The 57,671-nt window shown below is 63.3% G+C and carries 50 protein-coding genes (1 of these 50 only partly in view); 30 read left to right on the forward strand and 20 right to left on the reverse strand.

The window, feature by feature from the left end; genetic code table 11:
* From IQ25_RS18175 to IQ25_RS18210, 8 genes are all read left to right on the forward strand, one after another.
* Positions 1-293, forward strand: partial view of a fimbria/pilus outer membrane usher protein gene (locus IQ25_RS18175; protein ID WP_144907696.1) — the end only. 1,930 nt of this gene lie to the left of the window's left edge; 293 of the gene's 2,223 nt are visible here — the last part of the coding sequence; its start codon lies off the left edge, out of view; it ends in the stop codon at positions 291-293.
* Positions 293-1,192, forward strand: a complete 900-nt coding sequence (locus tag IQ25_RS18180) for a spore coat protein U domain-containing protein (RefSeq protein WP_158637790.1) — start codon at positions 293-295, stop codon at positions 1,190-1,192. Before IQ25_RS18175 ends, IQ25_RS18180 begins: the two co-directional genes overlap by 1 nt.
* Positions 1,193-1,281: 89 nt before the next feature.
* Entirely contained in the window at positions 1,282-1,509 is a 228-nt protein-coding gene (locus IQ25_RS21080) for a hypothetical protein (RefSeq protein ID WP_158637791.1), read from the forward strand.
* A gap of 154 nt (positions 1,510-1,663) precedes the next feature.
* Positions 1,664-2,665: a hypothetical protein gene (locus IQ25_RS21085; RefSeq protein WP_158637792.1), complete on the forward strand. Its 1,002-nt coding sequence runs from the start codon at positions 1,664-1,666 to the stop codon at positions 2,663-2,665.
* Between the two features lie 87 nt (positions 2,666-2,752).
* Positions 2,753-3,877, forward strand: coding sequence for a P-loop NTPase family protein (locus tag IQ25_RS18195; RefSeq protein WP_144907699.1), 1,125 nt, complete (start codon positions 2,753-2,755; stop codon positions 3,875-3,877).
* Positions 3,865-4,848 (forward strand): ABC transporter transmembrane domain-containing protein, encoded by a 984-nt coding sequence (locus IQ25_RS18200; protein WP_144907700.1) that lies wholly within the window; start codon positions 3,865-3,867, stop codon positions 4,846-4,848. The genes IQ25_RS18195 and IQ25_RS18200 overlap by 13 nt, the downstream gene beginning before the upstream one ends.
* Positions 4,845-5,660, forward strand: a complete 816-nt coding sequence (locus IQ25_RS18205) for a hypothetical protein (RefSeq protein WP_144907701.1) — start codon at positions 4,845-4,847, stop codon at positions 5,658-5,660. The genes IQ25_RS18200 and IQ25_RS18205 overlap by 4 nt, the downstream gene beginning before the upstream one ends.
* Positions 5,657-6,814 carry an OprO/OprP family phosphate-selective porin gene (locus IQ25_RS18210; RefSeq protein WP_144907702.1) on the forward strand — a complete coding sequence of 386 codons (1,158 nt, stop codon included), beginning with the start codon at positions 5,657-5,659 and terminating at the stop codon, positions 6,812-6,814. Before IQ25_RS18205 ends, IQ25_RS18210 begins: the two co-directional genes overlap by 4 nt.
* Positions 6,815-6,862: 48 nt before the next feature.
* Here the strand turns inward: IQ25_RS18210 and IQ25_RS18215 are convergent, their stop codons facing one another.
* Entirely contained in the window at positions 6,863-7,570 is a 708-nt protein-coding gene (locus IQ25_RS18215; RefSeq protein WP_144907703.1) for an anti-sigma factor family protein, read from the reverse strand.
* A complete protein-coding gene (locus IQ25_RS18220) occupies positions 7,567-8,142 on the reverse strand; it encodes an RNA polymerase sigma factor (protein WP_246415534.1) in 576 nt (191 codons plus the stop codon). The genes IQ25_RS18215 and IQ25_RS18220 overlap by 4 nt, the downstream gene beginning before the upstream one ends.
* 117 nt (positions 8,143-8,259) lie before the next feature.
* Between IQ25_RS18220 and IQ25_RS18225 the strand changes: the two genes are divergently transcribed.
* Positions 8,260-9,708, forward strand: coding sequence for a S8 family serine peptidase (locus tag IQ25_RS18225; protein WP_246415535.1), 1,449 nt, complete (start codon positions 8,260-8,262; stop codon positions 9,706-9,708).
* Between the two features lie 10 nt (positions 9,709-9,718).
* Here the strand turns inward: IQ25_RS18225 and IQ25_RS18230 are convergent, their stop codons facing one another.
* The 4 genes from IQ25_RS18230 to IQ25_RS18245 are packed head-to-tail and all read right to left on the reverse strand — an operon-like array spanning position 9,719 to position 12,594.
* A complete protein-coding gene (locus IQ25_RS18230; RefSeq protein WP_144907704.1) occupies positions 9,719-10,468 on the reverse strand; it encodes an SDR family NAD(P)-dependent oxidoreductase in 750 nt (249 codons plus the stop codon).
* On the reverse strand, positions 10,468-10,980 hold the full coding sequence (locus IQ25_RS18235; RefSeq protein WP_144907705.1) for a cupin domain-containing protein: 513 nt from the start codon (positions 10,978-10,980) through the stop codon (positions 10,468-10,470). The genes IQ25_RS18230 and IQ25_RS18235 overlap by 1 nt, the downstream gene beginning before the upstream one ends.
* Before the next feature lie 17 nt (positions 10,981-10,997).
* Positions 10,998-11,657 (reverse strand): EthD domain-containing protein, encoded by a 660-nt coding sequence (locus tag IQ25_RS18240; protein WP_144907706.1) that lies wholly within the window; start codon positions 11,655-11,657, stop codon positions 10,998-11,000.
* A complete protein-coding gene (locus tag IQ25_RS18245; protein ID WP_144907707.1) occupies positions 11,650-12,594 on the reverse strand; it encodes a fumarylacetoacetate hydrolase family protein in 945 nt (314 codons plus the stop codon). The genes IQ25_RS18240 and IQ25_RS18245 overlap by 8 nt, the downstream gene beginning before the upstream one ends.
* Before the next feature lie 124 nt (positions 12,595-12,718).
* Between IQ25_RS18245 and IQ25_RS21195 the strand changes: the two genes are divergently transcribed.
* The 4 genes from IQ25_RS21195 (at position 12,719) to IQ25_RS18265 (ending at position 16,143) form a co-directional block, all read left to right on the forward strand.
* Positions 12,719-12,940, forward strand: coding sequence for a hypothetical protein (locus IQ25_RS21195; RefSeq protein WP_181447279.1), 222 nt, complete (start codon positions 12,719-12,721; stop codon positions 12,938-12,940).
* Between the two features lie 11 nt (positions 12,941-12,951).
* On the forward strand, positions 12,952-14,115 hold the full coding sequence (locus tag IQ25_RS18255; protein WP_144907708.1) for an alpha/beta hydrolase: 1,164 nt from the start codon (positions 12,952-12,954) through the stop codon (positions 14,113-14,115).
* 270 nt (positions 14,116-14,385) lie between these two features.
* Positions 14,386-15,048 (forward strand): TetR/AcrR family transcriptional regulator, encoded by a 663-nt coding sequence (locus IQ25_RS18260; RefSeq protein ID WP_144907709.1) that lies wholly within the window; start codon positions 14,386-14,388, stop codon positions 15,046-15,048.
* A 51-nt stretch (positions 15,049-15,099) separates the two neighbouring features.
* A complete protein-coding gene (locus IQ25_RS18265) occupies positions 15,100-16,143 on the forward strand; it encodes an aromatic ring-hydroxylating dioxygenase subunit alpha (protein ID WP_144907710.1) in 1,044 nt (347 codons plus the stop codon).
* A gap of 21 nt (positions 16,144-16,164) precedes the next feature.
* Here the strand turns inward: IQ25_RS18265 and IQ25_RS18270 are convergent, their stop codons facing one another.
* The 6 genes from IQ25_RS18270 to IQ25_RS18295 form a co-directional block, all read right to left on the reverse strand.
* The gene (locus IQ25_RS18270; RefSeq protein WP_144907711.1) at positions 16,165-17,253 is read right to left on the reverse strand and encodes a VOC family protein; all 1,089 of its coding nucleotides are present in this window, start codon (positions 17,251-17,253) and stop codon (positions 16,165-16,167) included.
* 110 nt (positions 17,254-17,363) lie between these two features.
* On the reverse strand, positions 17,364-18,386 hold the full coding sequence (locus IQ25_RS18275; RefSeq protein ID WP_144907712.1) for a VOC family protein: 1,023 nt from the start codon (positions 18,384-18,386) through the stop codon (positions 17,364-17,366).
* The gene (locus IQ25_RS18280; protein WP_144907713.1) at positions 18,368-18,658 is read right to left on the reverse strand and encodes a hypothetical protein; all 291 of its coding nucleotides are present in this window, start codon (positions 18,656-18,658) and stop codon (positions 18,368-18,370) included. Before IQ25_RS18280 ends, IQ25_RS18275 begins: the two co-directional genes overlap by 19 nt.
* A 45-nt stretch (positions 18,659-18,703) precedes the next feature.
* Positions 18,704-19,711 carry a LysR family transcriptional regulator gene (locus tag IQ25_RS18285; protein WP_246415536.1) on the reverse strand — a complete coding sequence of 336 codons (1,008 nt, stop codon included), beginning with the start codon at positions 19,709-19,711 and terminating at the stop codon, positions 18,704-18,706.
* Between the two features lie 12 nt (positions 19,712-19,723).
* Entirely contained in the window at positions 19,724-20,641 is a 918-nt protein-coding gene (locus IQ25_RS18290) for an NAD-dependent epimerase/dehydratase family protein (RefSeq protein WP_144907714.1), read from the reverse strand.
* Positions 20,642-20,655: 14 nt separating this feature from the next.
* Positions 20,656-23,100 carry a TonB-dependent receptor gene (locus IQ25_RS18295; RefSeq protein ID WP_144907715.1) on the reverse strand — a complete coding sequence of 815 codons (2,445 nt, stop codon included), beginning with the start codon at positions 23,098-23,100 and terminating at the stop codon, positions 20,656-20,658.
* Positions 23,101-23,247: 147 nt separating this feature from the next.
* On the opposite strand from IQ25_RS18295, the gene IQ25_RS18300 reads away from it, so the two are divergent.
* The 3 genes from IQ25_RS18300 (at position 23,248) to IQ25_RS18310 (ending at position 28,613) form a co-directional block, all read left to right on the forward strand.
* Positions 23,248-24,387, forward strand: coding sequence for an FAD-dependent monooxygenase (locus IQ25_RS18300; protein WP_144907716.1), 1,140 nt, complete (start codon positions 23,248-23,250; stop codon positions 24,385-24,387).
* 570 nt (positions 24,388-24,957) lie between these two features.
* The gene (locus IQ25_RS18305; protein ID WP_144907717.1) at positions 24,958-27,252 is read left to right on the forward strand and encodes a TonB-dependent receptor domain-containing protein; all 2,295 of its coding nucleotides are present in this window, start codon (positions 24,958-24,960) and stop codon (positions 27,250-27,252) included.
* A gap of 2 nt (positions 27,253-27,254) precedes the next feature.
* Entirely contained in the window at positions 27,255-28,613 is a 1,359-nt protein-coding gene (locus IQ25_RS18310) for an alkaline phosphatase family protein (protein ID WP_144907747.1), read from the forward strand.
* Between the two features lie 687 nt (positions 28,614-29,300).
* Here the strand turns inward: IQ25_RS18310 and IQ25_RS18315 are convergent.
* From IQ25_RS18315 to IQ25_RS18330, 4 genes are all read right to left on the reverse strand, one after another.
* Entirely contained in the window at positions 29,301-30,677 is a 1,377-nt protein-coding gene (locus tag IQ25_RS18315; protein ID WP_144907718.1) for a transposase, read from the reverse strand.
* Between the two features lie 208 nt (positions 30,678-30,885).
* Positions 30,886-32,577, reverse strand: a complete 1,692-nt coding sequence (locus tag IQ25_RS18320; RefSeq protein WP_144907719.1) for an MFS transporter — start codon at positions 32,575-32,577, stop codon at positions 30,886-30,888.
* 235 nt (positions 32,578-32,812) lie between these two features.
* On the reverse strand, positions 32,813-33,712 hold the full coding sequence (locus IQ25_RS18325; protein WP_144907720.1) for a PRC-barrel domain-containing protein: 900 nt from the start codon (positions 33,710-33,712) through the stop codon (positions 32,813-32,815).
* Positions 33,713-33,816: 104 nt separating this feature from the next.
* Positions 33,817-35,040 (reverse strand): S8 family serine peptidase, encoded by a 1,224-nt coding sequence (locus tag IQ25_RS18330; RefSeq protein ID WP_246415537.1) that lies wholly within the window; start codon positions 35,038-35,040, stop codon positions 33,817-33,819.
* Between the two features lie 80 nt (positions 35,041-35,120).
* Between IQ25_RS18330 and IQ25_RS18335 the strand changes: the two genes are divergently transcribed.
* Together IQ25_RS18335 and IQ25_RS18340 are read left to right on the forward strand one after the other, a co-directional pair.
* Positions 35,121-35,618: an RNA polymerase sigma factor gene (locus IQ25_RS18335; RefSeq protein ID WP_144907721.1), complete on the forward strand. Its 498-nt coding sequence runs from the start codon at positions 35,121-35,123 to the stop codon at positions 35,616-35,618.
* Complete coding sequence (locus IQ25_RS18340) at positions 35,615-36,316, forward strand: anti-sigma factor (protein ID WP_144907722.1); 702 nt, start codon at positions 35,615-35,617, stop codon at positions 36,314-36,316. The genes IQ25_RS18335 and IQ25_RS18340 overlap by 4 nt, the downstream gene beginning before the upstream one ends.
* On the opposite strand, the gene IQ25_RS18345 is transcribed toward IQ25_RS18340, so the two are convergent.
* The 3 genes from IQ25_RS18345 to IQ25_RS18355 all read right to left on the reverse strand — a co-directional run bounded on the left by IQ25_RS18345 (position 36,313) and on the right by IQ25_RS18355 (position 40,793).
* On the reverse strand, positions 36,313-37,386 hold the full coding sequence (locus tag IQ25_RS18345) for a phytase (RefSeq protein WP_144907723.1): 1,074 nt from the start codon (positions 37,384-37,386) through the stop codon (positions 36,313-36,315). The two genes, IQ25_RS18340 and IQ25_RS18345, sit on opposite strands and share 4 nt — an antisense overlap.
* Positions 37,386-40,196, reverse strand: coding sequence for a TonB-dependent receptor (locus IQ25_RS18350; protein ID WP_144907724.1), 2,811 nt, complete (start codon positions 40,194-40,196; stop codon positions 37,386-37,388). The genes IQ25_RS18345 and IQ25_RS18350 overlap by 1 nt, the downstream gene beginning before the upstream one ends.
* A gap of 144 nt (positions 40,197-40,340) precedes the next feature.
* Positions 40,341-40,793, reverse strand: coding sequence for a tRNA (cytidine(34)-2'-O)-methyltransferase (locus tag IQ25_RS18355; RefSeq protein WP_144907725.1), 453 nt, complete (start codon positions 40,791-40,793; stop codon positions 40,341-40,343).
* Between the two features lie 108 nt (positions 40,794-40,901).
* Between IQ25_RS18355 and IQ25_RS18360 the strand changes: the two genes are divergently transcribed.
* The 8 genes from IQ25_RS18360 to speD are packed head-to-tail and all read left to right on the forward strand — an operon-like array spanning position 40,902 to position 47,696.
* Positions 40,902-41,885: an SPFH domain-containing protein gene (locus tag IQ25_RS18360; protein WP_144907726.1), complete on the forward strand. Its 984-nt coding sequence runs from the start codon at positions 40,902-40,904 to the stop codon at positions 41,883-41,885.
* Between the two features lie 27 nt (positions 41,886-41,912).
* Complete coding sequence (locus IQ25_RS18365) at positions 41,913-42,575, forward strand: DUF4178 domain-containing protein (protein ID WP_144907727.1); 663 nt, start codon at positions 41,913-41,915, stop codon at positions 42,573-42,575.
* Entirely contained in the window at positions 42,572-43,822 is a 1,251-nt protein-coding gene (locus tag IQ25_RS18370) for a DUF4178 domain-containing protein (RefSeq protein WP_144907728.1), read from the forward strand. Before IQ25_RS18365 ends, IQ25_RS18370 begins: the two co-directional genes overlap by 4 nt.
* On the forward strand, positions 43,819-43,965 hold the full coding sequence (locus IQ25_RS21200; RefSeq protein ID WP_181447275.1) for a hypothetical protein: 147 nt from the start codon (positions 43,819-43,821) through the stop codon (positions 43,963-43,965). Before IQ25_RS18370 ends, IQ25_RS21200 begins: the two co-directional genes overlap by 4 nt.
* 26 nt (positions 43,966-43,991) lie before the next feature.
* A complete protein-coding gene (locus tag IQ25_RS18375; RefSeq protein ID WP_144907729.1) occupies positions 43,992-44,201 on the forward strand; it encodes a DUF350 domain-containing protein in 210 nt (69 codons plus the stop codon).
* A gap of 1 nt (position 44,202) precedes the next feature.
* Positions 44,203-45,744, forward strand: a complete 1,542-nt coding sequence (locus IQ25_RS18380) for a polyamine aminopropyltransferase (RefSeq protein WP_144907730.1) — start codon at positions 44,203-44,205, stop codon at positions 45,742-45,744.
* Positions 45,734-47,347 carry a flavin monoamine oxidase family protein gene (locus IQ25_RS18385; RefSeq protein ID WP_144907731.1) on the forward strand — a complete coding sequence of 538 codons (1,614 nt, stop codon included), beginning with the start codon at positions 45,734-45,736 and terminating at the stop codon, positions 47,345-47,347. Before IQ25_RS18380 ends, IQ25_RS18385 begins: the two co-directional genes overlap by 11 nt.
* A 1-nt stretch (position 47,348) precedes the next feature.
* Positions 47,349-47,696 carry an adenosylmethionine decarboxylase gene (gene speD / locus IQ25_RS18390; RefSeq protein WP_144907732.1) on the forward strand — a complete coding sequence of 116 codons (348 nt, stop codon included), beginning with the start codon at positions 47,349-47,351 and terminating at the stop codon, positions 47,694-47,696.
* 66 nt (positions 47,697-47,762) lie between these two features.
* Here the strand turns inward: speD and IQ25_RS18395 are convergent, their stop codons facing one another.
* On the reverse strand, positions 47,763-50,033 hold the full coding sequence (locus IQ25_RS18395) for a TonB-dependent receptor (RefSeq protein WP_144907733.1): 2,271 nt from the start codon (positions 50,031-50,033) through the stop codon (positions 47,763-47,765).
* Positions 50,034-50,444: 411 nt separating this feature from the next.
* On the opposite strand from IQ25_RS18395, the gene IQ25_RS18400 reads away from it, so the two are divergent.
* The 4 genes from IQ25_RS18400 (at position 50,445) to IQ25_RS18415 (ending at position 57,410) form a co-directional block, all read left to right on the forward strand.
* The gene (locus tag IQ25_RS18400; RefSeq protein WP_246415538.1) at positions 50,445-52,061 is read left to right on the forward strand and encodes a carboxylesterase/lipase family protein; all 1,617 of its coding nucleotides are present in this window, start codon (positions 50,445-50,447) and stop codon (positions 52,059-52,061) included.
* 37 nt (positions 52,062-52,098) lie between these two features.
* Entirely contained in the window at positions 52,099-54,783 is a 2,685-nt protein-coding gene (locus tag IQ25_RS18405; protein WP_144907734.1) for a glycoside hydrolase family 2 TIM barrel-domain containing protein, read from the forward strand.
* A gap of 23 nt (positions 54,784-54,806) precedes the next feature.
* Positions 54,807-56,042: an MFS transporter gene (locus tag IQ25_RS18410; RefSeq protein WP_144907735.1), complete on the forward strand. Its 1,236-nt coding sequence runs from the start codon at positions 54,807-54,809 to the stop codon at positions 56,040-56,042.
* A gap of 405 nt (positions 56,043-56,447) precedes the next feature.
* Entirely contained in the window at positions 56,448-57,410 is a 963-nt protein-coding gene (locus IQ25_RS18415) for a DUF4274 domain-containing protein (protein ID WP_455430057.1), read from the forward strand.
* Positions 57,411-57,671 lie beyond the last annotated feature (261 nt).

A 57,671-nucleotide genomic window follows, 5' to 3' on the forward strand; every position in this document is an offset into this window, starting at 1 on the left:
TCGGCTCGGATGCGTCGCGTGTGGTGATGGGCGTAGCGCTGGACTCCAACGGCCAGCCTCTGGCGCAGCTAGGCGGAACGCTGGTCTCGCTAGACCGGCCGAACGACGCCCCCATCCTTGTGTTCACAAATCGCAATGGCCGCTTCGTCGCCACCGGGCTCGCTCCGGGCCGTTACGAACTGCGCTTTGGCGACAATGGCGCCTGGCGCATTCCGGTTGTCGTGCCGAAGGACGGCGAAAACACGATTGCGCTTGGACAGTTGCAACTTCGTCCAGGAAAGGCTTCGCGATGATGGCAAGTGTCCGGCGGCTGTCGGGGCTTCTTGCGGCAGCCTTCGTTGCGCTGCTCGTGTCTGTGCCGGCCCATGCCGCCTGCAACGGCGCATTGACGGCGGGAACGCCACCCAGCGTCAGCTATGATCCGTTTTCCGGAGAGGCAACCGTCACCGCAACGGTAACCACAAACCGGACCGGATCCTGCGCGCCGGGCCTCAACATTACCGGATCGGGAACATCACCCAACCGGGTCGTGACGTCGTCGGGATCGACCCTCGCCTACACGATCAACAATCCGGGCGGTTCGATCTATCAGAACAGTTCAACGGCTTTTCTTGGCATCACTTCTGCCAACAATCAGTCGGTCCAACAGACACTGACCTTCAAGATAGCCGCATCGCAGGTCGTCAACGCAGGCACTTATACCGATACCATCACGATCCGGTTCGTCGATAACGGGACGCTCATGTCGGCGCAGAGTGGACAGGTGACAACCCTGACCATGCTGGTGACCGTTACCGTGCCGAGCAAGAGCCAGGTCAATATTGCCGGTAGTTCCGGAACCTTCGGCACATTTGCGATCACCACGCTCGACTTTGGCGAACTGGCGCAGAACGCCGTGCGCAACGCGTTCGTGCAGGTGCGATCGACTGCAGCCGTCAGTATAACCGTTACCAGCGTGAACTCGGGCAGCCTGAAGCGTATCGGCACGACCTTCCAGTCGACGGTCGCTTATTCTCTCTCGCTGAATAGCACTGCGCTCAACCTGTCTACCGGCCCAAAGTCGATCAACGTCAACCCAGCCCGCACGATTGACGGCACGAACCTGCCGCTGGCCATCACTTTGACCGGGGCCACGACGGGTTTGCCCGCCGGAACCTATCAGGATGTGCTCACCGTCGACGTCGTGCCCTGATCACTAAGCAGTTTTCCGCAGCCTCTGACTAAGCTGTCGAGCAGGTCTTCCGCGTAGACAAGCCTTCGTCTTACGAAGGAGTGTGCGTCGTGCGCCTGATCCCGCTTCTGCTGCTAGGCGTGACATGCGCGCCGTCGGTTGCGTACGCTGATACTATCGCGATTGTCGTGAGGGTAGAGGTGCCGGTCGTCTGCAAGCTGGTTGCTGACGGCCGCTTCAACTGTAACCGCAAAGGGATGCCCCCTGCTTCCGAGCTTATCGTCAAGCCGGAACTGCAGGCAGGGCAGGGCGTCATCGTCAGGTCGATCGCTCCTTAGGCTGACATCGCATGATAACGTAGGCGCCTGCCGGGCGCAGGCCGAAAACTTCTTCATTTGTTGATCCGCGCCCTTGCCTGGGGAATAAAGCCCCGTGGGGAACGTTAGGTGCGGCTGTGTCTGGATCGGCACAGGCGAATGGAGGGGCGCACACATGAGAAATGCACTGGTCGCAAGCTCGATACTGGCGGCGGCGACAATGTCTGCGAATGTTGCCGCTGCGCAGGAAGCGCCGCCTGCGAACGCGGCGGAAGATCCGGGCGTGTGGCGTGCAAGCGTCGGCGTGAACTACTCTGAAGGCGACTATGGCGACACGCAATCGACCAAGGTCGTCTCTGCACCGGTTGCGCTCAAGTATCGCAAAGGCGGCTTCTCGATCCGTGTCTCGGTGCCGTGGGTCCACATCGACGGTCCGGGAAGCATTCTCGACACGCCGCAGGGGCGCGATGCCGGATTCGGCGATCTTGGCACCACGGGCGATGATGGCGGGAGCAGTGGCGGGAGTGACGACTCTTCAAGTTCAGGATCGGGAAGTTCAGGTTCGAACTCCGGTTCGGACAGTTCTGGCTCGGGTGGCTCAGGCTCCGGCGGTTCCGGATCTTCTGGCGGCGATGACGACAGTGGCAGCGGCGGAGTGATCGTGCCGCCGTCGCCCGGTACTGCGCTGTCCAACAGCCGTGGCGGACTGGGCGATGTCTCGGTGGCACTAGGCTACTCGCTCGAGCTTGGCCGGTCGACCTGGTTCGATCTCGGCACGCGGCTCAAGCTGCCAACGGCATCGCGGAGCAAACGGCTCGGCACAGGCAAGGCTGACGTGACCGTGAGCGGTGATCTGGTGCAGGACATTGGCCGGTTCAGCCTCTTTGCCGGAGCGCGCTACCGTTTCCTCGGCAAGCCGGCCGGATCGACCTTGCGCGATACATGGGGCGCGGGCGGCGGCGTGAGCTATCGTCTGCCCGGTGGCACGATAGTGGGCGCAGACTATGACTGGCAGGAATCGGCAACGCCTGGTCGCATTGCCAGCAGCGAGGCGACCGGCTGGGTCAACTTCGGCCTCACGCGCAAGCTGCGCCTGCAGGTGTTCGGTTCGACCGGATTCAACGCTCGCAGCACTGATTTTGCAGGCGGTCTCTCTTTGAGCTGGCGCCTGAACTGATGCGACCGAAAAGAATTTTGGCAGGGAAGGAATAAGCTCGAACAGCCGTCGTTGTCGCCCCGATTGGATGGAAAGGGGTGACCAACGATGCTGCAGGACCTGCGAACGCTCAAAAGCTTGCTGGGCACAGATGGCGAGCGATCCGCCGACATCTTGCGTAAGGGGCGATTGCTGCGCGAAGACCGGCGTGAGGCGGCCAAGCGGGCTTTCACCACGCGCCGGGTCGATCTGGAACTGGCGACGCGGTTACGCTCCGATCTGCGGCCGCGCGCCGGAGATCTCGTTCTCGCCCGCGTGATCCAGCTCGGCCAGCACCAGAAGCTTGAATCGCCGCACGGTCGCCGCGCCCAGCTTTATGAAGGCGACGAAATCATCGTCTCCTATGGCGAGCGCTACGCACCAGACCAGTTCGAGGCCATTGTGCCCGAGGACCTTTCAGCCTGCGATCTGGTTGCCGGAGGAGGCGTTGCGGGCACGGTAATCAGCCGCCACGCGAAGATTCGCGCCGCGACCCGCATCGAACCTGTCGGCCTGCTCGCCGATGACGCTGGCAAGGTGCTCAATCTCGCGCGGTTCGGGCTTCCACGTCTGACCGCCAAGGCGGCGCTGCCTCCGGTGGTGGCGGTTGTCGGGACCTCCATGAATGCCGGGAAGACCACTGCTGCAGCAGGACTGATCCACGGACTGTCGCGTGCAGGTCTTACGGTTGCCGCGACCAAGGTGACCGGTACCGGCTCCGGCGGTGATCTGTGGACCATGCTTGATGCAGGTGCCCGCTCGGTGCTCGATTTTACCGACCATGGCCACGCCTCTACTGCGGGGCTCGGTCACGACCGGATCGAAAGCGTGGCGCTGTCACTCATTGCGCACAGCGCGGCCGAAAAGCCGGACGTGGTCGTGGTGGAAGTGGCGGATGGACTTCTCCAGCGCGAGACCGGCGCCCTGCTGCGATCGCCACGCTTGCGAGATGTTCTCCATGGCGTGCTGTTTGCCGCAGGCGATGCCATGGGGGCTGTAGCTGGACACCAGTGGCTGCTCGACGCGGGGCACAGGGTGCTCGGTGTTTCCGGTCTGCTCAGCGCGTCGCCGCTGGCGCAGCGCGAGGCCGAAGCGGCGCTGGGGCGGCAGGTTCTTTCGCTCGCCGATCTGCGCGATGCGGTCACTGCGCCGAAGATCTGCTTTGCTGGCGGAGAGGTCTCGTGCGTCGCCTGACCGCGCGCATTCCCGCGATGCGAATGGCGCTGCCCGTTGCGGTTGCTGCGGCACAAGCAGGCGCGACGCTTGTCGGCGCGGCGCTCGTGCATCGCGCCGGGCAAGGGCCTGTCGAGCCTGGAACGATCAGTCTTGCGGTGGCAGCGCTTGTCTTGACGTTCGCGCTGGAAGTGTTGCGGCGGCGACTATGCGAGGCCATTGGCTGGCAGGAGGTTGCGCAAGTTCGCGCAAGACTGTTCCGACGAGTTCTGCGGGCTGATCGCGCCGACGTTGCCCGCCAGCGCCACGGCGCAATGCTGCAAGTCTTCGTCGGCGATCTTTCGGCCCGGCGGCAGTGGTGGAGCGATGGCCTGCCGCGCGCGGTGACCGCGCCGGTGCTGCTCTTTGCCCTGTTGGCTTGGGCGGCGTGGCAATCGCCCGCAATGGCAGGCTGGATCGGCGCGATGCTGGCAATGGGCATTGCCAGTGGAGCAGCACTGCTGCGCCCGCTCACCCGAACCGTTCGCGAAGTGCGGCGCGTGCGCGGACGCCTTTCTGCCTTTGCTTCAGACCGGATTGCCCATGCGGCATCCCAAGCCCCCGCTGCGAACGAGCGTGCCGAAATGCGGCGGCTCAAACGGCGCAGCGATGCGCTCAATCGTGCGGCCTTGCGCCGCGCCTGGTTCACCGGATCGCTTCGCGGGCTGCCCCACCTCGTGACCAGCCTGATCCTGCTGATCGTGCTGTTGAATGGTGGGCATGTTTCAGGGACCATTGTCGTGATCGGCACGGCAGGCCTCGCACTGTCGGACCTCGCCCGGGCGGCAGAACTGTGGATTCCGGCGCGCATTTCCGCTCGTCGTATCCACCGCCTGATGCGCCTGCCCAATGATCGCAGAGCAGCCACCCCAATCGCCGCGAGTGCCGTCCTGGTCGATTTCGCCACGGCTGCCCGAAGCGCCGAGCCTGAGAGCAGGGCCAAGAAACCATGACTGCGCTTCCCCTCACACCCCTGATGGCGATGCCAATGTCCTTACCGCAATTCCTCACAGTTCCCGGTGGCACCGGACGTACCTACTATGCCGTCGCCCCCGAGACCCTGCGACGGGACGCTGTGCCACTGGTCGTTGTCCACGGCATATCGCGCAATGCGGCAGAACTTGCCCTGCGCTTCGGCGAACTGGCTCAGTTAGCTGGCGTGCCCGTCATCGCGCCGCTTTTCGAGCGCCGCACATTTGGCATGTACCAGCAGGTACTGGACCCTGCCGGTGCAACGCCATGCGACGAGGCCCTGTCCGACATTCTGGCCGATGCGTCGAGCCGGTTCGGCTTCGACGCCTCACGGATTGATCTCTTCGGCTTTTCGGGCGGGGCCCAGTTCGCCCACCGCTATGCCATGCTGCACCCGCAGCGCGTGCGAACCTGCGTTGCTGCAGCTGCAGGGTGGTACACGATGCCGGATCGCCACACCCCATGGCCGCTCGGGCTCGCTGACGCGCCAATTGCGATCGAGCGATCGTCGCTGCGGCGGGTCCGTTTCGAGGTCATTGTCGGCGCGCTTGACCGTCAACAGGACAAGGCGCTGCGCCGCTCTTCAGAAATCGACGCGGTGCAGGGTGTCCACCGCTTGCAGCGTGCCCGTCGCTGGCACCGAGCCATGCGCAAGGCCGGTGTGCCCGGCAGCCTGACCGTCATCCCCGGCCTCAGCCACGCTTTCGGCGATGCCGTACACCTCGGCATCGTGCCGCTCGTCTTTCAACTGCTCGGCACGAGCCGGGCCATTCATGAGGAACCCGCAACATGAGGATTACCGCACGGGCGCTCGCGCCTGCCGTTGCCCTGCTGGCGCTGCCTGCCCATGCGCAGGAGGTGAAAGCCGACGAGAAGGGGCTGACGCTGGAAGCAGGGCCACTGGAACTCAACCTCGGCGGGCGGCTCCATCTTGATGCCAGCGTGTTCGACGAACCCGATGTGCCGCGCACCGGTACCACCAGCGGCGACGTGCGCCGCGCCCGCATCGAACTTTCAGGGCGGGTAGCCAATGTGCTGCGCTTTCGCGTCGATCGCGAGTTTGCAGGGGCCAAGGGCTGGCGCAACGTCTGGGCCTCGATCGAGCCGGTCAAGAACCTGGAGATCAAGGGTGGCAACATGATCGTGCCGTTCTCGCTCGAAGACCTGCAAAGCTCGAACGTCACTCCTTTTGCCGAACGGTCGATGGCATCGGCGCTCACCGGGGGTTTTGGTCTGGGCGGTGCGGTGTCGACCGGCGGCAAGCACTGGAGCGCGAGCCTCGGCTATTTTACCGATGCGCTGGCAAATGAAGAAGGCCGCACCACCGAACGCGGCAAGGGCGTGGTCGGACGAGTCACCATAGCGCCCATACGCACGCGCAACACCGTGCTGCACTTTGGCATCGGCGGTGAACAGCGCACCTTTTCGGCCACCGAGCGCGTGCGCTTTACCGCCGATCCGGGCTCGGTCTTTGCGCCCAATGTGATGTCGAGCGGCACGCTCGGCTCGCTCGATAAGCTGACGGCATGGAATGGCGAGGTGGCCGTCTCGTTCGGGCCGGTGCTGGTGCAGGGGCAGGCGATCGCACTGAAGCTGCATCGCACTCTGCTCGCCGATCGCAGCTTCAACGGCCAGACCGTCTCGGTCGGCTGGATCGTCACCGGCCAGCGCCATGACTACAGCGCTTCATCGGGCGTGTTCGGCGGGCCAGACCGGCGCAAGGGCGCAGGCGCGTTCGAGGTTGCCGCGCGCTACAGTCGCCTTGATCTCGTCGACGGCACGTTTGATCGCGGCATCGGCCGCGCGCTCAGCGCCAGCGCGATCTGGACGATCAACGCCAATCTGCGCGTACTGGCAACCTACACCGACAACAGGGTCCATTTCCCCAGTGGTGGACTGCCGGTGATCAACCGTGTCGGCGTGCTGAGAGCGCAGATCAGTTTCTGAAGCGGGCCCTTTCGGGTTGGCTTCCGCCAGGTCCTGACTTTGGGGCGGTCACTTGCTGGAGTGGCCGCCCCATTCTTTTGCGATAAGCGCCTGTTCGGCTGTGGCATCAAGCGGATCGGCAAGCTTGAGGCGAGCTTGTGCTGCATCCAGCGCAGCATCATCCGCGCCAGATGCCACGGCAAATTCTGCATTGTCGGCAGGCGCAGAGCCTTTGCCTTTGGCTTCGATGATCCACGCGCCCTTGTCATCGCGGCAGGCCATGGCGACGTCCTTGCCGTCACCGAATGCGCGGCACCAGCGCCCGTCTGCTGCCTGTGCGGTGAGCATCGGCGTGATCTTGCGCCCGTCGGGCAGGTCGGCTTGCGCCAGCGAAGGCGTGCGGTCCAGTGCCTGCGACAGCGGATCACGGGCGTCCCCGCCCGATCGGGGCGCGACCAGCAGCACGGCGACAAGGCTTGCCGCAAGCGCGCCGCCAAGCGGAAGGGCGTGGCGCTGCCACCAGGGGGAATTGTCGTTCGCGGCTATGGGCGCAGGCGGCTCGACCAGCCCCAGCCGCTCGAGCATGGCCGGATCGATCGGCGCTTCAGCCACCGGCGCAAAGGCGGCGGTCATCAGGCTGTCATTGCCTTGCCACTCCTGCGCAAGCGCGGCGAGATCGGGATCGGAGCCAAGCTCGGCTTCGAAAGCCGTCAGTTCCGCTCCGGTCAATTCGCCATCAAGCCATGCGGCCAGTCGTTCCTCGCGCGAGAGCGTCATCGTGCGGCATCCTTGTTGCTTTCGCGGGTTTCGCCAAGAGCTTCGGCAATACGGCCCCGTGCCCGGGCAAGGCGGCTCATCACTGTGCCGATGGGCAGGTCCAGCACCTCGGCCGTATCGCGATAGCTGCGCCCCTCGATCACCACGAGCACGAAGACAACGCGCTGATCGTCGGGCAAGGCCTGCAGGGCGCGCTGGGCCGCTGCCAGTTGCGAGCGGCCTTCGACCAGTTCGCGCCCGTCGCTACCGGCAAGGCTATGCAGCGCATCGACGTCCACAGCTGTTCCGCGCCGCTTTGCCGCGCGCGCGCCATCGATGTGCAGGTTCTGGGCAATCCGGAACATCCAGCTGTCCAGCCGGGTCCCGGGCTCGAACTGGCCGGAGCGCGACAGCGCCCGTTCAACCGTGGCCTGCATCAGATCGTCTCCATCGACGGAATTGCCCGCCATCGCCTGGCAGAATCGGCGCAGGCGCGGGAGCGCGGCGACGATTGCCGCCCGCATCCCTCCTGCACCAAGCCCTGCCTGTTCCATCCATGCCCCCATAACGACCAGCGTTGTCAGGTATTCCAAGTCGCCCCCACACGCGCTACAAAAAAGTGCCGGACGAAAAAGTGCCGACTGTGTGGAACGGGCGGAATAACGCAGGCTTGCAGACGTTGTCGGCGCGTATCAAGCGGGATTGCATCCATGACCATGCGCGCCATTCTTGCCGGAATTGCAATAAGCTCCCTGTCCGTTTCGGCGGTTCCTCATGATCGTGATCCGCCCGAACCTTCGCGCGCGCAGGAGCGGCTGGAACGCGAACAGGACCGCGCAGCCCAGCGCGCCGAGGAACGCGCCGCGCGGTTCGAGGCCGATCGTGCGCGGATCGAGGAACGAGCGGTGCGCGAACCGGCCAAGGCCGCCGAAGACCTTCAGAAGCTCGATGCGGATCGCGTGAAGGAGGAGGTCAAGGCCGCAGAGGACGCCGAGAAGGCCGAGGTTGACTACGAAAAGGACCTTGCTGATGATGCCGAGGATGCGCTCGAAGATGCTGCGAAGTTAGCCGAGAAGGCCGACTCCAGCGGCGAGAGCGAGTATGGCAGCAGTGTCGAGATGCGCGACCTTGCCGATGGCGAGCGCGCCGAGCATGACGAGCGCGGCTACCCCGTGCGGCGCGGAGAGGTTTTCGCACTCGACATGCCCGAACCCGCGCTGGCGCAGTTGCAACGCGCAGGGTTCAAGATCATCGAGCGGGTCCGGTTCGAAGCGCTCGATCGCGACATGCTGCGGCTCGCCGCGCCCGATGGCGTCAGCGCAACGGCGGCGCGCGACCAGTTGCGCGCCCTCGCTCCCGGCGCCACGGTCGATCTCGTCCACTATTACGGACTGGACCTGACCGCTGGTTCGAAGCCCCACAAGACCCGCGAGAAAGCGATGCCCTCGCGGTCGAACAACACATTTGCCGTCGGCGTGATCGACACCGCTATTGCGCCGCACAAGGCGCTGGCTGCGGCTAGGATCGTGGCGTGGAGCGATGGCGCTTCTGCGCAGGCTCCCGCCATGCACGGCACTGCAGTTGCTTCGCTCCTGGCCACGGCCGGACGGCCGACGATCTACAACGCCAACATCTTTCGTGGGCCAGCGGACCGGCCCTACACCTCGGCCGAAGTCATCGCCTCGGCGCTGGCCTGGACTCTGCGTCAGGACGTGCCGGTCATAAACATGAGCATTGCCGGTCCGCGCAATGCCATCCTCGACCGGCTGATCCGCGATGCCGTCGCCTCGGGCAGGGTCGTGGTCGCCGCGGCCGGAAACGGAGGCCCGACCGCTCCGCCGTCGTACCCCGCTGCCGTGCCGGGGGTGATTGCGGTGACTGCTGTCGACAAGGATCGCCGCGTCTATCGTCTCGCCCAGCGCGGGCGCCACATCGCGGTGGCGGCCTATGGTGTCGACGTGGTTGCTGCCGATGTCAGGAGCAATTTTGCCCGTTTCACAGGAACGTCGTTTGCCACACCCGTCATCTCGGCCTGGCTTGCCCGGTGCAGGGCAAACGGCACGACCACTGCCGCGTGCGGGCACCAGCTGAAGGACGCCGCGAAAGATCTGGGCGCCAAGGGGTTTGACGAAATCTACGGTTTTGGTCTCGTCGAGTGATCGCCCGACTTCAGGACCCGTCGGTAATCAGCGTGCCGCCGTCCACGACAAGATTGTGACCCGTGACAAAGGCGCCTGCCGGAGACGCAAGGAAAACGGCAGCGCCTGCGACTTCGGCAACGGTGCCGGGGCGGCGGAGCGGGGTCATCGCCATGCGGCGGGCCATGAAGGCGGCATCATCAAGCAGGGGCTGCGACAGTTCGGTGGCGATGAAGCCGGGAGAAATCGCGTTGACGCGCACGCCTTGCGGCCCCCATTCAACCGCGAGATTGCGGGCGAGCTGGGCAACGCCCGCCTTGGCCAGAGCATAGGTGTTGATCCGGCCATTGCCGCGCAGCGAGGAAAGGCTCGCCATCAGCACTGCCGCGCCGCCGCCTGAAGCTGCGATGTGGGGCAGGGCAAGGTTGCACAGGACGACCTGGCTGCGCAGGTTGATCGCCATGACGCGGGCGTAGTCGTCCATGTCGGCATCCGCAAAGGGGCCGGGCTTGCCGGTGATGCCAGCGTTGCAGACCAGAATGTCGATGCCGCCGAGCGTGTCGAGCGTGAAATCAACGAGAGATTTCTGCGCTATGTCGTCCGCCACATCACAAGCAAGGCCGGGCATCTTGAGTTCCGCCGCGACGCGCGCGGTGTCGACAACATCCTCGCTGGAAATCACCACGCGAGCGCCTTGCGCAATCAGCGCTTCGGCAACGGCGCGGCCGATGCCGCGGGTGGATCCGGTGACGATGGCTCTCTTGCCCGACAGGTCGAACATCAGCGCGGCTTGTCCTCGGGCAGTGGCTGTCCGTTGTGGGTGTATGCGGGCGCCTCAATCAGGACGAAGGCGATGCGGCAGACCTTGTCCGTTGTGTTGCGCCACAAGTGGTTAGTGCCGCGTTGGATGATGATCCCACCCTTGCCGATAGTGCGCTTGGCGCCGTCGTCCAGTTCCAGTTCGACCTCGCCTTCAAGGACAATGCCGTAGTCGATCGAGTTGGTGCGGTGCATCGGGCTTTCCTTGCCCGGCAGCATGTCGACGATGCGGATGACCGAACCGCCCTCCAGCGTGAGGCCGGCCTCGCGGTGGCGACCGTCGGTTTCGTCGTTGTTGTCGGCCGGGACCGTCGCCGTGGTCCAGATCAGCAGGAACGAGGCATCGCCCGATGGGATCATCTTCGTGGGAGTGATGTCTTCTGACTTGAATATGGCGCGCCCATTGGCGTCATGGCCTGTCACCACGCGCTGGATGGGGGGGAGGCCGGAATCCGAAAGGATTTGATCGGGCATTGGCGGGACTCCGGTTTTCAGAGGAAGCGGACAGGTTCGGCAAGCAGGTGCCGAGTCTCAGATGGTGCAATCACCGTATCTGCCAGTGCGGCGAGTGCTTCAACGCAGGCCGGGATGTCAGCGTTGGCATCAAGGCCAATCTCGTCGAATTGCTCGTAAGGGAAAACGCCATCGGCTATGCGGGCGCGGTTGGTGACTACGCCACGGACGCCTGGACGCGTGGCAAACCCGGCCAAAGTGCTCGCCCAGGCGGCGAGATCGAAATCGCCTATGTCGCGGAACACGAAAAGCTTGGCTTCAGCCTGATCTGCGCCCGGAGCGACTTCGCATTCTTCTGCGAAGAGGGCGACCGATCCGGCAAGCTCGCGGAAGTTGTCCTCATCGGGGCCGACGCGATTCTGATAGGCTTCGCTGGCCTTGGAAGCGACCATGTCTGCAATCGCAGCGAAGCGGATCACGGTGATAGCGTCGCGCTCGTCCAACGCAGGGGTGGCAGCGCAATCGAGGGTATAGTGATGGACGTAGCTTGCGAACTTGCCCGAAACTTGCGGTTCGGCCACGACCATCGGGCCGTGGATTGTCTCAAGATGACGGCGCAGCCCGGCTCGGTCGAGGCCCGCGCGGGTACGGGGCAGGATCACCAGCTTCACCGGGCCGGACAGGGGAGCTTCAACCACGGATCACCTTCTGTTCGATTGCACCGAACGGGGCACGCCCGCTTGGATCCACTGCTTCCATGCGTACCGTATCGCCGAACCGCATGAACGGCGTTTTTGCCTCGCCTAGGTCGAGCACTTCGATGCCGCGTCGCTCGGCAATGCACGATGATCCGATCTCGCGGAAGTTGGTATTGGAGACTGTGCCCGATCCAATCACCGTGCCGGCGACGAGGTCGCGGGTGCGGGCGGCGTGGGCGACGAGTTCGTGGAAGCCTTGGCCCATAGGTTCGCCATTGGCGGCACCGAAGCGTTGCCCGTTCCAGTCGACATTGAGGTTGAGGCAGACGCGCCCGTTGTGCCAGTTTTCGCCCAACTCCTCGGGCGTCACCGCAAACGGCGCCATGCCGCAGGGGGGCTTGGCCTGAATCCAGCCGAAGCCGGTCTTCATTTCGGGCCCTGCCAATGCGCGCAGTGACCAATCGTTGATCTGGACGATCAGGCGGATGTGCCCCATTGCTTCGGCGGCGCTCGTCCCCATCGGAACGGCATCGACGATCACGCCGAATTCGCCCTCGAAATCGATGTCTAGCGCCTCGTCGGGGAACTTCACTTGGTCTGTGGGACCGTAAAACTTGTCGGACGTACCCTGATACATCAGTGGCAGGTCAGTCTTGGGCTTGGTGATGCCGAGGACCGCGTCCATCAGGTCTCCATGGCTCTGGAAGGCCGAGCCATCAAGCCACTGCCACGCGCGGGGTAGGGGAGCCATGATCGCCGCAGGATCGAGCGGTTCGGGGAAGTCATCGATCGCTCGCAGGGCCAGTTCGACCTCGGTCCATGCCTCGAGCGCCTGCTGCAGCGTGGCGGCTGGCGCCGACATACAAGCCGCGCCATCGGGCGAGACGACGACGAGCCGACCGTCCTTCGATCCATCACGCAATGTGGCAAGACGCATATGGTTCTTTCCCCCGCAGCTCGTTGATCCTGCCGTTAGGCAGGGCGCTTGAACAGGACAAAGGCATTCGGTCGATAGGCTTGCATCGATACAATGCGATGGTCGCGACCCGGAGCGTGTTGCAATGGGCTGCTCCATTGCAAACAGCCTGACGCTGCAGGAGCGCAAGGACATCGAGCTCGCCCAGGCGAAGGTGCGGAAGTTCGCGCAGATCCAGCGCGCCAGCATCACCGAGGTTGAGGTCGAGACGATGCCGGGCGTGGTGCTGTTCATCGCCTCGGACGCTTCGGCGCTGATGACCGGAACAAGCCTCGTCATCGGCGGCGGCGGATGGACCGCGGAATAGGAGTATAAACGATGTTTGAACCGTTTCCCGGAAACTACGTCTGGAACCTCGGGCTCAACCTCGCGCTGATTGCGGGGGGCAACCATGGCGAGTTGGACGAAGTTTGTCGCCCGGTGCGCGAAGCCGCGAAGGCCGGTGCCGATGCTGGCTCCGCCCAGTTGTTCGATAGCTGGATCGCAGTGGCAGATCAGGTCACGCGCAACGCCGAGTGGGACGAGGTCGAGGGATTTCTGCTCTCGGCTGGTACGAAGTACCTGCGCGCTTCCGGCTATTACCTCGGCGCCGAGCGCCTTCAGAGCCGCGACTACGCACCCCGCTGGGCGGCCTATGACAAGGGGCTGCAACTCTATCACAAGGGTTGCGCCCTGCGCGGCCTGCATGTCGAGAAGGTGGAGATTCCCTACGAAGGATCGAGCTATCCGGCGATCTTCGTCCACGACGGGAGCGGAACGCCGCGTCCCACCCTTGTCTCGGTCAATGGGCTGGACTCGATGAAGGAGCAGGTTGCCATGGCAGGGCATGGGGCGGTCAATCTCGAGCGGGGCATGAACACCCTGTTCCTAGACCAGCCCGGCACTGGCGAGGCGATCCGCAAGCGCAATCTGCCAGCGATATTCGATGCCGAACGCTGGGGCAGCCCGGCGTTTGACTACCTGCTGACACGCAGCGACGTGATCCACTCGCAGATCGGCATCTTCGGGCTGTCGTTCGGCGGCTATCACGCGCCGCGCATTGCCGCGAATGACCCGCGCTACGCGTTGTGCGCGGTGATGGGAGCCAACCACGTCTGGGGCCAGCGCCAACGCGAGCGTGTGGCAAACGAAGGCGAGAACCCCGTGCCGCATTATTGGGACCATGTGATGTGGGTGTTCGGGATCGACAGCCAGCAGGCGTTCCTCGACTATGCCGACCAGATCACGCTCGATGGGCAGGTCGAGAAGATCCGCGTGCCGTTCCTGATCACCCATGGCGAAAACGATCGCCAGATTCCCGCCTACAACGCGCAGATGTCCTACGATCAGGCAGTCAACAGCCCGAAGCGCACCTTGCGCATCTTTACCAAGGCGGATTTCGAAGTGGAGCACTGCGGGGCAGACAACGGTACTGCCATGCGCGATTACATCGCCGACTGGTGCGCGCAGACCTTTGCCGAGATGGCCGGGAACAAGGGCTGAGGGTGTGGCCGAGTTCACTTTCCACCATGGTGGCGTGTCGGTTCCCTCGCATGACGATGCCATAGCTTGATAAGGTCAGGTGCTCGGCTTTGAAGTGGAAAAGCGCTTCTACATCGAAGCCGCCCGCAGCCACACGGCCATTGTGCGCGAAGGGTTCGGCGAGGACTGTTTCATCCGCTGTTGCGCGGGAAACTTGATAGATTTCGTGGAAGTGGCGCACGACTGCCGTCCGCCCTTGCCCCATCGCGTGCACGGGGGCTAGCAGAGGGCATGAGCTATCCCACTGCCATGGCAGATCCGCCCGTAACAGCGAAGCAGCGCGCGGCTCAGGAGCGCTGCGACGCAATGGTCCGTCATGCCCGGACCCAGATCATGGCAGTGGGCGTGGACCGCTTCAGCGTCAATGAAGTGCTGCGTCTTGCAGGTGGTTCGAAGGCGACACTGGCCAAGTACTTTGGGGATCGCAACGGCCTGATTGCCGCGGCCATCCGCGAGGAAGCGCTCTGCGCCATGGCAGGCCTGAATCTCGACGGCGATCAGGCTCGCGCCGAGCCGCTGGACAATGCGCTTGCGCGGGCGCTCTCGGGCGTGCTGCGCTTTTACCTGACGCCGGGGTCGTTAGCCCTCTATCGCGCGGTAATCAGCGCGGCGACTGGTTCAAACGGCGCAGCGGAGGCATTCTACCTCCACGGTCATCGCGTGATCGTCGCGGCGATCGCGGCACTGATGGAGTCGCGCAAGCCGCATGAGGTGCGGACCGATCTCGATAGTGCGGACGTCGCAGATCAATTGCTGCATGCCATCCGCGCCGGAGCTTATGAGCAGGCCCTGATCGGTCTTGATGCTACTGTCGACGATGCTGCCATAGCAGCGCGGATTACGGCCACGCTTTCGCTTGTCTTGCCGTCGATCGGAACGGCACGCAGCGCTTGATCCGGCATCGCATCTCAAATATGTACCGATGGTACACATAAGGAGGGGTGCATGATGAGCTTTCTGCGCAACGCGTGGTACATGGCGGGTTGGTCAGATGAAGTCGGGGCAACGGGCCTTGCGCGCAAGATCATCGACAAGCCGGTGTTCCTGTTCCGCAAGGCTGATGGAACCGTTGCGGCCTTGCTCGATCGCTGCCCGCACCGCTTTGCGCCTTTGTCCAGGGGCACGCGTGAAGGCGACACGGTGGTCTGCGGCTATCACGGCCTGTCGTTTTCGGCAGAGGGGAAGTGCATGCGCAATCCCTTCGGTGAGCGCGTGCCCGCAGGTTCCGACATCCCGGCATTCGTGGTGGCCGAACGCGACGGGATCGTCTGGCTGTGGGCCGGAGCGGCAGACGCGGCCGATGAGGCGCTGATTCCGGATTTCGGCTTCATCCCCGACACGCCGCACAGCCGCACCGTGCGCGGCTACACGCTGATGCAGGCAAATTACGAATACGGGACCGATAATCTGCTCGACCTCTCGCACATCGAGTTCGTCCACAAGGGCACGTTTGCCGGGCAAGGCGTGATCTTTGCGGGCGAGCACGCGGTGCAGGTGGAGGGAGAGACGCTGCACTCCAACTGGTGGATGCCCAACATCGCGCCGCCATCCGTGGCGCAGGGCGTGTTCCCGCCGGAAGCCAAGGTCGATCACTGGCTGGACATGCGCTGGAACGCGCCGGCTTCGATGCGGCTCAATGTCGGGGTTACGCCGCATGGTGCAGGACGTGAGGCCGGTTTCGAGGTGCCGCAGGCCCATATCCTGACTCCTGCCAGTGAGCACACGACGCACTACTTTTGGTCATCGACCCGCTTCAACGATCTCGAAAACCCCGAAGTCGATGCAATGCTGCTGGCGCTGTTCGGTGAAGCCTTCGACCTTGAGGACAAGCCAATGATCGAAGCGGCTTATGCCAACGTGCGCGACAATCTCGAGGCGGGCGGGGATTTCTGGAAGGAAAGGCCGCTGTCGCTTGGTATCGACCAGGGAGGCACCCGCGCGCGACGCTTGCTGGAACGGATGATATCGCGCGAGCAGCTGGCGGGGTAACCGCAGCCTGCCGCAAGCGCCTCAGATCGCGTGTTCGTCCTCTTGCGTCAGGTTCGCGAGGTCGCCGGTGATCGGCTGCTTCCCGGGCTTGGCGCGGCGGTAGGGTTCAAAGCTCTTGCGGTCATGGTCGAACGTCATGTCCCAGGGGATGTCGTCGCCCCGGAAGATCGCGGGCGCGTTGTGCGACCACAGCAGCGAGCCGAACTTGAAGTCCCACGCACGCGGCACCCAGTTGTCGTCCACGTAATCGGTGTCGGCGTGATACTCCGCCTCGCCGGCATGGCCGGGCATTTCGCAATAGAAGTAGATCGCCGACGAGATGCGGTGGCGGGAGATGCCACCACTGGTGTTCATCGTCGTGTTCTTCCAGCCCTTGTTGTCCATGATGTTCGCACCAAGCATCACTTCGTCGATGTCGTCGCAGCCGAAGGCGATATGCATGAACTTGAAGTGATCGGGTGCGATCGGCAGGTCGCAGTTTACCCAGAAGATCGAATGGTGCTCGAACGTGCCGCCCGCGCGGGCGAAGATGCCTGTGCCTTTGGAATGGTCGATGTAGCGGAAGCCGAGGTGGCGTTCGTAGAACTCGAAGCTGCCAACGTAGTCGGGGCTGAAGAACACCACATGGTTGATCGTCTTGGGAACGGCCTTCTTGCGCCAGATGCGGTGCTGGTTGAAGCGCGGCCAGCTTGACGGCGTGTTGACCGGGCTGGCCTCCGACACCACCGGGCGCTTGTTCCACACGCGCAGGGCGATGGGCTGCCCATCGGGGCAGACGCAGCGCACGGTGCCATCGGCATCGCGCAACACCTGCACCTCGGTCGCGAGGCTCGCAGCGATTGTCTCAAGGTTTTCGGCCGTATCGATGCCCCAGACGGTTTCCTTGATGCCGTCGCCAGCGAAGGGATCGGGCGCCGGCAGTCGGGCATCGCCGTTTACCAGGAGGATCACCCTGCTGCCCGACTGCAGGCGGAACACCGCTTCGTGCTCGCTCTCACTCTCCAGCGGCAGGCCGAAATCGGTCCAGAAGCGGACGTTTTCGGCCATGTCGCTCACTCCAAAGACGACGCTTTGGACGCCGAGCACGGCACTGGTCTGGGCAAGTGGCATGGGATCTCCCGGAATGTTCTCAGGAGACCGTCATGCCCAAGGCGAGCCCAGCGCGGAAACGCAAGTTTCCGGACCCTTGCTATCGACCGTACCGATGGATCGGTCCGGCTCTACGCTGCGGCTTCGGCAAGCGGGGCCGGGTCTGCGGGGTGGTAGTGCAACTGGTCGGGCCGGGCGTAGGTGACGTCCCAGTTGGGTTCGCCCTTCATGAAATCGGGCAGGTTGGTCATGTAAATCGCGGTGCCGAATGCGCCGTCCCAGATGCGCGGTCGCCAGCCATCGTCGACGCAGTCACAGTCCGCGCCATACTCGGCCTCACCGCCTGCCGGGCAAGGGACATACAGGAACGCTGCCGATGTCAGGCGATGCCGACCGAAGCCCCAGTTCCAGTCGCCGTAAGTGTAGCCTCGCCGGTCGAGATAGTTCTTCGCGACCATGAGTTCGTCGATGTCCTCGACTTCCCAGTTGGCGTGGTGGAACTTCAGCGTCCCGTCGAAACCCGGCATCGGCGCGTGGGCATCGGCGAGGAAGACGTTGTGGTGCTCGTAGCAGCCATCCGCACGCATGTAGACGCCGAAGCCCTTCTGCATGTCGGTGATGCGGAAGCCGAGCGCATCGCGATAGAAATCGACCGCCGCCTGCACGTCGGGGAAGGTCCAGACGCAGTGGTGGGTGCGCTTTGGCACGGCGCGATCGATCCACTTGCGCGGCTGGTTGAGCCGGGCGATGCGGCCGACAGTGTTCTGTGGTGTGGGGGCACCGAACACCGCGCGCGGCTGCCAGACCTGAAGTCCGATCGCCTGGCCGAACGGTGTGACGAAGTGGACAATGCCTTCCTCGTCGGTCGAAAGATCGACGCGCGGCGCAAGCCGCGCCTTCAGCCGGGCCATGCCGTCTTCGCTATCGACCGCCCAGATGCATTCGTGAACCCCGCGACGGGTCTGAACCGAACCGACAGGCAAGCGCGGATGGCCTGACTTGAGAAACAGCGATTGTGAACCGTCTGCCGCCTCGAACAGCGCTGAAGTCTGATCCTGCGCGACAAGCGAAAGGCCGAAGTCGGTGAAGAAGCGCACGCATGCCGGCAAGTCCTCCACCATCCAGGTCAGCCGTCTTATCCCGATAATTGCCATGCAAGGTCTCCCGTAACTGCGGGAAACGTTCTGCAATGGGTCACACCGGCACTTCTTGACATGGCGCAAATATCTACCATGAATTGTTTCAAGATAAATCCATTTACAAAATTGATGGCAAAACGTGTCACTTCGAAATACTGGTCGACGTTGTCGAGAATCCTGTCCTGCATCTGGATGATCAGGAAAGGGCCGTTTTCGGACTGGTTCATCATCAGCATCGGCAGCACCGTCATGCTCATGCCGAAGTGCAACTGATCGAACGGCTGCACGTATGGAATTCGATCACGCTGAAGACTGAATCAGACCAGTTCAAATCAGCGTTGCGGGTGGTTCATCCGGTACTCGACCTCGATCTCGTCACGTTCGACCGATGAGCCGTGCGTCAGCGGAACAACATTGGCTGAGGTTTCCGTGCCAGCAATGGCTGCTGCCTGAAGTCGCTCTACTACCCAGCGCAGGGCGCGGTCGTTGTTGTTGGCGATGTTCCACTGAACCGTCTCACGGATCGGCGGAATGTCGAACGGAATCTCGCGCAGGACCAGCGGCATGTTGCGCACCACGCGTTCAGCCATACGCCGGTGCAGGGTGGCGATGCGACGAGTGCCGACGATCAGGCCGGGCAGGGAAAGGAACGATGGCGCGACGACTTCGATCCGCCGCTGCTGCTTCTGGCGGCGCACGAACCAATCCTCGAAGGCCGGGACGCGCGCCTTGCCGAACCGGGCAGTAACATGGCCCAGGCTGAAATAGAGGTCGCGCGTCATGGGACCGGCCATCGCCGGATTGCTCCTGTCGCCGACAACGACATAATCGTCCTGAAACAGCAGCTGTGTCGGGTGATCCGACGATACGGCCAGATCGATGGTCAGCAGCAGGTCGACATAGCCGCGCTCCACCGCTTCGATCGGAGTGTCGTTCATGGGCTGGATCTCGAAACGCAGGCCCGGCGCGTCCCGTTCGAGATCGGCGAGGACTTCTGCCAGAAGGACTTCGGTGGAATAGTCCGACGCCATGATCCGGATCGTGCGTTCGGCCGTGGCCGGATCGAATGGCGGTGCGACGGAAACCGTCGTGCGGATTTGTTCAAGCACCGAGCGAACTGGTTCGATCAGTTCCTCGGCCCGCGCGGTAAGGATCATGTTGCGACCTTTGACGACGAGAAGCTCGTCGCCGAAATATTCGCGCAAGCGGCCCAAGGCGCTCGATGTCGCAGATTGCGAAAGGCAAAGCCGGTCGGCTGCGAGGCTGACGCTGCGCTCGGTCAGCAGCGCATCGAGCGCCACCAGCAGATTGAGGTCAAGCCTTCCGAACCGCATCGCCATCTCCGCCGCGCCTCAGATGGTAGCAAGCGCGTTGGAAACGAGCATAGCTGAATTGCCGTCATGCGCAAAACCGGCGCGGAATGCGGCAGGCGTTTCGAGCGGCGGCTGGCTGGCAAAGGCCGCTTCGAGTGCGGCATCAGGGGCATAGGTGACGAGGTCCGACGAGACGCCGCACTGACGGGCGATCTCGGCCGCAAGTTCACCCATCGAGACGCGCAGGGCAGGAAGCGTGACAGAGCGTGTAGGGGGCAGCAAGGCGCTGTCGAGATCGAGCGCATGGACAAAGTTTGCGGCACACTGGCGCACCGATTGCGCCCAGATCATGCCCGCCTCCGAGACCGGACAGGTGAAAGTCTCACCCGCCTTCAACGCATGGAACAGGTCGGACATGAAGGCCGATTTCATGCCCGATGGTCCCTTGGGCCGGGCAAGGATGCCCGGCAGGCGAATGGTCACGCCATCGATAAGCCCACGGTTGGAGAACATCGCCACCGCATCCTCCATCATCGCCTTGTGTCCGCCGTAGATCATTTTCGGGCTGAGCGGGGTGTCATCGTCAACCAGCGCGGGCAGAGGATCACCGAATACCGCGATGGAACTGGCATAGACTACGCGCAGGCCGGGATTGATTGCGCCTGTCTCAAGCAGCAGGTCGTACATCGCATCTACGTTGATCAGGCGCGAGGCGAGAGGGTCTGCCTCTGCCGCGCCACCCGGGACCGTGGCAAGGTGGACGAGTGCGTCGCACCCGTCCACCAGCGCCTCGCGGCGCACAGCGACATCACCAAGATCGCCCGCTATCGCGCGCGCCCCTCCCGGAATGCCGCTCGCCTGCGTATCAATGCCGATGACGTGATGGCCCGCTGCCAGCAGCTTCAGGACAAGTTCGCGCCCAACAAAGCCGCCCGCGCCAGTTACCACCACGTTCATCGTCACGTCTCACCTCAGAAGTTGCCCGACAGGCGCAGGCCGTAGGTGCGCGGTGCCGAGAAGTGACCAACCGCAACGCCGATCGGCGCGGCCTGCGGCGCAAGATTGCGACGCTTGTCCTCGATGTTGCGGACAAACCCGGTCAGCGCCCAGGTTCCGTCCGCATCGCGCAAGGTGAGCGAGGCATCGGTCGTCCAGTAAGCCGGGATACGCTCGAAATCGAGGTATTCAAAGGCTCCCCACTGCGCATCACGCCACGCGGTATCGACATTTGCCACGAGTTCGAGGCTGTCGCCCACCGCCACGACCTGCTCACCGCTGAGGTTCAGCGTCCACTTCGGGCTGAACAGCAGCGGGTTGCCCGAGCAGTTGAAGTCCTTGACCGGCGCACCGCCAGCCGTCGCACCAGTGAAAGTGAATGGGCAACCGAAGTTGTCGCGCGGTGCAGCAGTGAACAGGTGGAGGTCATCATACTTTGAATCGAGGTACTGGACCTTGGCCCCAAGGGTCGTGCCCGAGGTTGGCTTGACCACCAGATCCACGTCAAAGCCCTTGATCGAGGACTTGCCCGCATTCTCGTTCGAATTGATTAGCGTGCCCGAGGTGTCCACCGTGAAATACGTGATCTGCTGGTCACGATACTTCCAGATGAACCCTTCGAGGTTCAGCTGAACGTGGTTGTCGAAAAAGCGGTTCTTCGATCCGATGGTGTAGGAAGTGATGTATTCAGGCTTGTAGCTGGTCCTGCTCTCGGTCATCTGCAGACCGCCTGCGCGGTACCCGCTTTCAACCGTCGCATAGACGAGATTGTCCGGCGTGACGTCGTATTCGGCAGAGGCCTTCCACGTCACGCGCGAGTAGCCCCGGGTGTCCTTAACTGGCTTGTAGGTCTTGAGGATCGCCCCCACGCCGTTGAGGAGCGGAAACACCTGGACGTTGGGTTGATCGGTGCTCGTGGCGGAGATCCAGTTGTTGGCCTTGAGCCAGTTGATCGTGTCAACCGTGTTCAGGAAGTTCGGATAATGCGGCATCGCGCCAGGTGCGGCGCAGCCCCGGCCGAACGAAGCGGGCGGTGTGACCAGTGCCGGCGGCGGACCGCCGCAGAATGTGATGAAGTTGGTGATCAGACCGTCGATGGACTTCTTGTCATGTGTATAGCGCACCCCCCCGATCAGGCGAAGCTTGTCGGTCACATGCGCAGTCAGCTGGCCGAACCCCGCATAACTGTTGGTCTTGTGCGCATAGTTCAGGATCGGAAGCACGAACTCCTGGTTATACTCGTTGTTCGCCTTGATCTTCTCGTTGAAGTAGAATGCGCCCAGCACATAATCGACCATTCCTGCGCTGCCCGAGAGCCGTGCCTCGAAGCTGGCCTGCTTGACCTTTTCCTTGGTGTGGGCGGTGTTGAAAGCAGGACCGTAAAACAACGAGTCGTCGGTGCTCTCGCGATAGGCCGGGATCACGGTGAGCTTGCCGATGCCGGTCTGCCAGTTCAACTCGGCATTGACGCCAAAGTAGCTGCTGTCCTGCCGCTGGTCGGCATTCATGGGGTTCAGGAACGCGAAGGCCGGTGCAGCAAGGCTGCGCGAGCGGAAGGCATTGGACGCAGGTGAGTTGAAGCCTTCGCTGTCGCCAAGGCCCGACGGGACGAAAGTGTATCCACCAGGACCGGGGATGAAACCGCCGACATAGCTGCCCCCGACACCCTTGCCGCCGACATGCGTATAGTCGGCACCGATGCGCAACGACAGGTCCCGCGATGGCTCGATCAGGAACTGTGCGCGCAGCGACCCGCGACGCGCATCGTCGGTGCCATCGATGTTGTAGCCATCGCGCGTGGTATAGGCCGCGCCCAGGCGCAACGCGCTGTTCTCGCTCACGCCGAGGTTGACATGGGCATCCGTGTCCACTGCCTCGTAATTGCCATAGGACAAGTTGAAGCCCATCGAATTGCGGCCGACTTCCGGGCGAGCCGGAATGATGTTGACCGCGCCGCCAGTCGCGTTGCGGCCATAGAGGATGCCCTGCGGCCCCTTGAGCACTTCGACGCGCGCCAAATCGTAGAACGCCGCGCCAAATACGCCGCCGCCACGCCCCAGGACAACGCCGTCATAGCTTGGCGTAACTGCAGGGTCGTTGTAGCTGCTGTTGGTGACATTGCCGACGCCGCGAATGAAAATCGAGGCGATGTTGCCGCCGACCGACGGCAGCGACAGCGCCGGAACCGCCTTGGTGATGTCGGTTGCGTTGGTGATCCCGCGCGAAACCAGATCGTCGCCCGAAACCGCGTCGATGGCTATCGCGGCTTTTTGCAGCGATTCCTCCTTGCGCTGGGCGGTGACGATGATTTCGGTGATGCCGTCGGCCGCGCCCGCATCTGCCTGCGCTTCTTGCGCGGCGACCGGTGTGGCGATGGCCACGGCAATGAGTGCTGTGGAGCCTAGAAGTACAAGGCGCATTGGTTTCCTCCCCTTGGCGCATGCGTGTTGCTTTGTTGTTGGAGCCGTTAGACCGCCGGTCATGGAACATCCCGCCGTTTGTATGGATGGGTTCCTATCCACAGATCGGATTTGTGCGTGGTGCACCTTTCGCTAGGTCAGGGCGTCATGACACGGGAGAGCATCAGCAGCATTGCCACGGCGCTTGTCGTTGGCGGGGGCATCGGCGGCATGGCCACGGCAATCAGTCTGGCCGAGCGGGGGGTCGCAGTCGACCTGATCGACATTGACCCCGAATGGCGCGTCTATGGGGCGGGGATCACAATCACCGGCCCGACGCTGCGCGCCTACCGGCGGCTTGGCCTGCTCGATGCCATCAAGGCCGAGGGCGCGATCACCAGCAAGACCCGCCTGTTCCGCTTTGATGGCACGCACATGCTCGATCTGGATGAGCCTGTAATCGAGGAAGGATTGCCCGCTACGGGTGGCATAATGCGTCCGGTGCTGCATCGCATCATGCAGGCCCGCGTGCGCGAACTGGCGATTCCGGTGCGCCTCGGGCTCACCGTCAATGCGCTCGAAAACGCGGAGCAGGGCGTCGACGTGCGCTTTTCCGATGGCACCGAGCGGCGTTACGATCTGGTCGTCGGCGCCGACAGCGTATTCTCGCGGGTGCGCGATCTGGCCTTCCCCCACATGGGTCCCGCGCAGCCAACGGGGCAGGGGTGCTGGCGCATCTCGATCGCCAAGCCGCCCGGCCTCGATGCGGGCGAGTTCTTCCTCGGCCACGCCAACCCATGCGGCATAACCGCCTGCGCGCCGGATACGGTCTACATGTGGATGCTCACCCCGCACGAGGAGCGTGAGAGCCATATGGACGAGGAGGAACTCTTCGTCACGCTCAAGTCCCTGCTCGCCGATTTCGGCGGCAATGCCGGCTGGATCCGCGACAACATGACGCGCGAGGACTGGATCAACTACCGCCCGCTTGCCGCAGTGCTGCAGCCCGGGGACTGGTTCAACGGCCGTATCGTCCTGCTCGGTGACGCCGTCCACGCTACGACCCCGCATCTCGCCTCGGGCGCGGGCATGGCCGTGGAAAGCGGCATCGTGCTGGCCGAGGAACTGGCAGGCTCCGGCGACGTCAGGGCCGCGCTGCAGGCCTATCAGGAGCGCCGCTTCGACCGTTGCCGCGATGTCATCGAAACCAGCGTGGCGGTGGGCAAGTTGCAGCTCGAACATGGCGACCCGAAGGTCCACGCCCATATGCTTGAGGGCGCTCTGAGCCGGCTTAACCAGCCGTTCTGACAATATTGGTGCGCGGCGGCTAACAGGCCGTCGTGTCTACAACAATGTCGGCGCCTGCAAGGTGAAGGCCGACGACCTGGTCCCTTCTGCGCGAAACACGCGGGGGCATTCTTGGTCGATGCCGGCGGCTGCCCCTGTGACGGCTGCGATCTTGCCAACAAGCCGGTCAGGCATGGAACGCATCTCCCTTGGCGTGACCGGGCACCAGCCGGGACATCGGCAAGACGGCAAGACCCGCACCGCTCATGTGGCCGAGCATCTTGAAGCCCTTCATCAGCCTGTCCAGATGCATTGCGATGTACCCGAGCCTCGGCCACACCCGACCGCGTCCGTAGGGGGCTTTTCTGTACGTGGGCGTTAGACCTGCCGGGGCGTTTCCCGTGCAATCGACGCAAAAGTACACCGCTCATACGTCGTATTGGATTGGCTACGCGGCTGCCCGCGTATGCGTCCGTCAAGCCATGGTCACTGATATGTCGCTGATCTGTCCCTGAAATTGCACGATGCTGCAACAGCACGGGCCTAGCAGCCACCTCGCCACACCAATGTGGTCTATGAGGGAAATTCACCATGCGTATCGTCGCCGTGCTGCTTGCCAGCACTTCGCTCGTTGCTGCTCCGGCCTTCGCTGCCGAAACCGCCGCTCCGGCCCCTGAAGCCGCTGCGCCCGCTGATTCCGCCGACGCCGAGATCGTCGTGCTCGGATCGGGCCAGACCCGCCAGGTTCAGGAGCTTTCAACTGCAGACCTGACCATCCTCGCCTCGGGCACAAGCCCCTTGAAGGCCATCGAGAAGCTGCCCTCGGTCAACTTCCAGTCGGCCGACGCCTTCGGCAACTACGAATGGTCGACCCGCGTCACCATTCGCGGCTTCAACCAGAACCAGCTCGGCTTCACGCTCGACGGCATTCCGCTGGGCGACATGTCCTACGGCAACAGCAACGGCCTGCACATCAGCCGCGCAATCACCTCGGAAAACATCGGCGTGACCCGCGTTTCGCAGGGCTCGGGCTCGATCGCCACGCAGTCGACCAACAACCTCGGCGGCACGCTCGAGTTCTTCTCGATCGATCCCAAGGACGTGCTCGGCGCCGATGTCAGCGCCTCCTACGGTTCGGCCAACACCTATCGCGGTTTCGCGCGTGTGGCCCTTGGCACCGCAGACGGTCTGCGCGGCTTTGCCTCGGTCCAGTACCAGGACGGTGACAAGTGGAAGGGCGATGGCAAGCAGCGCACGTTCATGGCCAATGCCAAGGCCGTGCTGCCGCTGGGCGGTGCCGACCTCGACGGCTACATCAGCTATTCGGACCGCGCAGAGCAGGACTATCAGGACCTCAGCCTCGAACAGCTGAATCGCCTTGGCTATGACTGGGGCAACTTCGGCCCCGGCAACTACGCCGAAGCCATCCGCGTGGCCGACATTGCCGCCAACCGTGGCGACACCGGCACCACCCCGCTCAACCCGGCAGCCGGCACGACCTACCCGTCACCGATCACCACTGCGGACGATGCCTATTACGACGCCTCGGGCCTGCGCAAGGACACGCTTGCCGCGCTCGGCCTTACCGTGCCTTTCGCCGAAAAGGCCGTGTTCAAGATCAAGGGTTACTACCACGAGAACGACGGCCAGGGCACCTGGGGCAGCCCTTACGTCAACAGCCCGTCGGGCGTGCCGATGGCTCTGCGCACCACCGAATACGACATCAAGCGCAAGGGCGTCTTCGCCTCGATCAGCAACAGCTTCGGCGCGAACAACGTCACCGTTGGCGGCTGGTACGAGAAGAACGACTTCATCCAGTCGCGCAAGTTCTACGGCTATGAGAGCCGCACCAATCCGGGCCGCGATCACCTCGATTTCCAGACGAACCCGTTCTTCACCCAGTGGTCGATCGCGTTCGAGACCGACACGCTGCAGTACTATGTCACCGACGATATCGACCTCGGCGATCTCAAGGTGAACCTTGGCTGGAAGGGCTATTCGGTCGACACCAACGCCTTCTCGCTGGTCAACACCAACAGCCGCGCCACGGGTGATCTCAAGGTCGAGGACTGGTTCCAGCCGCACGTCGGCCTGAACTACAAGTTCGGCAACGGCCTCGAAGCCTTCGCCGGCTTCACCCAGGTCACGCGCGCCTTCCAGGCCTCGACCACCAGCGGTCCGTTCTCGGCCACCCAGGCGGGCTTCGATGCCATCAAGTCCACGATCAAGCCGGAAAGCTCGGACACCTACGAAGCGGGCCTGCGCTACAACAGCGGCATCATCAACGCTTCGCTCGCCGGTTACTACGTCGACTTCCGTGATCGCCTGCTGGTGATCCCGACCTCTGTCGGCATCGTCGGCGCGACCAACGCGCTGCAGAACGTCGGCTCGGTCCGTGCGCTCGGCATCGAAGCGGCGGTGGACCTCAAGCTCCCCGGCGGCTTCGGCGCCTTCGCTTCGTACAGCTACAACGATACGACCTACCGCGACGATGTCGTCATCACCACAGGTGGCGTCACCACGATCCGTGCTACCAAGGGCAAGACCGTGGTCGATACGCCTAAGCATCTGCTGCGCGGCGAACTGTCCTATGACAGCGATACCGTGTTCGGTCGCGTCGGGGTGAACTACATGTCGAAGCGCTACTTCACCTACCTCAACGACAAGGAAGTCCCCGGCCGTGCGCTGGTCGATGCGACCATCGGCTACCGCCTGAACATCGGCCAGCGCCAGCCGGTCGAGCTGCAGCTCAACGCCGTGAACCTGTTCGACAAGCGCTATGTCGCCACGATCGGCTCGAACGGCTTCGGCTTCAGTGGTGACAACCAGACCCTGCTCGCGGCGGCCCCGCGCCAGGTCTTCGTCACGCTCAAGGCGGGCTTCTGATGATGCGCGGCCTTTCGACCGCAAAGGCCCTGATCGCGGGCGTCGTGCTGCTTGGCAGCACGGCGCCCGTCGTCGCAAAGGCCGAACCCGTGCTGCTGATCTCGATCGACGGCCTTCGCCCCGGCGACGTGCTCGAAGCCGAAAAGCGCGGCCTCAAGATCCCGAACCTGCGCCGCTTTCTGGCAGAGGGCACTTACGCCACCGGCGTCATGGGCAACCTGCCGACCGTAACCTATCCCAGCCACACCACGCTGATCACCGGCGTCGCGCCCGCACGCCACGGCATCGTTTCGAACACCACGTTCGATCCGAAGCAGATCAACTACGGCGGGTGGTACTGGTTTGCTGAAGATATCAAGGCACCGACGCTGTGGGATGCCGCCCACGCCGCCGGGCTCTCCACCGCCAACGTCCACTGGCCGGTCAGCGTCGGCGTCAAGTCGCTGACATACAACCTGCCGCAGATCTGGCGCTCTGGCCACGCCGACGACCGCAAGCTCGTCCGCGCCCTCTCGACCGATGGCCTCTACGACGCGCTCGAACACGATTGCGGCGCCTACGCTGATGGCATCGACGAAGGCATTGCGGGCGATGAGACCCGCGCGAAGTTCGCCGTCCGCCTGATAGAGACGAAGAAGCCCGATTTCGTCACCGTCTATCTCGCCGCACTCGATCACGAAGAGCACCTCTTTGGCCCCGGCAGCGCACAGGCCAACGCCGTGCTCGAACGCCTCGATGCCGCAGTCGGCCAGCTCGTCGCCGCCGAACTCGCCGCGCGCCCCGATGCCACCGTCGCCGTTGTCAGCGATCACGGCTTCGTCGGCACGGATACCGAGGTGAACCTGTTCCGTCCGTTCATAGATGCCGGGCTGATCAAGCTCGGACCCGATGGCAAGGTCGCCTCATGGGATGCCATGCCCTGGCCCTCGGGCGGCTCCATCGCCGTCGTCCTCGCCCGCCCGCAAGACCCGGCGCTGACCGGCATGGTCGCCGCTCTGCTCGACAAGCTCGCAGCCGATCCGAAGGCGATGATCGCCAGGGTCGCCACCCGCGCCGAGATCGAAAAGATGGGCGGCAACCCCGAGGCCAGCTTCTACGTCGACCTCAAGCCCGGCGCCCTTGCAGGCAACTTCGCCGCCGACGCGCCCCTCACCAAGCCCTCGCGCTACAAGGGCATGCACGGCTATTTCCCCGCCATGCCCGAAATGCGCTCCACGTTCCTGATCATGGGCAAGGGCGTGGCCAAGGCCCGCAACCTCGGCGAAATCGACATGCGCGCCATCGCCCCGACGCTGGCCGCACGGCTCGGTGTCGCCATGCCTGATGCACAGGTCGCCCCGGTGGCCGTGGCCAGCAAATGATCCGACCGGCACTGTCAGGCGGAGCTTCGCCTGACAGTGCTTGTGCTTGGGCTCAAGGCGAATGGAAAAATGCTGTCGGCGTCAAGGTCAGCAATCCGCCTTTTCGCTCCGAAACCGGACTTTCTGGATACGACGCCATTGCGGAGATTGGAAAGGGCGTTAGGCTCGCCCAATTATGCGCGCTAGCTTCGCTTTTCTCTTGTCAATGTCAGTGTTGACCGGCTGCTCCGAGACCACCAACAAGCCTATAATAGCTACCAAAGATGGACCAAGTCCTGAACTTGTATCCAAAATAGAGACGAGGCTTTCAAGCGATCCATGCCTCGCAACCATAAACACGATGCGGCGTGAATACCGATTTTCAACGAGAGACGGGCGGGTTACTCGCGGCTTGATTGATGTAAAGGTGCAGCCAGCTAGGCTGGATGGACTCCCGGTAGGGAGCTTTATTTTGGGGCCCCAAACATCATTTTCGTTGGATGACAGACCCCATTTCATAGCTTTCGCGACATATCGTATAACAGACGATATGCTGGATTTATGGGCTTGCGGTGAAAACACTGGTTCGGGCTTCCGACACAAACCCGTTTTTTGAACGTCCGCTTTCCACCCGATTGTGTTGAAAAACTGGGCGGTGAGATCGGGACTGGCGCAAGCTTAAGCGCAGCGCAATGTCTTCGCCCCGGCTTACGCGGGGGCTGGGATTGTCGGCATCGGGATCAGCTTGGCCATCTTGCGGAGGTTTTGTGCGGTCGCGGCGAGGAGGAACTCGTCTCTTGCGCCGTTTGGACCTCGCAGGCGCAGACGGTCCATCCTGAGGATGCGCTTGAGGTGCGCGAACAGCATTTCGACCTTCTTGCGCTGGCGGCGCGAGACGAGATAGGCGTCGGTCGTGGCGATATTGCGCGCCAGATCGCGGGCGCCCTCGTGGACGGAACGCAGGATTTTGCGCGCTGGTTGGGTCGGACAACAGCGTGGCTTGAGGGCGCAGGCGTTACAGTCGAGTTTGCTGGCGCGGTAGCGCATCATACCGTCCTCATCGACGAACGGGCGTTCCTCGCGGTAGGCTCTCTGCCTCTGGCGCAGCCGCTTCCCGGCAGGGCAGATGTAGCTGTCGTTCTCGTGGTCGAAGGTGAAGTCCGAACGCTCGAACGTTTCGTCGCGGCGAGTGGACTTGTCGAATACCGGGATGTGCGGCTCGATGCCCCGCTCCTCGACCAGCCAGGACAGGTTCTTTGCATCGCCATAACCAGTGTCACCTGCGAGCCGCTCTGGCCACAGGCCGAAGCGCTCATGCGTCCGATCGATCATACGCCGCTGGGCCGTGACCTCGGCCTGGCGTATTGCTGTGGTCGCCTCGACATCGACAATCACCGCGTGCTGGAGATCGATCAGGTAGTTGGTGGCATAGGCGAAGAAGGCGCGCTCGCGGCTCGCCGCTGTCCAGCGCGCGGTAGGATCGGCCACCGCCAACTGCTTGGGCGGCACCGGGGTTGCTCCGCCGAAGGCGGCATCATCGAGCACGGCCAGATACTCGCGAACGGCATGGCTGGTGACCGCGTCTGGCAAGGCGTCCGCGCTATCGACAGCATGCTGGCGGTTCACATCGGCGCGCACGAGACTACCATCGACCGCGAACCCTTCGCCGCCAACAAGGCCCTCGGCAATGCAGCGCGCCACGGTCGTCTCGAACAGCTGGCGCAGGACGTCACTGTCGCGGAAGCGACCATGACGATTCTTGGAGAAAGTCGAGTGGTCGGGGACATCGCCCTCAAGCCCGAGGCGGCAAAACCAGCGATAGGCCAAGTTTACATGAACCTCCTCGCATAGCCGCCGCTCCGAGCGGATGCCCATGCAATAGCCGATGATCAGCATTCGGATCATCAGTTCTGGATCAACCGAAGGTCGTCCGGTCGAGCTGTAGAATGGCCGAAGATGTTCGCGAATGCCCGACAGGTCTACGAACCGGTCTATCGAGCGGAGCAAATGTTCCGACGGCACATGCCGCTCCAGGTTGAAGCTGTAGAACAGCGCTTCCTGCGCCACCGTTCGCTCGCCCATCATCGGCCGTCTCCGCTTACTCGCCGAGACATAGAATCAATACTTTAGCGCCATTGCAAGGACGAGTTTTTCAACAGAATTCACCCCAAAGCAGCCATCACGCCCCCAGCAACCATTACCCAGAACCCGTCGTCCCGGACTTGATCCGGGACTTGGCTTTTCTTCTTCAGTGTTGGGCACGGGAGTTCGTTCGGAAATCCGCCCACGCTCCCTATTCGTCAATGCTGCGCTTGTAGGTCTCCGGCAGGAACACCAGGCCGATCACGCACGTGGCGGCGGCAACGATCACCGGGTACCAGAAGCCGTGGTAGATGTCCCCGTTGGCCGCGACCATGGCAAAGCCGATGGCAGGCAGCAGCCCGCCCAGCCAGCCATTGCCGATATGATAGGGCAGGCTCATTGAAGTATAGCGGATGCGGCTCGGGAATAGCTCGACCAGCATCGCCGCGATCGGGCCGTAAACCATGGTCACCAGCAGGACGAGGTAGAACAGGATCGCCACGACGAGCTGCTTGTTGATTTCGTCAGGCTCTGCCTTGGCGGGATAGCCAACGGTTTCCAGGTCCGACGTGACCTGCCTGGCAAAAGCGGCAATCGCAGCCTTCTTCTCCTCGCCCGAAACCTTCGCCGGATCGGGCGCGACGATGGTGGTTCCGCCGATCTGGATCGCGGCAATCGTGCCAGCAGGCGCGGCCAAGTTCTCATAGTTCACTGCCGCCTTGGCGAGCGCATTCTTGACGATGTCGCAGCTGGTCGCATCGAACTTGTTCGCGCCAACAGGGTCGAACTGCGATGAACATTCGGCAGGGTCGGCCATGACCTTCACCGGCGCATTGGCCTGCGCATGGGCGAGGTCCGGGTTGGCCGCCCCGGTCAGCGCATGGAACGCGGGGAAGATCGTCAGGGCCGCAAGCGCGCAACCGCTCAGAATGATCTTCTTGCGGCCGATCTTGTCCGAAAGCCAGCCGAAGAACAGGAAGAACGGCGTGGCGCAGGCCAGGGCGATGATGATCAGCGTGTTGGCGGTCAGGCCATCGACCTTGAGCATCTTTTCAAGGAAATACATCGCGTAGAGCTGGCCGGTGTACCAGACCACGGCTTGTCCGGCGATGGCGCCGAAGAACGCGATCAGCACGATCTTCAGGTTCTTCCATTCGCCAAACGCCTCGCCCAGCGGCCGTTTGGACGACGTACCCTCGTCCTTCATCTTCTGGAACACGGGCGATTCATGCAGCTTGAGCCGCAGCCACAGGCCGATGCCAAGGAACAGGCCCGAGAGCAGGTATGGCACGCGCCAGCCCCAGTCCTTGAACGCCTCTTCGCCAACGCCGGTAACGGGCGAGCGCACGAGGATCACGATCAGCAGCGCCATGGCGAGCCCCGCCGTCGCGGTGATCTGGATCCAGCTGGTATAGAGCCCGCGCTTACCTTCCGGTGCATGTTCGGCCACATACGTCGCCGCGCCACCATATTCGCCGCCCAGAGCCAGCCCCTGGAACATGCGCAGTACCACCAGCATTATCGGCGCGGCCACGCCGACGGTCTCATACGTGGGCAGACAGCCGACGAGGAAGGTCGAAAGACCCATGACGAGCAGCGTGACGATGAAGGTGTAGCGCCGGCCGACCATGTCGCCGATGCGCCCGAACACCAGCGCGCCAAACGGGCGCACGATGAAGCCTGCGGCAAAGACCAGCAGCGCCATGATGAACGAGGTCGTCGGGTTCAGCCCGGTCAGGAACTTCGCTGCGATGATCGCGGTGAGCAGCCCATAGAGGTAGAAGTCATACCATTCGAACACCGTGCCGAGCGACGATGCGGTAATGATCAGCTTCTCGCTGTGCGTGGCCCTGTGATGCTTCGGCAAGGCCGAGGGATCATCCGTAGCCGGACCCATGGACATACTCTCTCCCTGTTCTCGCGGGCTCTTCATGCCATGCGATCTGACGCACTGCATTCCGGCCCGAACCGATCGTGCCGGATCACGTCGCCGAGGTCGACAGTATTTCGCGCGCTTTTTGAGGGAGGCCCGACATGGCGCAATTTTCTGCCCGATTTTTGTTATCGCCATAAGGGAAGGGGCACGGCTCCCTGTGGAACCGTACCCCTTCGTCATTCAGTCATTGATCTGAAATCGTTCAGTTCTTGCGTGGTGCAGCCTTGCCCTGCTGCTGCGCCACCTGCTTGATCTGGCCTTCGCCCATCGCCGAGACGACCGCGTTGCCGCTACCGCTGAAGTTGGCGGCGGGCAGCAGGGCCTTCTCGCCGTCGACCTTGACCAGCAGCGAGCGCACCTGACCGCGACCATCGGCGATCACTTCGCGGATCTTGCCGATCTTTTCGCCATCGGGGCCGATCACGTTCATGCCCTTGCTCAGCGAGAATGCGCCATTGGCGGAAGAAGCAAGGCTTCCTGCCAGTGCAAGCGAGCCCGAGCCATAGGAAGCCGCCGCACTGCCAGCGCCGCTTGCCGTCCCACTGGCCATTCCGCTGGCCGAACCTGCAGCATTGCCTGCCATCGCACGGCCGCTGGAGGCCAGCGACCCGGCGGTCTCGGCTCCGCCGCGCACCGCGCCACGCGCCGTGCTGCCAACCTGTCCGGCGGTCGAACGGACCGCATCGGTGCCGATCAGTTGCGCATCGGCGCTGCCTGCAGCCGAACCCGAGCCGCTGGCCGAACCGCTGGTGCCGACCATCCGGCTCGGCGTCGAAAGCGTCTGACCGACGCTTCCGGTCAGCGAGCCATCGGCATTGCCATCGGCGTGGACCTTGCCGCTCTTGCGGTCGACCGACTTGTTGCCCGAGGCGCGGCCCGTACCCTTGACCGTTCCGCGCGTGGTGCTCTCCACGCTGCCCATCGGATCGCCTATGGTGCCACGGCCAATCGTGCCACCGTTCATGGTGCCACCGAGCGTCCCGCCGATCCCGCCGCCCAGCGCACCGCCCAGGCCGCCGCCAGCGCCGCCAAGGATCTGTGCCTGTGCGGCAGGGGCTGCCAGCAGAAGGATCGCGGTCGAAGTTGCCAGAAATGCACGCATCTCGATTTTCCTTTCCTCGAATTGTCCAAGGCGTCTCATCGACTGCCTCTCGAAAGGAAAACGGACCGCGTCAGAGGTTTAATGCATGGCCCTGCAAAATTTTTTCAGCGCGTCGGCCGACAGATGGTGCAGAGCAGGCCCCGGCCATAGGTGCCGTCCGCGCCTCGTGCGCCCAGATCGATCGCTTCGGCATCGAGCCGCGCCCGCACATTGCTGCCCATCGCAAGCGCAACCCGGGATGCCACCAGCGGCGTTGCAAACGATGTGCCCCGCACCTTCACCCGGCGTCCCGCAGCATTGGTCGCGAACAGGTCTGCGCCGGGTGCAGCGTAGTCGAGATGAAGTGCGCGCCCGGCCTCGATCAGGGCACGATTGCGCCCGTCCACGGCTGTCACCGCCAGCACGCCGGGGTAGGAGGCAGGGTAGGCGGGCGGCGCTGCCGGTCCATCGTTGCCCACCGCCGCCACGATCACCGCGCCCCGCCGCTGCGCCGAGGCCACGGCGCGGGCAACGACAGGATTGGCAGGTCCAACAAGGCTGATCGAGACGACCCGCACCTCCTTGCCCACCAGCCAGTCCAGCGCCCGCGCCACCGCCAGCGCATTCCCCGCCGCCGGATCGTCGCCATAGACATCGGCCACCACGATCCGCTGCACCCCGGCATGGCGCAGCAGCGAAGCCACCGCGCTGCCATGATCGCTGGCCCTGGGCGCACCCCGCGCAAAACCCTTCGTTTCCGCAACAGCGACCGCCGCCCCCGCACCCCCGTCGATAACGCCCACCGGCGTCGCAATCGGCGGCATCGCATTGCCACGCCCTTTCCCGCTTCCTGCGACTGCACCGCCGCTGGCAAAGCTCAGCGTATCTGCGGTAATCGTCGCGCCGGGCAGGCGGGCGCTAAGCAGCGCCTGCGCCTTGGCGAGATTCATGCCAGAGGGGCTGGCGAGGCGGACCACGGTGATCTCCAACGCGTCCAGCCGCTCATTTGAGAGGAGCGTGAATCCGGCGGCCTCGGCAAGTTCGACCGAACCGGGTGCAGGGTCGAGCAAAAGCAGTTCCCCCTTGCGCGCAAGGTCACCCGATGCGTCGCGTTCGATGCTCTGCCGGTTGCGCTGGAGGAGGCGGGTCAGGCGGTCGAGCCTGGCCTGCGAAAGTGTCCGTGCGATGCCCTCGACTTGGCCCAATGCCTCGGAGAGTTGGGGGAGAGTTGCCTCTATGCCTCCGAGAGTTGGATTTATCCTGCCACGCACATCGGGCAGGGCCAATTGCGCCACGGCGGGGCCGGTCACGGTGCACAGGAGCATGGCGGCGAGGGCGAAGCGTTTCATTTTCATGGGCTTTTTGTCATAACCTGTCTGTCTATGGGATTAAACGGACGACCCCGCCCGTTCTATCCATCAGAAAGGCAATGAAACTGGCTGATCCCTTCGCCGACGGCATCCTAGCCCTGCTACCACGCTTGCGGCGCTTCGCCGCGGGCCTGTCGCGCGGCGGGGCAGGGGAGGCCGACGATCTTTGCCAGACGACCATCGAACGGGCGCTGCGCAACCGCGACAAGTGGCAGGCGGGCACCCGGCTCGACAGCTGGATGTACCGGATGATGCGCAACATATGGATAGACGAAGTCCGCGCCCGCAGCAGGCGGGGCGAGACTTTCGTCGATGAAGAGGCAGGGCTCGGCATCGGCGCTTCGGGCGGGCAGGACGAAAGCGCGGCGCTTGGCGATGTGGACCGCGCGCTGGCGCAATTGCCCGACGAGCAGCGCGAGGCAGTGGTGTTGGTGATGATCGAGGGCTGGTCTTACAAGGAAGCAGCGGAGATCGTCGGCTGTCCGGTCGGCACGCTCAATTCGCGGCTGGTGCGCGGGCGCGATGCACTGCTGGCGCGACTGGGAGAAGCGGCGTGACGAGACCTACCCCCGAACAGATCGCCGCTTTTGCCGACGGCCAGCTTGAAGGTGCAGAGCATGCAGATGTTGCCGCTGCCATAGCAGCCGACGACGCCCTGACCGCGCAGGTTGCGGCGCACCAGGCCTTGCGCGCACGGCTCTCCAGCCACTTTGCGCCCGTGACAAGCGAAGCAGTGCCTGATCGCCTCGTCGCCTTGCTCTCCGCTCCGCAGACCGATGTGGTGGACCTTGCGCAAGTGCGCGCACGGCGCAGGGGATTGCCGCGTTGGACATGGATCGCAGGCCCCGCGCTCGCCGCCTCGCTGGTTCTCGCCGTAACGCTAGGGCGCGGTGGAGGCACAGGGGCGGACTATGCCCCTGACCAGATTGCTGCAGCGCTCGACAGCCAGCTTGTCGGCGAGCAGCCCGGAGACGCGCCGGTGCGAGTGCTGTTGAGCTTCCGTGATGCTGCTGGTGCCTATTGTCGTGCCTATTCGGCAAGCGCGACTTCCGGAATAGCGTGCCGCGACGGCGAGGGGTGGAAGTTGCAAGGTGCGGCGTCTCCGGGCGCAGGCCGAGCGAATGGAGAATACCGGCAGGCGGGCAGCGAAGCCGAGATCATGGCACAGGCGCAAGCGCTTGCCGCCGGACCCGCGCTTGATGCGGAAGCGGAGAAGGCCGCGCGCGCCAGAGGCTGGCGCGGCCCTTCCGACTAAGGGTTCTTTTCGTTGACGGCGCGCAGGATCGCATCCCACGCCAGCAGCTTGAAGTTCTGCGCAGATGGCGCGTTGTCACCGTCCTGCGCAACGAACAGGCCACCGCGCCAGTCCGGGCCGAAATCGCCGGTTATCAGTTCGATCCCGTCGGTATCGCTTGTCGCGCCAAAGCGGCCAGCAGCGATGCGGAAGCGGCCGCGCGGGGCGGCGGTGGCAAGATCGAACAGGGCATAGGCGTTATCGCCCTGGCTTGAAGCGACGAGCATCCCGCCGTCCCGGCCTTCGGGCGCAAGGGCCAGGCCTTCGACATCGTCGACGAGGCCTGCTTCCTTGCCCACCATGGCAAAGGCGAGCGGCTTGAGCATCGCCGCGCGCAAGTCCACCTGCCAGATGCCAACGTCTTCTTCGGCTACATAGAGCTGTCCGGTCCGGTCATCGACCACGCAACCTTCCGACTGCGTGGCGAATTTCACCGAGCGCAGATGGCGAGCGGTGATCCGGCCAGCCTCTTCGGCCAGCACGCTTTCAGCCACGGTGCCGTCCTTTAGCACGACATAGGCGCGGGCGAGTTCGCCCAGAGCCAGTCCCTTGCCCATGCAGAAACCATAGGCTTCCGCCGGGGCATGGGCTGCGCCAAGGAACGGCAGCGCGCCTAGTGAGGAGAGCTTCCCCGTTGCGCCATCAAGCCTGAACAGCGCGATCTTCGGTTCGGCAAGGTCGCTTCGGTCGCTCGCTGCAACGAGCACGTAACCGGGGCGCGCTTCGCGCAAGTCCACGTTGTTGAGCGCGCCTGCGGCAACAAAATCGCGCACTTTGCCATCAAGGCCATAGACATAGAGCCCGGCCTTCTTGTCGGTGCCGAGGATCAGGCTCGCCGCTGGATTGGCGGTGTTGCGCCAGATTGCCGGATCGTCGGCCGCATCGGCATTGGCCGACCCCACCGGCGTGGTTTCACCCGTCGCGGCGACGTCCACTGCCGGATAGACCGGGCGCGGAATTTCCCGCATCCCGGCGCAGGCCCCAAGGGCGAGCGCCGGAATCAGGGTCAGGGCGTTTAGCGCCATGCGCATCAGAAGTTGATCCGCACGCCAGCGGCATAACGACGCCCGAAGCGCTCGTATTCGATGGTATAGATATCTGTGGCGGGCGTCGGCGTGCCGGTTGCGGTCAGCAGATTGCCCGGCTCCGAGTAACGACGACCCGGATTGTTGAGCAGGTTCGAGGCATCGAAGTAGACCTCGAAGTTCTTGGTGACAGCATAGCGTGCCGAGAAATCGAGCTCGTCGTCCGCCGCCCAGTAGGTGTCGCCAGCATCGGTAAGGTCGTCGGCATAACCGTCGAGCCAGGTGCTGCGACGCTGGTACTGCAGGCGCAGCGAAAGGCCGTACTTCTCGTAATAGGCGCCGAGGTTGTAGACCCAGTCTGAAGTGCCGGGCAGGCGGACCTTGCGGGCGGGGACCGACACCGTGCCATCAGTCTTGAAGACAGTCGGTTTGGTCACTTCGCTGTCGTTGTAGGTCAGGTTGGCACTTACCCCGAAGCCGCCCATCCACTCGGGCAGGCCGATCTGTTCTGTCCAGGGTTCGAGCTGCAGCTGTGCGGCTACCTCGAAACCGAAGATGCGCCCGTTGCCGCCATTGGCAATGCCGGTGAAGGTATAGCCCGAACGGTCGATACCGCCGCTGTTCAGCGCGTCCGAACCGAAGGAGCGGCGCTGCGAATAGAGAACGTCTTCGACCTTCTTGTAGAACAGGCCGGCCATCAGGTAGCCCTGCGGACGCACGTACCATTCGAAATATGCATCGACGCCATAGGCGCGTTCGGGTTTCACGCCGGGATTGCCGCCCGAAATCTGCTCGTTAGCGTCGTTGACGGTCACGTTCGGGCGGATCTGGTCATAATCCGCACGCGCCGCGCCGCTGTTGAACGAGAGCCTGAACTTCTTGTCCTCGGCCAAGTCATAATTGAGGTGAAGGCTCGGGAAAGCGAGGGTCTGGCTCGCCTCGGCGGTAACAATGCCCTTGGTTCCGGCAATGTCAGCTTCGGCGATGCCGCGGTTCTTCACGTGTTCGACGCGCACGCCGCCGACGACCGAGCCCCAGTCATAGCGCAGTGTGCCCATGGCAAAGCCTGCAAAGACCTGTTCGCGCACGTCGTAGATGTTGCCGGTGACGGGCGAGAAGGCAAAGTTCTCGCGCGCGGCGTCGGCGTATTGGCGCATCTTCTCGGTGTCGAAGTAGCGGAAGGTGTAGCCCATCGGCAGCGCGCCGAGGAAGGCCTTGTCGAGCGAGAAGTCGGCGTAATTGGTGGACAGGCCGATGGTGTTGAACTGCGCTGCGGTTGTCAGTTCAAGCTGGTTTTCGTCGACAACCTTGGTGCGCTGATCAAACTGGAAGCCCAGCTTGAAGGTGGCGTCACTGCCGAGGAAGCTGGTATCCTTCGAGACGATCAGGCGACCGGTGTAGGCCTTGGTTGTGTCCACCGCATCGAGCAGGCGCAGCGAGGCGAGCGGCTTTGTGAAGGTGTCGATTGCGGTGACGGCGTTGCCTGCCGTGTAGCGGGTCGGGCTGGAAAGCTGCACGGTGGTGAACAGCAACGGCGTGTTGCGGTTCGGGTTGGTGAAGTCGTAAGCCACGGTCGGGCGCAGACTGCGGGTCGAAGGGCTGTTCCAGCGCGCTTCGCCGACAACCGAGCGGTCATCCTTGGATTCGGTGTAATTGCCCAGCCAGTTCACCTTCCAGCCTTCGCCGAAATCGTGCGTGCCTTCGAGGGTGTTGGTGAAGATCGACTGGCGGAACGCGCGCAGGGTGGAACGCTGGTTGATGTCGATGCCGTAGACCGTGCCCTTGAGCGGGGTGTTGCCGATGCAGACGTCGGCATAGCCGGTGGTGGTCGGCGTGGTGTTGACGGTCGTTGGGCAGGCGTCAGTGCTGTTCGACAGGTCGCTCTGCTTGTCGTCCATGTCGAAGATGTAGTTGTCGCGGGCTTCGTCGTCGGTGAAGATCGTATAGACCGAGCGCAGCGAGATCGTGTTGTCGCTATCGGGCTTCCAGTCGAGGCGACCCGAGACCGACCAGTTGCGGCGGCGCAGGCGATAGAGCTTGTTCTCGGTCTCACGCGCCCAGAAGCGGGTGCCGTTGCCGGGGCGCTGGTCTTGGCCGACGCGCTCCCAGTCGATCTCGAAGTTGTCGGTCACCATGTTGCGTTCGAAGAAGCTGCCCGAAACCAGCACGCCAATCTCGCCGTCGCCGGCCTTGAAGCGATCGGAAACGACCAGCGAACCTTCGTATTCGCGGCGGTCGCCGAGTTCGGCATAGCCGATCCCGGCCTTGCCCTGCACGTGCAAGCCATCGAAATTGAAGGCCGAGCGGGTGATAACGTTGACGTTGCCCGAGACGGTCTCGCCCGGCATGTCTGGCGTGACGGCCTTGGACACGACGACCTGCTTGGCAATGGCCGAGGGGATCGAGTCAAACCGCGCGTCGCGGCCTTCGGGGCTGACGACGTTGATCCCGTCGAAGCTCAGCGTCGTCCAGTAGTTCGGCGCACCGCGCAAGCTGATATAGCGCGCCTGGCCCTGGTCGCGCTCGATCGCTACGCCGGGAAGGCGGCTGGTGGCCTGCGCGATGTTCTGGTCGGGCAGGCGGCCCACGCCGTCCGACGAAAGCACGGTGACCAGCGAATCCGACATCTTCTGGATCTGCAGTGCGGCGGCTTCGGATTCGGCAATTGGACGCTCGCCGGTGACGACGATGACATCGCCGGGTGCTTCCTCGGCAGGCGCTTCCTGCGACCATGCTGGCGTTGCAAAAGCGAATGCGGCGGTGCCGAGCAGCGAAAGGCGTGCACGGGCAATGCGGCTGGTGCGCGAGTAAGTCATTGTCTGGTAAACCCCCTGAGGACTCTTCGTTGAGCCCGCGCCTAGGGGAGAAGGTTGACGCTCCGGCGTCAGTTCGGAGACAGTTTGGTTAAAGGTGTTGCAGTGGTGTGACGTGATTGTGTGGGTGCTGCGATCCTGGGTGGTTCAGCCCGGAAGCATTCCCGTCTGCCGGAGCGCCTCGCCCAAGGCCACGGCGGCGGAGGTGGCGAGGTTCATGGAGCGAACCTGCGGTCGCATTGGGATGCGCACGCGGGCGTGGCATGCCTCGGCGACCTCCACTGGGACGCCAGCGCTTTCCTTGCCGAACAGCAGGATATCTTCGGGGGCGAAGGCGAAGTCGTAGATCGATGCACTGCTCTTGGTGGTGAACAGGACGAGCCGGGCAGGGCCCACAGCTTCGCGGAAGGCATCGAACCCGGCATGGCGGCGCACGGTCACATGGTCGATATAGTCCATCGCGGTGCGGCGCACGCGGCGGTCGTCCCAGGCAAAGCCCATCGGCTCGATCAGTTCGACTTGCGCGCCCAAACAGGCGCCAAGCCGCATCACGGCGCCGACGTTTCCGGCGATTTCGGGTTCATAGAGGGCAATCCGCATGGCGCCTGATAGCCACCGCCGGTCAGGCACTGCAAGAGCGGAGGCGTTTGGCGGTTGCGGCACGGCACAGCCCCGCTAATCTGCCTGCTCATTCCAGCGAGGCCAGCCATGTTCGATTTCCTTCGCAAGCAGTTCGTCGACGTTATCGAATGGCTCGAGCGGCCGGGTGAACTGGCCTGGCGCGTGCCCTTTGCCGATCGCGAGATCCAGCACGGCGCGCAGCTGACGGTGCGCGAGGGACAGATCGCCGCTTTCGTCAACGAGGGCCGCGTGGCGGACTATTTCGGCCCTGGCCTGCACACGCTGGAAACGGCGAACCTGCCTCTGCTGTCCAACCTGATGAACTGGGACAAGGCGTTCAAATCGCCGTTCAAGTCCGACGTCGTGTTCCTCTCCCTGAAGGAACAGCATGGGTTGAAGTGGGGCACCGCGCAGCCGGTCACCGTGCGCGATGCAGAGTTCGGCGCGCTGCGCTTGCGCGCGTTCGGCTCCTATTCCTTCCGCGTGAACGAGGTTGCCCCGTTCGTCTCGCGCGTGCTTGGCACGCTGGAAGGCGTTGCCGTCCCCACACTGGAGCCGCAACTGCGCGCCGCGATCCAGACCGCGATGGCAACCGCACTTGGCGGCAGCGGCATTGCCTTCCTCGACCTTGCCGCCAACCAGCAGGCGCTGTCGGATCGGATCAAGGCGGAAGTCGACAAGGCCTTCGCGCAGTGGGGCCTTTCATGCTTGTCGTTCTACGTCGAAAGCGTCTCGCTGCCCGACGAAGTTCAGGCTCACCTCGACAAGGCGAGCTCCATGCGGGTGCTCGGGGACCTGGGCAACTATACCCGTTTCCAGGCCGCCGAAGCGATCGAGGATGCGGCGAACCAGGATGGCGGCGGCGTGGCCGGGATTGGCGCTGGCGTGGCTGCAGCGACTGCGCTTGGCGGTGCCATGGCACAGGGGCTTGGCCGGGCAGCGGCTCCCGCTGCGCCTGAAGAAGACCCGCTGGCAACGATCGAAAAACTCCACAGGCTCGTCACGCTTGGCGCATTGAGCCAGCAGGAGTTCGATGCGAAGAAAGCCGAGCTGCTTTCGCGCATTCGCTGATTGCCGCAACCGGGGGAACTGCAAGCGGTGCTGAACTGTCCGTCGTGCGGAGCGCAAGTGCCGGTGCGCGGGCCGTCCTTGCCCTATGGCACGTGCCCTTATTGCCAGACGCTGATCCTGCGCGAAGGCCTTCGCGTGGAGGACGTGGGTAAGGTCGCGGTGCTGCCTTTCGACGTGTCCCCGATCCAGCTTGGCACCACCTTGGTTGCGGACGGACGCGGGATGCAGGTCGTGGGTCGGGTTCGCTGGGCGTGGGCCGGCGGGTCATGGAACGAATGGCTCGCCATTGCCGAGACCGGTGCGCAATTCTGGCTGGCGGAGGCGGCAGGCATGTTCATGCTGACCGCCGAGTGGCCGCAACTGCTCGAAGATCCCAAGGTCAGATCGTTTGCGCAAGGTGAGGCGATCACGCGCGGCGATGTGATTGAGGTTGAAGGCCGCCAGCTTTTTGCCAGCGATATCAAGAAGGTCGAATGCCTTGGTAGCGAAGGCGACTTGCCGATTTCCACGCTGGTAGGCACCCGCATGACCAGTGTCGATTTCCGTTCCGCCAGTGGCGAAGTTCTCTCGCTTCAGCGTGACAAGACCAGCACGACCGCGTGGTTCGGCGATAGCTGGGATCTGACGAGCCTGAAACCCGGCAACTTGCGCCAGCTTGAGGGCTGGACGATCCCCGGAGAGCCGCGGTGAGTGGCGGAAAGGCCATAACCTGTCCGGCCTGTGGCGGCAAAATCGAAGTGCGCGCCGCCGGGTTCACGGTCAACCTCGCCTGCCAGAACTGCGGCTCGTTGCTCGATGTCTCGCTCCCCGAGGTCGTGCTGATCCGGCGCTACAAGAACGCGAAGGACCGATTTGCGCTTGAAATCGGCAAGCGCGGGACGGTTTTCGGGCAGGAGTGGGAAGTGGTCGGCGCGCTTCGTCGCAAGGACCAGATCACGATCTGGCAGGAGTTCCTGCTGTTCAACCCCTACCTTGGCTATCGCTGGCTACTGGTGGCCGATGGCGAATGGCAGTTCGGCACACCTCTGGCGGATCGTCCGCAAGGCGACCGGAACCGCGTGTTCTGGCGAGGCGAAAACTTCAGCCGACTTGGCCGCGACCAGCCCACATCGACGACGGCAGTGGCAGGCGAGTTCTACTGGCGGGTGAAAGCGGGCGATACCGCCAATGCCACACTATTCCAGTCGGGCGAGACGATCCTTTCGCGCGAGGTTTCGGACGGCGAGGAGAACTGGACGCAGCTTGTCCCGGTTGATGAAACCGAGATCGAGAACGCCTTCGGCCTCAACCGCCGTAGCCTGCCCCGGCGCAAGGCGGCGCAGGGCCTGATGCAGTTCAAGGCCGCACCGGGCATGGAGCAGGACGATCTTGGCCGCATGTTCCTGCTGGCCATGGCCATCTCGCTCTTCGCCGCTATCGCCATGGCGCTGCTGGCAGGGCCGAGCACGAAAACCAGCTCCATGATCCAGGTGCCGGTCGGCGGGCAGATCGCACCGGTGAAGATCGGCACGATCACCGTGCGCAGGCCGTGGCAGTTCGTCACAATTGATGCCGATGCAAATCGGTTCGAAAACCGCTGGGTCGATCTCGAGTACAACCTCGTCGACCGTTCGAGCGAGCAGTCCATCGACGCGTTCGGGCTTGTCGAGCACTACGCGGGGACCAGTTCCGACGGGGCGTGGACTGAAGGAAGCCATCATGGCGATACCATGTTCGGCCATGTGCCGCGCGGCACTTACGATGTCTATGTCAGCGGATCGGCACACGGATGGCCGGTCGATCCTGCAGTTACGGACGCCTGGGGCTCGACCGAGACGATCAATCTGACGATCGAGGCCAGCACCGGCGCGATGTCGTGGGGCATGTGGTGGACGCTGGTCTTCGCGCTCTTCGCGTGGCCCGTCTCGATCCTGTGGTGGAGATTCCGCGACAAATGACCAGACGTCTGATCCTGTTCGCGATCCTGTGCCTGGCTCTGCTCGCCAGCGCCCTCTACGCTGCGTTCAATGCCTATTCGTTCTACAGCGACGACGAGGACCGCCCTTCCGCATCCGGCCACGTCGGCCCCACCCACAAGTGATCCTGCGATCCTGAAAGGAGCCTGCCATGCTCTCTGCCACCACCATCATCGCCACGATGCTCTATGCCGCGCTCGGCATCGTCATCTTCATCGTCAGCTTCGTGCTGGTGGACCGGCTGACCCCCGGCGAGCTGTGGCGCGAGATCATCGAGCGCAAGAACATGGCCGTCGCCCTGCTGGCAGGCGCGGTTGCCATCGGCATCTCGAACATCATCGCCGCCGCCGTGCATGGATGACATGCCCGAAGCCGCGACGGCAGGCGGGGGCGATGCCGCTCCCGCCTCGCTCGCGGTCATCCTGCTCGCCTCGGTCCTCGTCGTTGCCACCTGCGGGCTGATCTACGAACTGCTCGCCGGAACGCTCGCCAGCTACCTCTTGGGCGACAGCGTCACCCAGTTCTCCACGGTCATCGGCACTTACCTTTTCGCGATGGGCGTGGGCAGCTGGCTCTCGCGCCATGTCCGTTCAGGCGAGATGGCGGTGTTCGTGCGGGTGGAAATCCTGATTGCCGCACTGGGCGGATGGTCGGCAGCAGGGCTGTTTCTGCTGTTCCCGCTCGTCGGCGATTTCCGCGTCGTGCTCTATGCGCTGGTCATGGCGATCGGCGTGCTGGTGGGGCTGGAGATCCCGCTGCTCATCCGCATTCTGCGCCACCGCTTCGCCTTCCGCGAGCTGGTCTCGAACGTGCTGACCTATGACTACGTCGGCGCGCTGATCGCCTCGTTGCTGTTCCCGCTGGTCTTGGTGCCGCAGCTTGGCATGATCCGCACCGGCTTCGTCTTTGGCCTCGCAAATGTCGGCGTTGCCATCGCGCTGCTGGTCGCGCTGCGCAGGCAGGAGCGGATCGGGCGCGACATGACAGCGGCCCTGATCGTTACCACGTCTCTGCTCGCAGGGCTCTTCTTTGCGGACCGGCTTCAGCGCATGAGCGAGGTCGCGTTCTACAACGAGCCGGTCGTTTACGCCCGCTCCACCCCCTACCAGCGCATCGTGATTACTCGCCGCGATGGCGATTTGCGCCTCTACCTCAACGGCAACCTCCAGTTCTCCACGCGCGACGAGTACCGCTATCACGAAGCGCTGGTCTGGCCGGTGCTCGGGCGCGTCGCGCAGCCCCGGCAGGTCCTGATCCTCGGCGGCGGCGATGGCCTTGCCGCGCGCGAGGTGCTGCGCGATGCCCGCGTTGGCCATGTCACGCTGGTGGATCTCGATCCCGAAATGGCCCGCCTGTTCCGCGATACCCCGCAACTTGCGCAACTGAACAGCCAGGCGCTCGCCTCTCCGCGCCTGACCATGGTCAACGCCGATGCCTTTCGCTGGGTGCGCGCAGAGCAGCGCCGCTTCGATGCGATCATCGTCGATTTCCCCGATCCCACCGAGTTCTCGCTCGGCAAGCTCTACACCGAAAGCTTCTACCGCGAAGTCGCCCGTCTGCTGGCTCCGCAAGGCGTGATGACCGTGCAGAGCACCTCGCCGCTGATCGCCCCGCGCTCCTACTGGACCGTAGCCAGCACGCTCGAAGCCGCTGGCCTCACCGCTCGCGGCTATCATGCCTATGTGCCGAGCTTCGGCGAATGGGGCTTCACCATGGCCGCGCACCAGCCCCTCGGCGATGTCGTGCGCCTGCCACCCCACCTGCGCTTCCTCGATGCCGCTGCTGAACGCGCGATGTTCGATTTCCCGCCCGACATGGCGCGGCGGCCCACGCCAGTGAACCGGCTCGACAATCAGGCCCTCGTGCGCAGCTTTGCCGAGGAATGGGGCCGCTATGAAGGTTGAGCCGACCCGTCGGCAAGTCATGGGTGCGGCGCTGGCGGGATCGGGCGCGGCACTACTGCCCGGTTGCACCGGCACCAGCTTCCCCGGCGAACTCGGCGGTGCAGACTGGCAGCGCGGCCACTTGATCCGTGAAGGCAGGTTCCCGGCAGCCACCGGCCCGGTCGAGGATGTCGGTGTGCTGATCGCGGGCGGTGGGATCGCCGGGCTTTCCACCGGCTGGCGTCTGGCCGAGGCGGGCTTTGCCGACTTTGCCCTGTGCGAGCTGGAAGACTCCCCCGGTGGCAATGCCCGGTCGGGGCGCAATGCGGTCAGCGCTTATCCTCTGGGCGCGCATTACCTGCCGGTCCCGAACCGCGAGGCCCGTGCGCTGCGCCACATGCTCAGGCAATTCGGCATGATCATGGGTGAGGAGCAGGGCGCACCGGTGTACGATCCGCTGCAACTCTGCGCCGACCTCGAGGAACGTCTACTCTGGCGCGGCAAGTGGCAGGAAGGCCTCTACCCGGCATCTGCCCTGACGCCCGAAGACCACACCCAGCGCAGTCGCTTCGATGCCGCCATGGCCAAGTTCCGCAGTGCCACCGGCAGCGACGGTAAACCCGCCTTCGCCGTGCCAATGGCCCTATCCAGCGAAGACCCGCAATACCGCGCGCTGGACAAGCAGTCCTTCGCCAACTGGCTCGATGCACAAGGCTACAGTTCGCAACCTTTGCGCGCGTACCTGCGCTACAGCGTCCGAGACGACTACGGCACCGAGCCAGAGCGCGTCTCGGCGTGGGCAGGCATCCACTATTTCGCCGGACGGCGCGGCTGGGCGGCGCGCGGCGATGGTGATCGCGAACTGACCTGGCCCGAAGGCAATGGCCGCCTCGCCGCGCTGCTCGCCAATCGCCTGTCCGGCCACGTCCGCCTCGCGCAATCGGTCGTCCGCGTGGTTCGAGAGGGGGGCAAGGTGCTCGCGGACGTGTTCGATCACCGCCAACAACAGACCCGCCGCATCCGCGCCCGCGCCGCCGTACTCGCCATGCCGCACTTTGTCGCTGCACGCGTAGCGCCCGATTTTGCAGCCAAGGATGGCTTCGCTTATGCGCCATGGGTGGTCGCCAATGTCACTGTCAGCCGTCCACCGGCAGGGAAGGGCACGCCGCTCGCATGGGACAACGTCTCGGCTGCCAGCGAGAGTCTGGGCTACGTCGTCGCTACCCATCAGACATCCTCGGCAGGCAGCGGTCCCACCGTGCTCACGTGGTATCTCCCGCTGAGCCGCGAAACGCCCGCCGAGGCGCGCAAGATCCTGATGACGCGCACGCTCGCGACGTGGCAGGAGATCATTTCGGACGATTTGCTGGCCATGAATCCCGACCTCGCCGGAGCCATCGAGCGCATCGACGTCTGGCGCTGGGGCCATGCTATGGCCAGCCCTGTCCCGGGATTCCTTGATGATCCTGCCCGCGACGCCGCCGCGCGAGGCAAGCCGCCGGTGTGGTTCGCCCACTCGGACATCTCCGGCCTTTCGCTGTTCGAGGAAGCACACTATCGCGGCGTCCTTGCGGCCGAGGGTGTGCTCGCCCACCTCGCGCATCCGTTCGAAAGTCTCGTCTGACATGGCACACCCGCCCGGCACCAGCGTGCACCTGATCGCCGATCTCGCGCAGTGCCGAGGGCTGGACGATGCCGCACTGATCGAACAGGCCTTGCGCGAAGCGGCAGAGGCGGCAAACGCCCGCATCGTCGGCCTGCACATGCATCACTTCGGCGAAGGCATGGGCCTGACCGCCGTCGCCATGCTCGCCGAATCCCACATCTCGATCCACACTTGGCCCGAAACCGGCGTCGCTGCGGTCGACCTGTTCGTCTGTGGTATCTCGGCTGATGCCGAAAGTGGCCTTGCACGGATCGTGGATCTGCTCGGCGGTGAAGTTATGCGCAAGCAGGCCGTCCAGCGCCTCTGACGCAAAAAGGCCCCGGAGGGAGATCTCCGGGGCCTTCGCGAAAGGCTTGGCGCCTTTGTTCGCTAATTAGAAGTTGTAGTTCGCACGAATGCCGAAATAGCGGCGCGAGTTGCGCGAAAGCACCTGGTTCACAGCCGTTGCAGGTCCGCCGACGAGGCCGCCGACGTTGGATGCGAAGTGCTTGTCGAACAGGTTGTTCACGAACAGCGTCACGCGATACTGATCGTCACGCTGGCGCACACCGATGCTGCCGTTGAGCACGCCATAGGCCTTCTGGAAGTAGAGCGGGTTCTGGAACAGGTCGAAGTTGACCCGGCTCTGGTAGCGATAGTCGAGCGTGACGAAGGCATCGAACGGCATCGAGTCCATGAAGATGTCGTACATCGCCGAGGCGTTGAACATGAACTTCGGCGCGTTCGGCAGGCGCTTTCCTGCAAGATTCTGCGCACGCGCCGTTCCAGGCCCGCTGCCGTCGATGTCGAAGCAGACCGGTGCGGTCGTCTCGATGGTGTTGCAGTTGGCGAGCGGATATTCGGTGATGATCGCGTCGAGGAAAGTGCCAGCAAGATCGAACGACAGCGCCCGGGTGGGCTTGGTCTGCAGTTCGACTTCAACGCCGCGCGTGCGCAGCTTGCCAACATTGTTGAGCTGGAACTGGATCGACTGGTCAGGCAGAACGACAGCCGATTGTGACTGGAAGTTCTTGTAGTCTGTCCAGAAGCCGGTGACGTTGAACTGGACGCGGTTGTCGAGGAAGCGGCTCTTCAGGCCGATTTCATAGGTGTGCGACGTTTCCGCCTTTACCGGGTTGGCCGCACGGAAAGGCGTGAAGCCCGACGAAACGTCGTAGCCCTGGCCCTTGTAGCCGGTTGCGAACGAGGCATAGACCATGACCCGCTCGGCCACATCCTGCCGCAGGGCGATCTTGCCGGTGACGGCGTTGTCCGAAGCATTGCCCGTGCAGACATTCAGGCAGATCGCGTTGTTGGCAGGCTGCGTGGCAGGGATGTTCAGACGCTGGAACGAAACGTCGATCTTCTCGTGGTTGTAGCGGATGCCCGCATCGAGGTGCGTCGTTTCGGCAAGGTCATAAGTGCCTTGCGCGAAGGCAGCGTATGTTTCCGTCCCGGCGTTTGACACCCACTTCGAGAGCAGCGGGCCCGAAGGGCCGCGATCGAACGAGCGATCGGTCTCGCCGTTCGAGTAGAATGCACCCAGAATGTACTGGAACGGGCCGGGCGCAGTCGACACAAGCCGCAGTTCCTGCGTGACATTCTTGGTGTCGTATGGGCTGCTCTGGACGAGGCCCGTCGGCGATCCGAACACTGGCAGATTGATCTGCTCGACGTCGTCCTGCGTATCCAGGCCCCACTTCTGGTAGCTGGTGATCGAGATCAGGTCGACACTGCCAAGGTCAATGCTGATCCGGCCGCTGACGCTGGTCGACTTGCCCTTGGCGATCCCGTCATAGTTCTGGTTCAGCAGATAGTTGTCCGGTCCAGCATTGATGCCGGCAAGGTTGGTGGCGAGCGAGGCACCAAACACGGTTGCGCCCGGCTGGAAGCTGCGCACGGTACGCGGCATAGAGTTGCCGTCGGTCTCGGAATGCTCTGCCGAGATCGAGATCTTCACGTTGTCCGACACATCGGCGACGAGCTTGCCGCGAATGCCCCAGCTCTCGTCTGCACCGAGGTAGTTGCCGGTTGCAAGGTTCTTCACATACCCGCGGAAATCGCTGTAGAAGCCGTTGATGCGGAAGCCGACGTTCTCGCCAAGCGGGCCGGAAATGCCCGCTTCCACGCGATATTCCTCGTCCGTCGTCGCCGAAGCGGCAATCCGCCCCGAAAAGGTGTCGGTGGGAGCGCGCGTGACGATGTTGACCACACCGGCTGAAGCGTTCTTGCCGAACAGCGTACCCTGAGGTCCGCGCAGCACTTCGATCCGCTCGATGTCGGTCAGGGTGGTGAACGCCTGGCCCTGGTTCAGGATGGGAACATCGTCGACGACGACCGAAACTGCAGGTTCGACGCCAATGCTGAAGACCGACGTGCCGATGCCGCGCAGGTTGATGCTGTTGCCGGTGCGCTGCGTGCCCTGCGTAATGGTCAGGCCAGGTGCGGTCTGCGCAAGATTCTCGAACTGGGTGATGCCTTTGTTGGCGATGGCCTCAGCCGATAGCGCGGTTACCGACACGGGTACCTGCTGCAGGTTCTGTTCACGCTTCTGCGCGGTGACCACGATCTCTTCAAGACCACCTTCGGGTGCTTCTTGCGCCTGTGCCGTGGTGGCGATGGCGAGCAGCGAGATGCTGGCTCCCAGATATGCTTTGTGGAACACTTGAATCCTCCCTTTTGCCACAAGTTGGACTGGCCAATCTCATGAAATCATCGACCGCGCAACCATTAACCGCACTAATGCCATGATTTGAAATCATCTATTTTGTGCATGGTAATCATAAATCTGGGGAATTGCCTGCCCTGGCTGGCGATCGACGCTGCCTGCTAAGTGCATCTCATTGTTGTCTAGATCATTGATCTGGCGAGATAAAGTGCGCCTTTCCCATAGTGGGCACCTTGTGAGCCTTAGGGGCTTGTGCAAAAGTAATTGTGGTAAGGCCAAATGGTGGCTACGACTTGCCCGCGAGATGGAAAGTCGTAGCCGGAATGGTCTCTTCATTGCGCTAGCGGGGGATAGAGGCTGGTTCGGGGAAAAGTCGGCCGTGCGCCGGAGCAGGTAAGGAGAGGCGCGATGGCAACGGGAAATTCGGCAGCGAAGCTGGCGGCCATTGCGCTGTGTTCGGTTGCGCTGATGATTGCACAGGCCAGTTTCGCGCGTGATACCAATGATGGTGGTTCAGCCCGGACCGTGCACACGGCAGGGGGGCTTGTCCGGGGGATCGTGCAGCAGGGCGGCGTTGAGGCCTATCTCGGCATTCCTTATGCCAAGCCGCCAGTGCGTGAATTGCGCTGGCGTGCGCCTCAGGAAGCCAATTCATGGCGCGGAGTGCTCAACGCCGATCGATTTTCCCCGCTTTGCGTGCAGCCGATGCGGAGCAGCATGGCGAACCAATATTCCGGCCCTGAGGCGATATCAGAAGACTGCCTCTATCTGAATGTCTGGACGCGGCCCGGACTGCGCAAGGCACCGGTGATCGTTTATATCCACGGTGGGGCGTTCTATGTCGGTTCCGGCAGCGTCGGCATTTACGGCGGAGAAGCCTTGGCGAATGAGGGGGCGGTGTTCGTCAACCTCAACTATCGCGTTGGCCCACTCGGCTTTCTTGCCACTCCTGAACTGCGCGCTGAATCGCCGGATGGTGCCTCGGGCAATTACGGCCTGCTGGACCAGATTGCTGCGCTGCGTTGGGTTAAGGCAAACATAGCGCGCTTTGGCGGTGATCCTGAGAATGTGACCATCGCGGGGCAATCGGCCGGGTCGATGTCTGTGCTGGCGCTGCAGGCAAGCCCACTTGCCAAGGGCTTGTTCGACAAGGCCGTGGGCATGAGCGGTGCCAATCTTGCCGGACCGATCGGGTTGCCTTCGCGCGCTGAGGCAGAAGAAGCCGGAACGAAGTTGATGGCCACGTGGAAGGCGAAAGATCTTGCCGAGTTGCGGGCGATGCCGGCTGACCGGCTGGTTGTTCCCCGCGTGCCCGGCGGGCCGAGCACGGGTCCGTCTGTCGACGGTCACGTTCTGCCAAACCCTATACCGGCGATTTTCGCGGCACGTCGGCAAAGCGACGTGCCGCTGCTACTCGGCTTCACCCGTGATGAGTCGCTTGGCGGGATGGGGCCCGTGACATCACTGGTCGATTTTCGGGACAAGGCCCGGAAGCGGTTTGGCACGCAGGCAGAGCGCTTCCTGTCGCTCTATCCCGCCACGAATGATGTCCAGGCGCAGGAGCAGGCGCGCATGGCGGATCGCGACGAAACCATGGTGACCGCGATGTTCGAATGGGCAAGGCTGCAGTCGATCAATGGTTCGTCTCCTGCCTTTTCCTACCAGTTTTCAAGACCGCACCATTATGCGCCGGGCGTCAGGTTTGCCGATCTCGATCCGACTACGGCGGGCGCCTATCATACATCGGAGGTGCCGTTCTGGTTGGGTACGATCGATGCGTTCGACACTTATCGCACCACCCGCGCATGGACGCCGCAGGATCGCGCAATGAGCCGATCGATGATGCAGACGTTGCTGGCGTTTGCCCGCACCGGCAAGCCTGAAACAAGAGACGTGGCGTGGCCCCGCTTTTCAGCAGACCGGCCTCGACTTGTTGAGTTCGCCGAGACCGTTTCGCAGCAGGATTGGCCCGATCCGCGCAAGCTTGCCTTCTTCAAGGCATTCCATGCCGGTGATGCGCGATAGAATTTGATCAACCAGAAGAATTACGCGGAGAGAGCGGATGCGATCATTTACAGCACCTCGCGCCAGAGCACGCCTTGCAACCTCTGTCGCCTGCCTGATCATGGCAGGCGTGGCACCGGCCGTGGCGCACGATGCGCGTGAGGTGACGGTACTTGATGCTGGCTGGCGATTCACGGCCGAGGATGTGGAGAATGCCGTCGCCCCGGATTTTGCCGATGCGCAGTGGGCGCAGGTTTCGGTGCCGCATAGCTGGAACCGGGTGGGTTATTACAAGCACGACCTTGGCGGCACGAACACGGCTGCCACAGTCGACAAGCGCCTTGGCGTTGGCTGGTATCGCCTGCATTTCGCGACGCCGGAAGGAGCCAAGGGCAAGCGGCACTGGCTGGAGTTCGATGCGGCGAGCCGTGTGGCCAAGGTCTGGCTTAACGGCACTTACCTTGGCGAGCATCGGGGCGGATTCTCCCGCTTCAGGCTCGATGCAACCGCGGCGATGAAGCCTGATGGCGACAACGTGCTGGTCGTCCGCGTTGACAACACCCAGCCCAAGGCAGGTAGTTCCACGGCAGACGTGCTGCCGCTCTCGGGCGACTTCTTCGTGCATGGCGGTCTCTACCGGCCGGTCCGCTTGGTCACGACGGCACCCCTGCACATCGATCTGGCCGATGCCGGCGGGACCGGCATTCGCGCGACGACGGTTAAGGCCGAAAAGGACCAGGCGCAGGTCGATCTGGTGGTGCGCGTGGCCAACGATGCTGCGAAGGCCGCCAAGGCCAGCGTGAAGGTCAGTCTGGTCGACCGGGAGGGACGCGAAGCGGCCTCTGCGCTCGTGCCTTCAATGCTTGCGCCTGGCAAGACCGCCGAAGTTGCCGCGAAGCTGACCGTAGCCAGTCCGCACCTTTGGCAGGGCACGGCCGATCCCTATCTTTACGATCTGGTCACGCAGGTGATCCAGGGGGACGGCACCGTTTCTGACGAGGTTCGCCAGCCTTATGGCCTGCGCACGATGGCGTTCGATCCCGATCGTGGGTTCCTTCTCAACGGTCTGCCGTATCGGCTGCGTGGTGTCGGGTATCATCAGGACCGTGACGGGAAGGGCTGGGCGATTTCGCGTGCAGACGTGGCCGAGGACATCGCGACCTTGCGCGACATGGGCGCGAACACGATCCGCCTGACCCATTACCAGCACGGACAGGACGTCCACGATCTGGCTGACCGCGCCGGAATTGTGGTGTGGGACGAGATCCCGCTGGTCTCGGTGTGGACGCTGGGCGGAAGCAAGGTTGCCGATCCGGCGCTGGTCGCCAATGCGAAGGCGCAGCTGACAGAACTGGTGCGCCAGAACCAGAACCACGCCGCGTCGGCCATCTGGAGCATTGCCAACGAGGTCGACTTCGGCAATTCGATCCCGTCGTTCATGTTCGGCGGTGCGGACGGGCGCGAGGTCGATCCGATGCCGCTGCTGAACGAGCTGCAGAAGACGGCAAAGGCGCTCGACCCCTCGCGGCCTACTGCGCTTGCCACCTGCTGCGAGGCGAGGGCTTTCGGCAGCGAAGTCTCGATCCCGACCACTGCAGTTGCGGCCGACCTTGGCGGCGCGAACCGCTATTTCGGATGGTACTTCGGCAAGCCGGGTGATCTGGGTCCGCATCTGGATGGGTTGCGCGCAAAGCGTCCGCAACAACCTTTGGCCGTTACCGAGTATGGTGCGGGTGGCGCGTTGACCATGCACACCGACAACGTACTGGGCGGCCCTGTGGACTCGCGCGGCGCGGCGCAGCCCGAGGAATACGAGAGTCACATCCATGAAACTGCGCTGGCGCAGCTCGACGCGCGGCCCTGGCTCTATGCCACGTGGCTGTGGAACTCGTTCGACTTTGCCACGACCGTGCGAACTGAGGGCGACGCTCAGGACATCAACACCAAGGGCCTGATCGCCTACGACCACAAGACCCGCAAGGACGCCTTCTGGTTCTACAAGGCGAACTGGAATGCGGCGCCGATGGTACACATCACATCGAAGCGCTACACCCAGCGCGCCTATCCGGTGACGGACGTGAAGGTCTACAGCAACACGGCCAGCACCGAGCTGCTGCTTAATGGCCGGTCGCTCGGCGTGAAAAGCGATTGCCCACAGAAGGCCTGCGTCTGGACCGGCGTAAGGCTGGATGAGGGAAGCAACGCTCTTGTCGCACGTGGCGTTCATGCCGGTGGAACGATCGAGGACAGCGCCAACTGGATGCTCGCGGCAGAGACAGCAAAGCACTTCCTGATAGATGCCGGTGCGCTGATGGCCGCCAAGAGTGAGGGCCGTATTCTCGGTTCGGACAATTGGTTCGAGGGCGGAAACGCCGCATCGCTCGACAAGCCGGCAGACTATGGCAAGCCTGCCGTGCCCACCGCCATTACGGGCACTAACGATCGCGGCGCGCTGGCAACCTATCGCACAGGGACCTTTTCCTATCGCGTGCCGGTAGCAGACGGGCGCTACAAGGTGACGCTGTGGTTCGCCACCCATGCCATGCAGAAGCCGGGCACATTCGACGTGAAGAGCGGGAAGAAGGCGCTGCTGCGCAAATTCCAGCCTGCCATTCCGGCGAGCGGTGCGGTCGCCGAGGCCAAGGTGATCACGATCAAGGCCAAGGGCGGCCTTTCGCTCGATTTCGTCAGCGGCACCAGCGATGCGCGGGTCTCGATGATCGAGATCGAGAAGCTGCGCTGACCCTTCAGGCAACGGACAGAAAAATGCTCAGGAAACTTCCGCTGCGCTGGTGGATCATCGCGCTGATCACACTCGGCACGATTCTCAACTACCTTGCACGCTCGACACTGTCGGTGGCCGCGCCCACGCTCAAGACCGAGTTTGCGATGACGACCGAGCAATACAGCTGGGTCGTGCTGGCGTTCCAGGCGAGCTACACGGTGATGCAGACCGTTGCGGGCGCGGTGCTCGATGCGCTGGGCACGCGGCTGGGATTCTTCCTGTTTGCCGTGGGCTGGGCGCTGAGCAACATGGCCCATGCCTTTGCCACTGGCTGGATGAGCCTTGCTTTCTTCCGCTCGCTGCTGGGCGCAAGCGAGGCAGCGGCAATCCCGGCGGGCACGAAGACGGTGGCGCAGTGGTTTCCTGCGAAGGAGCGCCCGCTTGCCACCAGTATGTTCCAGATGGGCACGAGCGTGGGCAACATGATCGCCCCGCCGCTGGTCGCGTTCTGCATCCTTGCATGGAACTGGCAGGCGGCGTTTCTGGTGACAGGTGCCTTGAGCCTTGTCTGGGCCGGAATGTGGTGGGTCGGCTATCGCGATCCAGCCGTGCACCCGCGCCTGTCACAGGCGGAGCGCGATGCGATCGCGGCAATGAACCAGCCCGATGCAACCAAACCTGCCACCAAGGGCCAGGTGCTGCGCAGCCGCTCTTTCTGGGCGATTGCAGTGCCGCGCTTTCTGGCCGAACCTGCCTGGCAGACCTTCAACTTCTTCATCCCGCTCTATCTCGTGGCTGTGTGGAAGCTGGACCTCAAATCCATCGCGCTGTGGGCGTGGCTGCCGTTCCTTGCGGCGGACTTCGGCAGCCTTGCCGCAGGGCTCCTGCCACCGTGGCTGATGAAGCGCGGCTCCTCGATGCTGTCATCGCGCAAGATCACGATGACGCTGGGCGCGCTGTGCATGGTGGGGCCGGCCTGCATCGGCCTTGCCACTTCGCCGGAGATGGCGATTGCGTTGTTCTGCATCGGCGGCTTTGCCCACCAGCTTCTAAACGGCGCGCTGATCACGCTCTGCGCCGACGTGTTCGACAGCCGCACCGTGGGCACGGCTAGCGGCATGGCTGGGACCTCGGCGTGGATCGGCGGCATGCTGTTCACGCTGCTGATCGGGCAGAGCGCCGACGTGTTCGGCTACAACCCTCTGTTCGTGGCGCTGGCGGGGCTGGACCTGCTGGCTGCGGTGGTGCTGTGGAGCCTGTTGCGGGCGAGAACCTAGGCGGCCAAGGCTGACGGGATGACTGCTGTTGCGGATCGCTGACAGGGCACTGAACGGCGGGAAATGGGTGGTTTCGCGACTGTCGGCTTTCAGTTCGCGAACCGAGTATGCGAACATTCGACCTACGGCGAGGTTTGTGCCGACGGCAGACCGACCGATAGGAGATGGACCACGGTCGAAGTTTACATAAACTGCCAGACCGCGCCTAATAATTCGCAAGCTGAAGAGGGTGAGCGACCTTCACTAAGGGCAAAGCCGACGCACATTCGTGCAATGGGCTGCCAATTTCAGAGTCGCGAAACGAGCACATTTCGCGCGTCACGAATTGCGCTTCTGGTTTTAAATTGGATAGCATCGTTCCATAATTTACAAGCTGTTAAAGGTCCGCTGATAACCCCAGCCACGATGAGACCCAGCCTCGAAGCCCTTTTGGAAGCAGCAAGCGTTCGCCCAGGAATGAGCGAAGAGGAGTTACCTGCGAGTGTAGTCACCGTGAGAAGAGCGTACGAAGGGAAGGTCGAAAAATACAATTACGACGGATGTTGGTCTGCATGGGTAAGTGCCGATGGTCGGATCAAAACAGTAAATTTCCCCGGCTCTTTTCCGTCCGAGGTTCTTATCGGCCCGCTCCGCATCGGAATGAGCCGAGCCGAACTTGCAGCCTGCCATCCATCTATGCAGAGCAAGGAGTCCTTCCCAGACGGCTCTGAGGTGATCGAGTTTGAGGAGGGCAAGAGCATACGAGGCCGCGCTCTGCTAAAAGACAACAAACTGTTGGTCCTCGAGCTCGCGCTCCCGCGTGCCAGAAATACGTGGTTCCAAAACTCGATCGTGAAGAGCCTCCAACGAAGGTATTCCCCACCCAAAATCAGCAAAGATCCAGATGTTAGACTGCAGCAATGGTTGCGGGAAGCGGAGAACCTCGGCCTGGAACCGAAAGTCGCTCGCCGCTACGTGAAATGGCTGAGATCCGGAACACCAGATTTGTGGCATCAGGCTGCGCGTAACTGGAATTGGGACTATGGCGTAGCGCCGCTCGCCTGGATCGTTGCTCAGCCGCAATGTGATTTGGCCACGGCAGTACTCGTTCATTATGATGCAGAGCCTGGATTTTATCGGCCCTTTGAAGACAATCGTGACCAAGTACCGGCGTGGGCGCGCGAGACGTTTGACTTGATCCACGCAATTCGCGGCCGCGTTGCCGCTGGATTTTACGTTAGGCGCGAAATCGCACTGGACAGCCGGAGGGCGTATGATGACGCCGCAGACCGGGTCTCGCCGGACCTCGCGTTCGAGGATAATCTACCTGGTCGCGATATTGCGGGCGGCGCCTTCAACGACGGATTTCCAGAGGCCCTGACTTTCTAGGCTCTCTCAGGAGCGCGCGCTGTCCCCGTTTGTCCAACGATCGCCATGCGTTTCGCTCTTCCAGGTCTGCTATTCAGCCTATCGCATGGCAATCTAGGGGTAGAATACCATCCTCTCGAGAAAGCGAAAATGGGGCGCGTTGCCGACGCCACCCGGTTACTCACGAATGACCGCTTTTTGACGGTAGCTTGATCTCGCCGCTACGACCACTTCGGGGTCGAGTCCTGACAGGCAGCTCTTAGAGAAAAACGGCGGATAGCT

Source organism: Novosphingobium taihuense (genome assembly GCF_007830315.1).
GTDB lineage: Bacteria > Pseudomonadota > Alphaproteobacteria > Sphingomonadales > Sphingomonadaceae > Novosphingobium > Novosphingobium taihuense.

What these genes read in the sequence shown, in the direction of transcription:
- IQ25_RS18205 (WP_144907701.1), top strand. Translation starts at nt 4,845, where the DNA reads ATGACTGCGCTTCCCCTCACACCCCTGATGGCGATGCCAATGTCCTTA.
- IQ25_RS18335 (WP_144907721.1), top strand. Translation starts at nt 35,121, where the DNA reads ATGAAACTGGCTGATCCCTTCGCCGACGGCATCCTAGCCCTGCTACCA.
- IQ25_RS18315 (WP_144907718.1), bottom strand. Translation starts at nt 30,677, where the DNA reads ATGATGGGCGAGCGAACGGTGGCGCAGGAAGCGCTGTTCTACAGCTTC.
- IQ25_RS18310 (WP_144907747.1), top strand. Translation starts at nt 27,255, where the DNA reads ATGCGCGGCCTTTCGACCGCAAAGGCCCTGATCGCGGGCGTCGTGCTG.
- IQ25_RS18350 (WP_144907724.1), bottom strand. Translation starts at nt 40,196, where the DNA reads ATGACTTACTCGCGCACCAGCCGCATTGCCCGTGCACGCCTTTCGCTG.
- IQ25_RS18285 (WP_246415536.1), bottom strand. Translation starts at nt 19,711, where the DNA reads ATGGCGATGCGGTTCGGAAGGCTTGACCTCAATCTGCTGGTGGCGCTC.
- IQ25_RS21200 (WP_181447275.1), top strand. Translation starts at nt 43,819, where the DNA reads ATGACCAGACGTCTGATCCTGTTCGCGATCCTGTGCCTGGCTCTGCTC.
- IQ25_RS18305 (WP_144907717.1), top strand. Translation starts at nt 24,958, where the DNA reads ATGCGTATCGTCGCCGTGCTGCTTGCCAGCACTTCGCTCGTTGCTGCT.
- IQ25_RS18300 (WP_144907716.1), top strand. Translation starts at nt 23,248, where the DNA reads ATGACACGGGAGAGCATCAGCAGCATTGCCACGGCGCTTGTCGTTGGC.
- IQ25_RS18255 (WP_144907708.1), top strand. Translation starts at nt 12,952, where the DNA reads ATGTTTGAACCGTTTCCCGGAAACTACGTCTGGAACCTCGGGCTCAAC.
- IQ25_RS18195 (WP_144907699.1), top strand. Translation starts at nt 2,753, where the DNA reads ATGCTGCAGGACCTGCGAACGCTCAAAAGCTTGCTGGGCACAGATGGC.
- IQ25_RS18275 (WP_144907712.1), bottom strand. Translation starts at nt 18,386, where the DNA reads ATGGCAATTATCGGGATAAGACGGCTGACCTGGATGGTGGAGGACTTG.
- IQ25_RS18180 (WP_158637790.1), top strand. Translation starts at nt 293, where the DNA reads ATGGCAAGTGTCCGGCGGCTGTCGGGGCTTCTTGCGGCAGCCTTCGTT.
- IQ25_RS18325 (WP_144907720.1), bottom strand. Translation starts at nt 33,712, where the DNA reads ATGCGTGCATTTCTGGCAACTTCGACCGCGATCCTTCTGCTGGCAGCC.
- IQ25_RS18295 (WP_144907715.1), bottom strand. Translation starts at nt 23,100, where the DNA reads ATGCGCCTTGTACTTCTAGGCTCCACAGCACTCATTGCCGTGGCCATC.
- IQ25_RS18320 (WP_144907719.1), bottom strand. Translation starts at nt 32,577, where the DNA reads ATGTCCATGGGTCCGGCTACGGATGATCCCTCGGCCTTGCCGAAGCAT.
- IQ25_RS18400 (WP_246415538.1), top strand. Translation starts at nt 50,445, where the DNA reads ATGGCAACGGGAAATTCGGCAGCGAAGCTGGCGGCCATTGCGCTGTGT.
- IQ25_RS21085 (WP_158637792.1), top strand. Translation starts at nt 1,664, where the DNA reads ATGAGAAATGCACTGGTCGCAAGCTCGATACTGGCGGCGGCGACAATG.
- IQ25_RS18405 (WP_144907734.1), top strand. Translation starts at nt 52,099, where the DNA reads ATGCGATCATTTACAGCACCTCGCGCCAGAGCACGCCTTGCAACCTCT.
- IQ25_RS18245 (WP_144907707.1), bottom strand. Translation starts at nt 12,594, where the DNA reads ATGCGTCTTGCCACATTGCGTGATGGATCGAAGGACGGTCGGCTCGTC.
- IQ25_RS18230 (WP_144907704.1), bottom strand. Translation starts at nt 10,468, where the DNA reads ATGTTCGACCTGTCGGGCAAGAGAGCCATCGTCACCGGATCCACCCGC.
- IQ25_RS18355 (WP_144907725.1), bottom strand. Translation starts at nt 40,793, where the DNA reads ATGCGGATTGCCCTCTATGAACCCGAAATCGCCGGAAACGTCGGCGCC.
- IQ25_RS18235 (WP_144907705.1), bottom strand. Translation starts at nt 10,980, where the DNA reads ATGCCCGATCAAATCCTTTCGGATTCCGGCCTCCCCCCCATCCAGCGC.
- IQ25_RS18410 (WP_144907735.1), top strand. Translation starts at nt 54,807, where the DNA reads ATGCTCAGGAAACTTCCGCTGCGCTGGTGGATCATCGCGCTGATCACA.
- IQ25_RS18225 (WP_246415535.1), top strand. Translation starts at nt 8,260, where the DNA reads ATGACCATGCGCGCCATTCTTGCCGGAATTGCAATAAGCTCCCTGTCC.
- IQ25_RS18330 (WP_246415537.1), bottom strand. Translation starts at nt 35,040, where the DNA reads ATGAAACGCTTCGCCCTCGCCGCCATGCTCCTGTGCACCGTGACCGGC.
- IQ25_RS18270 (WP_144907711.1), bottom strand. Translation starts at nt 17,253, where the DNA reads ATGCCACTTGCCCAGACCAGTGCCGTGCTCGGCGTCCAAAGCGTCGTC.
- IQ25_RS18380 (WP_144907730.1), top strand. Translation starts at nt 44,203, where the DNA reads ATGCCCGAAGCCGCGACGGCAGGCGGGGGCGATGCCGCTCCCGCCTCG.
- IQ25_RS18215 (WP_144907703.1), bottom strand. Translation starts at nt 7,570, where the DNA reads ATGACGCTCTCGCGCGAGGAACGACTGGCCGCATGGCTTGATGGCGAA.
- speD (WP_144907732.1), top strand. Translation starts at nt 47,349, where the DNA reads ATGGCACACCCGCCCGGCACCAGCGTGCACCTGATCGCCGATCTCGCG.
- IQ25_RS18415 (WP_455430057.1), top strand. Translation starts at nt 56,448, where the DNA reads ATGAGACCCAGCCTCGAAGCCCTTTTGGAAGCAGCAAGCGTTCGCCCA.
- IQ25_RS18210 (WP_144907702.1), top strand. Translation starts at nt 5,657, where the DNA reads ATGAGGATTACCGCACGGGCGCTCGCGCCTGCCGTTGCCCTGCTGGCG.
- IQ25_RS18375 (WP_144907729.1), top strand. Translation starts at nt 43,992, where the DNA reads ATGCTCTCTGCCACCACCATCATCGCCACGATGCTCTATGCCGCGCTC.
- IQ25_RS21195 (WP_181447279.1), top strand. Translation starts at nt 12,719, where the DNA reads ATGGGCTGCTCCATTGCAAACAGCCTGACGCTGCAGGAGCGCAAGGAC.
- IQ25_RS18385 (WP_144907731.1), top strand. Translation starts at nt 45,734, where the DNA reads ATGAAGGTTGAGCCGACCCGTCGGCAAGTCATGGGTGCGGCGCTGGCG.
- IQ25_RS18260 (WP_144907709.1), top strand. Translation starts at nt 14,386, where the DNA reads ATGAGCTATCCCACTGCCATGGCAGATCCGCCCGTAACAGCGAAGCAG.
- IQ25_RS18265 (WP_144907710.1), top strand. Translation starts at nt 15,100, where the DNA reads ATGATGAGCTTTCTGCGCAACGCGTGGTACATGGCGGGTTGGTCAGAT.
- IQ25_RS18360 (WP_144907726.1), top strand. Translation starts at nt 40,902, where the DNA reads ATGTTCGATTTCCTTCGCAAGCAGTTCGTCGACGTTATCGAATGGCTC.
- IQ25_RS18290 (WP_144907714.1), bottom strand. Translation starts at nt 20,641, where the DNA reads ATGAACGTGGTGGTAACTGGCGCGGGCGGCTTTGTTGGGCGCGAACTT.
- IQ25_RS18345 (WP_144907723.1), bottom strand. Translation starts at nt 37,386, where the DNA reads ATGCGCATGGCGCTAAACGCCCTGACCCTGATTCCGGCGCTCGCCCTT.